We start from the raw sequence: 57671 nt of genomic DNA, 5'->3' as shown, positions 1-57671 counted from the left end.
CCTCACGCCGATTGTCATGTCGATGCTCCTGGCGCTGCGCTTCTCACCCGCGGCGACCCTGGCGTTCGTGATGGGCGCAGGGTTTATCGCCGACACCGCCAGCCTGCCGCTGGTGGTGTCCAACCTGGTGAACATCGTCTCGGCAGACTACTTCAAGATCGGTTTCAACGAGTACGCGGCGATCATGGTGCCGGTCAACCTGGTCAGTGTCGCCGCGACCCTGGCGGTGCTGCTGTGGTTCTTCCGCCGTGATATCCCGCAAAGTTATGACCCCGCCGACCTGCCCGAACCGGCCAGCGCCATTCATGACCCGGCGACTTTCCACGCCGCCTGGTGGGTGCTGGGCATTCTACTCGTCGGCTGTTTTGCCCTGGAACCGCTGGGCATTCCCATCAGTGCCATCTCGGCCGCCTGCGCTTTGTTGCTGCTGGTGATCGCCGCCAAAGGCCACAAGATATCCACGCGCAAGGTGCTCAAGGAAGCCCCCTGGCAGATCGTGATTTTCTCCCTCGGGATGTACCTGGTGGTGTATGGCCTGCGCAACGCCGGCCTGACCACTTACCTGGCCACCTGGCTCAACACCTTTGCCGACTACGGCGTGTGGGGCGCGGCGCTGGGCACCGGGTTGCTGACGGCGCTGCTGTCTTCGGTGATGAACAACCTGCCGACCGTGCTGATCGGTGCGCTGTCCATCGAAGCCAGCCATGCCGTGGGCGTGGTCAAGGAAGCGATGATCTACGCCAATGTGATCGGCAGCGACCTGGGCCCGAAAATCACGCCTATCGGCAGCCTGGCGACCCTGCTCTGGCTGCATATTCTGGCGCGCAAGGGCATTCGTATCACCTGGGGCTACTACTTCAAGGTGGGTATCGTGCTGACCCTGCCGGTGCTGCTGATCACCCTGGCCGCGCTGGCCCTGCGACTGAGTGTCTAAAAAGGTATGCTTTGGCCACTTGCCGCCACCGAGCCCACCCGATGAGTTCTGCGCACCACGCCTGGCTGGGCCACTACGAAATCAGCAGCACCACCTGTAGCGGCCTGACGTTTGCCCGCCATAGCCACGACGAGTGCGTGATTGGCGTCAACCTGATCGGTGAGGAACAGGTCTGGCTGGACCGCCGCACCTTTGAGGCCGGGCCCGGCAGTATCACCCTGTACAACCCCGGCCAGATCCAGGGTGGCGGCGCGGCCCAGGGCGCGCCCTGGCACTTTGTCAGCCTGTACGCCGGTGCCGACCGCCTGGCCAGCGACCTCGGGCTGGCGCACCTGGAGTTCGACCGCGCGCTATGTTTTGCCCCCGCTTTGGCGGCGCAACTGGCGCAGGCCGCCAAGGGGGCATTAAGCGTCGACCCGCTGGTACGCGGGCTCAACGAAGAGGCGCTGGTGTTGCTGCTGGCCGAAGTGGTCAGGCTCAGTGGTGTGCGCCTGCCGGCAGGTGCCAGTGCGGGGTCAAAGCTAGTCGCCCAGGCCCAGGAACTGCTCGCCGCGCAGTTGCACCAGGGTGTGGCCCTGGAGGCCTTGGGCGACGAGTTGGGCCTGTCCAAATTCCACGTCTTGCGCACCTTCCAGAAAGAAACCGGCCTGAGTCCGCGCCAATGGGCCATGCAACTGCGCACGCGCCGCGCACAAGGCTTGTTGCGCAGTGGCCTGGGCGCCGCCGAGGTTGCCCATGACCTGGGTTTTGCCGACCAGAGCCATCTCAATCGGCACTTCCGTGCGGCCTATGGCATTACCCCTGGCCGCTATCAAAGCGCAATCCTGTCCAAGACAGCACACCTGCCCCGCCCTCAAACTGACCTGTAGGAGCCGGCTTGCCGACTCCTACAAGAGTTACCGGTTAATTTTGGGGGTGGTGATGTTGACGATCTTTTTTTCTGCGCTGGTATTTGGCTTTGTGTTTTGCCTGTCCCCCGGCGCCGTGCTCGCAGAGACGCTACGCCGGGGCCTGTTGCATGGGTTCACGCCAGCGCTGCTGGTGCAGATAGGCTCGCTGGTGGGCGACGCGACGTGGGCGGTGATCGGCCTCACCGGCATGGCCCTGTTGATCCAGCACGAGGCGGTGCGCGTACCGTTGACCGCCGTTTGCGCGCTTTACCTGGCCTGGCTCGGCCTGCGCAGCCTGCTGGATGCCTGGCGCCTGCCGCAACCCGACAGCGCCCCAGCCAGCAGCGGGCGCAATGCGCTGATGGTCGGGGCCGCCATCTCTTTGGCCAACCCGAAGAACATCGTGTACTGGGGTGCCTTGGGCAGTGCCCTGTCAGGCATCGTTGGCGCCACCCCGAGCCACGGCCAGACCTTGATGTTCTTCGCAGGTTTTATGCTGGCCTCGATCCTGTCGTGCTTTTTGATCGCAGGGTTGGTGAATGTCTTGCGAAAGAACGCCTCGCCAACTTGGCAACGAATCAGTCATGGCGCCTGTGGGTTGGTATTGATCTATCTGGCGTTATTGGCCGCCTACAGCCTTTGAACTTATATATTGAATAACTCCAATCTGAATGAAGTCTGAACGACCCACAAACAGGTTGATTATTGATTGACATCCACTGCCTGCCTGAGTAGATTGCCCGTGCCTGCAACTCGGGCCTTTTTTCAACCTCACAAAAGAAGCCAATGGACACAGTATCTAGTTGCTGTCCTTCACCTGCGAATGCGGGGGTCGGGCGCCAAACCCAGTGTAATGACGGGACTCGCCTTCAAGGCCGGGTAAGCTGCGCTAGAGATTGATGCTCCAACGTAACTGCCTTGCGCCGGCGCCAGTCCGGTCCCGAGGTGTGTTATGAATTTCCAAACCCTTGTTCTACCTGATGTACGCACGCTGGCCTCAGCCCTGCGTGCCAAGCTGTGCCGTACTTTCGTGGGCGTTGCCCCAGTGCGCACGGCCTTTGCCTGCCCTTCCCCGCGTACCAGCCAGGCACACCTGCAGGCGCACTGGCGTCTGTGCCCCACCACCGGCCACCTGGTTCAGCAATGGGACCACGCCGACCCTCAAGATCCGCAGAGACGGAGCGTTTCCAGCCTGCTTGCCCAAGCGCGCCTGATGCTCAGCGCCCGCGCGGCATAAGCCGACTGGAAACAGCAACTTCCTGATTATTGGTCAATTAATTAACTGGCGTTCCTTGCGAACTAAGCCAGCCGTAGTTTTCTGCGCGCCCGTTAATTAACTCGCCTCTTTAAAGTTATTGGAACTGATCGCAAACATTGCGAATCGGCATACTTGCGCCCGCCTGCCAGGCAAGTAACGGGTATGTCGACAGGAGTAAAAACCATGAGCGCCGTAAACACTAAACAACGTCCAGACAACAACACCGCCAATGCCAGCAAACTGTCGATGCGCGCCGCCCGCGAAGCGCAAAACGGCCTGGCGGCCACCCTGGCCAACGTCCGGGCAACCAAAGACGGCCTGACCGAACTGGATGCCAGCGCCCGCCTGCAACGCGAAGGCTATAACGAGGTGGCCCACGACAAGCCGCCCCATGCGGTGGTGCAGTTCCTCCAGGCCCTGAACAACCCCTTCATCTACGTGCTGCTGACCCTCGCGGTGATCAGCTTTGTCACCGACTACTGGCTGCCGCTGCGCGCCGGTGAAGAAGTGGACCTGACCAAGGTCATTATCATCATGACCATGGTCGCCCTGAGCAGCCTGCTGCGCTTCTGGCAGGAACACCGTTCGGCCAAATCCGCCGAAGCCCTCAAGGCCATGGTGCGCACCACTGCCACGGTGCTACGCCGTGAGCAGGTCGGCGCCAAACCCACCCTGCGCGAAGTGCCGATGCGCGACCTGGTGGCCGGGGATATCGTGCAATTGTCGGCCGGCGACATGATCCCGGCCGATATCCGCCTGATCGAGTCCCGCGACCTGTTTATCAGCCAGGCCGTGCTGACCGGTGAAGCCCTGCCAGTGGAGAAGTACGACACCCTGGGCGATGTCACGCAAAAGTCCGCCACCCCGAGCGCCACGGACCAGAGCAACCTGCTGGACCTGCCCAATATTTGCTTTATGGGTACCAACGTTGTCAGCGGCCGCGCCCAGGCGGTGGTGGTTGCGACGGGGCCACGCACCTATTTTGGCTCGCTGGCCAAGGCCATCGTCGGCTCCCGGGTCCAGACCGCCTTCGACCGCGGGGTGAACAGCGTCAGTTGGCTGTTGATCCGCTTCATGCTGGTGATGGTGCCCATCGTGTTTTTCCTCAATGGGTTTTCCAAGGGCGACTGGGGCGATGCCTTCCTGTTTGCCTTGGCGGTGGCCGTGGGCCTGACCCCGGAAATGCTGCCGATGATCGTCAGCGCCAACCTGGCCAAGGGCGCAAACGCCATGGCCAAGCGCAAAGTGGTGGTCAAGCGCCTGAATGCGATCCAGAACTTCGGTTCGATGGACGTGCTGTGCACCGACAAGACCGGCACCCTGACCCAGGACAAAATCATCCTCGAGCACCACGTCAACGCCTTCGGCCAGCGGGACGACCAGGTGCTGTCCCTGGCTTGGCTCAACAGCCACCACCAAAGCGGCATGAAGAACCTGATGGACCAGGCGGTGTTGGCGTTCTCCCAGCACAACCCCAAGTTCCAGGTGCCGTTTGCCTACAGCAAGGTCGATGAACTGCCCTTCGACTTTGTCCGTCGCCGCCTGTCGATTGTGGTCAAGGACGCCCACGGCGATCACCTGTTGGTGTGCAAGGGGGCCGTGGAAGAAATGCTCGATATCGCCACCCATGTAATGGAAGGCGCCAGCGCCGTGGCCCTGGATGAGCGGCGTCGCCAGGAATTGCTACACACCGCCAGCGAGTTCAACGAGGACGGCTTCCGGGTGCTGGTGGTCGCCACCCGCAACATCCCCAAGGCCCTGGCGCGCCAGCAATATACCCCGGCCGATGAACGCAACCTGGTGATCCACGGCTTCCTGACGTTCCTCGATCCGCCAAAAGAAACCGCCGGCCCGGCCATTGCCGCGCTGCAAGAGATCGGTGTCGCCGTCAAAGTGCTGACCGGCGATAACGCCGTGGTCACCCGCACCATCTGCCGCCAGGTCGGCCTGGAGCCCGGCGAGCCGCTGCTGGGCGTGGACATCGAGGCCATGGACGATGCCACCCTCAAGCAGCAGGTCGAACAACGCACGGTGTTCGCCAAGCTGACCCCGCTGCAAAAGTCCCGGGTGCTCAAGGCCTTGCAGGCCAACGGTCACACCGTGGGGTTCCTCGGCGACGGGATCAATGATGCGCCAGCCCTGCGCGATGCCGACGTCGGTATCTCGGTAGACAGCGCAACCGATATTGCCAAGGAATCGGCCGATATCATCCTCCTGGAAAAGAGCCTGATGGTCCTCGAGGAAGGTGTGCTTAAAGGCCGCGAGACCTTCGGCAATATCATGAAGTACCTGAACATGACGGCCAGCTCCAACTTCGGCAACGTGTTCTCGGTGCTGGTGGCCAGTGCGTTCATTCCCTTCATGCCGATGCTGGCGATCCACCTGCTCCTGCAAAACCTGATGTACGACATCTCCCAACTGGCCCTGCCGTGGGACAAGATGGACAAGGAGTACCTGGCCAAGCCACGCAAGTGGGACGCGCAGAACATCGGGCGCTTCATGATCTGGATCGGGCCGACCTCGTCGATCTTCGACATCACCACCTTTGCCCTGATGTGGTACGTGTTCTCGGCCAACAGCGTAGAAATGCAGACCCTGTTCCAGTCCGGCTGGTTCGTCGAAGGGCTGCTCTCCCAGACCCTGGTGGTGCACATGTTGCGCACCCGCAAGATCCCGTTCTTCCAGAGCACAGCGGCTTGGCCGGTGTTGCTGATGACCAGCCTGGTGATCGCGCTGGGGATCTATGTGCCCTTCTCACCCCTGGGCACCCTCGTGGGTCTGCAACCGTTGCCTTGGGCGTACTTCCCATGGCTGGTCGGCACCCTGCTGGCCTACTGCTGCGTGGCGCAACTGATGAAGACTCTCTACATCCGCCGGTTCAAGCAGTGGTACTGAGTTTGCGGCGCTAAGCGGGCTGGATGTGGCGGCTATTTTTTGTGGCAGATGGGCTTGGTGTGGCGAGCGGGCTTGCCCCGCGCTGGGCTGCGAAGCAGCCCTAATAGAGTCACTGAGTTCTATCAGATAGCCCAAGGTGGCAGGTTTTGGGGCTGCTTCGCAGCCCAGCGCGGGGCAAGCCCGCTCGCCACACCAAGCCCATCTGCCACAAAAAAACGCTCGCCACGCCCAATCACTACAGACAACTCGTTCAATTGGAGCATGAGCCCATGCACAAACACTCCCTCTTTTCGGCCTTCACCTGGCTACCGGCGTCGCGGCAACGGGCGCTGCGCCGCAACCTGATCTTTATCGGCGCCACCCTGGCCCTGGGCCTGCTGTCCAAGGCCTTTGCCGCAGGCGGTAGCTACGTGGTGGACGATGGCGCGATCAACGCCCCGGGCGAATGCAATGTCGACGCTGGCTACACCCGTTCAACACAGCGCACCACCCTCTCCGCAGCCTGCACATCAAGGGCGCTGCCTAATCTGCAATGGGGCGCCGCCATCTAGGATGAGCCTGGGCTGAGCCACCTCAGCCCGCAACTCAAGGGGTCTCTGTGGGCCTGGCAGGATGCGGGCGTGGAGATCGCCTGGGCGGCAGCGGCGCATATCGCTGTGGACCGTCGGCACCCATTCGACGGCGCAGACCTGGGCGTACCGCTGACCTGGCAAGCGTTTGAGACACTGCGCCTGAACCTCAATGCCGGCTGGAGCCACGCCTATGACGATGGCGAACAAAACCAGCGGCTGACCTGGGGCACCGGCCTGGAATACCGCGTGGCGGACTCTCTGACGCTGCTGGCGGAGCGCTACGGCCAGCAGCATGGCGACCAGGCCTGGCAGGCTGGGCCGCGGGTGCATCTGGGAAAGCAGGTGGATGTAGACCTGGTGGTCGGGCGCAACCTGACGGGGGATCACGACCGCTGGCTGACCACGGGGGCGACCCTGCGATTCTGAAGGACTGATATAGACGCTGTTTCGCTGCGCGAGGCAGCGTCTACATGGGTATCGGGTATCAGGCCGGTTTGGTTTGCTGTTCGAGGTGCAGCTGCAACTCAGGCTCGATGCCCAGCGCTCCCGCCAGTTCATCCAGGTAGTTGCGCTCGGCGTCCTGCTGGTCATCCACCAGCATCACGCTAGCCAGGTAGACCTCGGCGGCTACCGCCGGGTCACCGGCATATTCGGCAAAATCCCGCGCATCCAAGGGTTTGGCGATTTGGGCATCGAGCCATTGCCGCAGGTCGGGGTCGTCGGTGTGGCGCCCGATCTCCTGGGAGATCAACGCCATTTCTTTTTCGTCGATCCGTCCATCCGCCTTGGCCGCCGCGATCAATGCACGCAGCACTGCATGGCTATGGGCCTCGACGTCGGAGCCGGAGAGTTGATCAACCGTTTGCAAGGCCTGTTGCGGTGCCGAAGCCTGCTGGCGCTGCCAGGCTTGATACGCCTGGAATGCCATCATCCCCAATGACGCCAGGGCCGCGTAGTTGGTACCACCGCTGCGCGCCTGGGTCGAACCACCCGCCGGGGTTGCGCCCAACATACCACCCAGGCCCCCCAGCAGATCGCCCAGGCCGCCACCACCAGCTGCAGAGGGTGCAGAGCCGCCACCCCGGAGCAAACCACCGAGCAGGCCACCCAACCCGCCGAGACCTCCCGCGCCGCCCTGGGGAGCCGCCGAACCGCCTTGCTGCGACATCGAGGCTTGACCTGCCCGTAGCAGTTGTTCCAGTAGAGCACTGGTGTTCATGGTATCGCCCTCCTATGGGCTGTGCGCCAGACAACCAACAATAGTCCCTGCTGCCTATAACGCCAAGATCGGCCAGCACGCGTGGTTTTGCCGAGCGGCCTGTACCCCAGCAAATCCGCCGCTGACCTGTAACGCCCGAGAGAATTGTTCAGATTCGACGCACCAAGGCGCGCGGTGAACGCAGGCCCGCACATGGTGTCGGAAATATAAGGGCACAGCCTCAACCGGCCTGGCCTTGAGCGCGAGCATCAACAGATTTGCGGTGCCGCGTACCCTCACAGAAGGAGACGCTGACATGGTCACTCACTTCAAGGTCGCCGGGCACCTCGCTTGCGGCCATCACGGCAATAACCTCACATCCACGGTCGAATTGAACCGGGTCAAATGCCGTACCTGCCGCAACACCGATGCCTACAAGGAAGCCCGCCGCAACCAGCGCAATGCATCTCGCCGCGCGGCACGCAAGGCCCGCTCGGGCCAGGCCAGCAATGACTGGCGCAGCGCCTGGACCCAACGCCTGAATGCCCTACCCGGCCTGCAGCGCCTGCCACGTGGGTTCAGCGGCCAGCCTTTCGTCTAGATCGGCCCATTTGTAGGCCCCGGCTTGCCGGCGATGGCGGCCTGTGTGGCGCAGCAGTGCTGCCTGAACCGACACCATCGCGGGCAATCCGGCAGGCTCAAGGTCGTGCACGCACCTTGTAGCCCGGTAGCGTCGCGGCATAGGCCATTGCCTGCTCACGGGAGCCAAAGGAAGCCAATCGATCATCCTTGGTGCACACGCGCCACGGGCCGCTGTTGACCCGGACAATGTCATAGCCATTGAGATGCATCTTGTTCAACAGGGGAACGCTCATAGTCACCTCTCCTATTCCAGAGATAATCCACGGGTTGCCCGATCCACCATACGCTCGATCCAGGCACTGTCGCCTACCGAACGTCGCAGACTGCAGCGACCGCTCCTGTGACACGATATTTTGTGGTCGCTGCAATCAGAGCTCGATGCTCGCCAATTGCGCCATGTAGCACTGCACTTCCCCATGCAGCCACTCGGAAAACACCCGCTGTTTGCTTTCCGAGCTTTCCCGAGGTGGCCAGGCCAACCAATACGGGTAGGCATACGGCGCGCTGATATCGCACAGCTGCACCAACTCCCCGCGCACGATGGCGTCGTGCACCAGGCTACGCCGCTCCAGGGCGATGCCCTGGCCCAGCCGGACCGCTTCCAGTACCAGGTTGGAGTCATTGCTGCACAGGCCTTTGCGTTCGGTGCTCATTTCAATGCCAGCGGCCTGGCACCACGGCTGCCAGGATTCATTGCTGTAGATAATCGGGCTGTGCACGATTTGCTCGGGGGTTCGCGGCAATTGCCCGCCGTTGAAATGGGGCGCGGCGACCACCACCACTTCGTCGTGAAACAGCAGTTTCTGCTCCACTCCTTCCCATTCGCCCTTGCCCATGCGGATCGCCATGTCTACCGACTCTTGATGCAAGTTGGTAATGGCCAGGGTGGCTTGCAGGCGAATGCTGATGTGCGGGTAAAGCCGCTGGAACGCTGGCAGTCGCGGCAGCAGCCAGGAGCGTCCAAATGAGGGCAACACCGCCACCACCAACTCGTCCCGCTTGGGCTGGGCCTGGATCAAGCGCGTCGCGTCGGCGATATCGCCCAGGGCCTGGCGGATCTGCAACGCGTACAGCCGGCCATCTTCACTGATGCGCAAGCCGCGCCCTTCGCGCACGAACAGCGTGAGGCCGACGATTTGCTCCAGCACCTTGATCTGCTGACTGATGGCCGAATGGGTGACATGCAACTCCTTGGCCGCCAGGGTGACGCTACCAAGCCTGGCGGTGGCTTCGAAACTGCGCAGGGAGGTCAGGGGCGGAAAAGCACTCATGTAAGCTCGACTAACCTTTTAAGGTAAAAAATATAGATATTGAAAGGACTTTGGCCGCTATAAAGTAATCCGCAATTAACAATCACACCATCAAGAATGGAGGCTTCATGAAACTGGTTGGCATGCTCGACTCACCTTATGTGCGCCGCGTAGCGATTGCCCTGGACCTGTACGGGGTCGATTTTGAGCAGCAGTCGCTGTCGGTGTTCAGCACCTTCGCTGAATTTGCCACCATCAACCCGGTGGTCAAGGCGCCGACACTGGTGCTCGACGACGGCACGGTGCTGATGGACTCCAGCCTGATCCTGGACTATTTCGAAAGCCTGGCGCCGGCCGATAAAAAGCTCCTGCCCCAGACCGCAGCCGCCCGTGCGCGGGACCTGCAAGTGATCGGCCTGGCCTTGGCTGCCTGCGACAAGAGCGTACAGATCTACTACGAGCACAACCTGCGCCCCACAGAAAAACTTCATGAGCCGTGGCTTGAGCGAGTAACCGGGCAACTGCTGGCAGCCTACGGGGGCCTGGAAAAACTGCTGGCCAACGCTCCTGGCCAGCCTTTGAACCTAGCGTCGCTGAGCGCCGCGGTGGCCTGGTCGTTTTCAAGGTACGCCGTGCCCTCGGTGGTCAAAGCCGAGGACTTTCCCAACTTGCAGCGCCACGCCCAATGGGCCGAGCAACACCCGGCGTTCGGCAAATACCCTATCGAATAGGCAGCAACGCCGCGCCAACCAACCCCGCCAGCCCCAGCAGGCACGCCAGGCCAGCGCTATAGGCCAGGGTGCGCCAGGGTTGGCGGCCGCCCAGGTACATCAGGGTATGCATTACGCGCGCGACGGTGAACAGGCCAAACAGCCAGGCCGTCGCGACTGCCGGGGCGTCCAGCGCCAGGCACAGCCCACCGAGAACGAAAAACAGCGGAATGTTTTCCAGGTCGTTGGCCCACGCTTTCGCCGCCCGGCTGACCGGCAGCAGTTCCTGGGCATTGGCCGGGCGCTGGAAGAAACCGGCATCCTCAGGATTGGTGAATGCACGGTGCCTGAGGCGGAAAAAACCCTGGTAACAGGAAATCCCCAGCATCTTGATAAACAGCACCAGCACACAGAGGGCAAACAGATGCAGGGGACTACTCATTGCCGGTCCCTGGCAAAGCCGTTGACCACGATATACAGCAGCGGCCCGACCGAGACGAACACCGCCGTCAGCAGCCAGTACGGCAACACACTGGCCAGCGACCGGCCCCGGGCGCGGGTGTCACGGTACATCCACACGCAGGCCAGGGTCGCCATCAGGTACAGGTCGATCACCACCTGGGCGGTGTCGGGCCGGGACAATAGCTCCAGGCCGAATGCCAGCAGCGACTGCTCGGCCCAGAGCAAGGTGCCCAGGGTGTACAAGGAAAACGCCAACAGGCTGGCAAGGGCGATGTAGGGTCTGTGCATAGGGTCCTTCCTCTAGATAGGTAATGGTGAATGAGGCAGTTGTGGCGAGGGGGCTCGTCCCGCTGGGCTGCGAAGCAGCCCCAAAACCAGCGACCTAGGTGTATCTGATGAATCTCGGTGAGGCTTATTGGGGCTGCTTCGCAGCCCAGCGGGGGACGAGCCCCCTCGCCACAAAAGAGCCTCTCACCGTAGCGAGGGCCCCAGTAAGCTGCAGATTAGTGATAACGTCGCCACCCTCTCAATGACCTGTGAGGTCATGGACGCCAACCGCCCCGCCCTGCCAGAGTCAAGCCATGAGCCGCCCACCTTTCCCCCGAGCCACGCCCGATACCAATGCCGGCACGCAACTGCGGCAGTTGCGCCGCGAGGCGAAGTTGAGTCAATTGGAGTTGGCGCTGATCAGCGGTATTTCCCAGCGCCATTTGAGCTGTATCGAAACCGGCCGGGCCAAGGCCAGCCCTGGCACCTTGCACAACCTGCTCGGGGCTCTCGACGTGCCGCTGGAACGCTGCAACAACCTGTTCCTCGCGGCCGGCTACGCCCCACGCTATGAGGCTACACCGCTGGCTGCGCCGGCGATGGATGCCATTCGGGAGGCCATCAACCATGTGCTGAAGGCCAACAACCCAGCACCGGCCATCGTGCTGGGCAGCCACTGGGAAGTACTCGCCGCCAACGCCAGCACCCAGGTCCTGTTTGACCTGGTGGGCCTGGCGCCCGACGCAGCACAAGGCCTGAACCTGTTGACGACCCTGTTGCAACCAGGTGGCCTGGGCGACCATTTGCTCAATGCCGACGAAATTCGCAACCTCGCCTGGCAACGGGCGGCCCGGGAAGCATTGGGCAACCCGGCCCTGGCCACGCTGCTGGAAAGCCTGCCGGTGCCACAAGGCTCGACAACACTGACCCATGAACTGCCGCCACTGGTGCTGACGCGCATCAATTCGCGGCAGGGGCAGTTGGACTTCATGTCCACCTTCACCACCTTCGGCATGCCCCAGGACATCACCGTCACCTCATTGCGGATCGAGCACCTGATCCCGGCCAACCCCCACACCTGGCACGTCATGACTGCCGCCTACGAACATTCTCTAACCCTGTAGGAGCGGTGTTTCAGGACGGGCATCCGCTGCTGATACAGCGCTTTCGCGAGCAAGCCCGCTCCCACGGAGGACCTCTGCCGGGCGCAGAATTTGCGCCACGCCATCAGAACTTGGTCACCAGCCCCATACGCAACGTGCGCCCCGGCGCCGGCATAAAGCTCTGGGCCAGCGGGTCCAGGTAGTAACGATTGGTCAGGTTATCCAGCGACACATTGAGATTGGTGTGGTCCTGCCATTTGTAGTTGAGGAACAGATCCACCAGCGCCACTTCGCGGTAGACCAGTTGCGGCGTGGTGGCCCCAGTCTGCCAGGATTTGTCTGCGGTGACGGTCGGGCCCGAGGTGTAGGTCAAGCGCCCGCCAACGGTCAGGGTCTGGCCGAAGAAGCGCAGGCCCGAGGTCAGGTTGCCGGCGACCCGTGGCGGGTTCTGGGTGTTGGTGTACGAGCCCATGAAGCTGCCCGGCGTGCAGTTGGGGGTGTCGTCAAGCTTCTGCCAGCGGGTGGAACTGGCCCGTAAGCGCGCGGCGAAGGCCGAGTCGCAGGTTTCGGTCTTCAGGTAGTAGGTCGACGACAGGTCGGCAAATACCCAGCCGGCGTCGTATTTCGATTGCAACTCCAGGCCGCTGGTCTTGAAGCTGTCGGTATTGCTGAAGTTCATCAGGCCCATCAGCCCAGGGCTTGGGTCGTAGTAACGGGTCACGTAGTTCTTGATGGTGTTGTTGAAGTACGCCAGCTTGATCGCCGCCGTGTCGTTGTCCGTCAGCAGGCCTTTTTGCAGGGTGCTCGCACCGATTTCCCAGTTGCTCGAACGCTCCGGTTTCAGGCCCTTGCCAGGCATGGTCTGCAAGGTGCCCTGGCTGGTTTCGAACAGCGAGGGCATGCGCAGGCCCTGGGTGTAGGAGGCGTAGATAAAGGTATCCGGCGCGATCTCATAGTTGATGCCGATGGCCGGGGAAAAGGCGCCCTTGCTGTCGCTCTGCTTGCCCGAATAGGTGTAGCCGGTGACCACCTCGCCCACCTGTGACGGATAGACCCGCGTGCCAATGCCCCCGTAGTCGTTGTAGCGCGGGCCGTCGAATGGATTGTTGGTGTCGCTGAAGACAATCCCGTTGTTCAGGCGCGGGTCGGTGGCGTCGGTGTATTGGCCGTTTTCGTCGGGGAACCACAGCATGTTGCCGTAGCTGCCCGGCTTGATCACATTCACGTAGCGCAACTCACGTTCCTCGCGCTGGCCGGTGGCGTGCGGCACATGGTCCTTGGTGCGGTAGTAGGTGTAGCGCCCGCCGCCCCACAACGTCAGTTCTTCAATCGGCTGGTACTCCAACTTACCGTTGAGGCTGAACTCCTTGCGGGAACCGTCACGCAGGCTGCGGTTGGCGTTGATATCGTTCTGCGTGGTGACCACGCCCTTTTGCGGCTGCAGCTCCTCGAGCTGGAACGAGCCCCCCAGGTCCAACTTGAAATCGCCGTATTGCGTTTCAAAACGCGAGGTATTGGCCAGGTCCCCGCCGATGCGCCGATCGGCCTGGCGGGTCCAGTTGCGGTCCGAGCGATAGGCCTGGGATTTGGGCGCCAGCACCGAGGTCAACTGACTGGTCTGGGCGTCGGTCATCCATAGGTTGGTCGTCAGGTCCACCAGCATATTGCCCGTGGGCAGGTAGTGATAACGGGCGGTGTAGGTGTCGATCTGGGTGCGGCCGCGCGGGTACTGGTAGATGCCACCGGTGCCGAAACGGAAGATGTCTGACGGCATGATCTCGCCTATGCGCCCATCGTAACGGATGTAGCCGAAGTCGAAGGTGTGGTCGTCGGCCGGGCGCAGGGTGGTCTTGAGCAGGATCGATTCGGTCTCTGCCGAGGAGTTGAGCACCTCTTCACCGGGGTTGTAGGTGGTGGCCACCGTCATGTTTTCGCGGCCATAGCGGTCATAGGTGCGGTAGCGGTCCTGGCCGTGCTTGCCGGAGAAGTAGTTGCCCTGGTTGCGATGGGCGTAGGCCGCCACCACGTCGAACAGCTCGTGGGTGTATGCAAACGCCGCACTGCCCGACTCCGAATCGGAACCGAACAGGCCGCCACGGTGCTGGTGCGGCTCGGAATACAGGCTTTCGGTGGCCGAGTGGCTGTTGCGCGAGGCAGGCTCCACGCCGTTGTTCCACACGTCGCCCTTGAGGCGCAGGCCCACGTTCTTGCCATCACGCAGGATGTCATCGACACCCAGGGTGCGGATCGCTACCGTGCCGCCGATGGCGCTGGAGGTCAGGCTGGGGCCCTTGTCGATGGCCACGTCACTGACCAGGTCGGGGTCGATGTAGCTACGTTGTTGCGTGCCTGCATAACCGCGATAGACATCCAGCGCCTGTTGCGAGCCATCGACCGTGACCGCGACCCGGCTTTGCCCCTGGATCCCGCGGATATTCACATCCAGGCCACCGCCATTGCGGCTGTCACCCACCTGCACCCCAGGCTGGCCCTTGAGCAAATCGCCGGGGGAAATCACGGCAAAGCGCTGCACTTCTTCCGGGGAGATGTAAACCGCTGAACGTGGCGCCGAGTAGACGGCTTTCTTCTGAAGGTCCTCGCCGGTGACTTTCTGCGACGGCAGCACCACCGCAGTGGTTGCCGGGTGCAATTGAACGCTGCCATCGGCCTGACGCTGAAAACTCAGGCCGGTGCCCGCCAGCAACTGCGCCAGGCCCGCTTCGGTGCTGAAATTGCCGTGCAGGCCGTTGCTGCGCTTGCCCGCCGTCAGCGTCGAACTGCCCGCCATGCTGATACCCGCCTGCACGCCAAAGCGCGAGAGCGCCTGGTCCAGGGGACCGGCGTCGATGCTATAGGGCTGACGCTCGGCCTGGGCGAAAACCGCGGTGCTGTACAGCGGTTGCAGGCTGAGTAACAACAGACCCAATGTGCGGGTGCGCAAGACACTTGCGGGAGAAATCATGCAGGGCTCCTAGAGGTGAAGGCCCACCTGTCTCGGTGGGTTATTCCTATAGGCCAAGCGAGTTTTGAAAAACTGCGGGGGGAACGTAAAAAAATTTTCAGACCGGCACCACAGTCACCCAATAGCGGGTACGACGCTCGATGCGCACCGGCAACGCATGGGCCACCAACGCCAGCGCAGCATCGGTGTCATCCAGCTGGAAGCTCCCGGTCACGCGCAACCCCGCCACCTGCTCGCTGCAGCGCAAGACGCCCGGCCGGTAACGGGAAAGTTCGGCGAGCAGCACATCCAGGCGCATACGCTCGGCAGGCAGAATCCCGCGCAACCAGGCCTGGGCCAGAAACCCATCGCTCTGGCGTGGCGCGCCCACACCCTGGCGATCCACCCGAGTCTGCCACCCCGCCGCCACCGCGACCGGTGACGGGTTGCGCGGCGAACTCACGTCAACCCAGCCGCGCAATACGGTAATCCACGTGCCCTGCTGATCGTGGCGCACCAGCAGATTGGCCTCCCGGCTGCTCAGTAACGCATCCGGCGTGACCAGTTGCAGCGGGCGTGACTCGACCTGTGCATCCAGCGCCACCTCGCCCTCGATCAACTGCACACTGCGCAGGTAGGCGCTGAAGTCCAGGCTGACGGCACTGGCGGTGTTCAGCCACAGTGAACTGCCATCGGCCAGGGTCCAGCGATGGCGCTCACCGGTCGCCGTGCGATACGTGGCAAAGGCTGCGCGCACCAGCGTCGAATCGGCGCCCTGCCACGACAGGCCACCCAGCAGCCCCAGCCCCAGCAAGCACTTGAGCACCTGCCGGCGCCGTAGCGGATCAGCCCCGGCAGATTCCAATGCCCGCCGCGCGGTGGCATCCGCCAACAGGTGGGCACCGGGCTGCAGCGTCAGGGGCAAGCTGGTGACGCGTTGCCAGGCGTATTCGTGCTCGGCGCTCGCCAGCCGCCATTGCTGCAACGCCTGGTGATCGGCCGGGCTCATCATTCCGGACTCAAACCTGACGATCCAATCGATGGCCGTTTCGCGGATTTTCGGTGCAACCGCAGTGCCCGTCATTCAAAACGACTCGCGTAGCACACGCTGAAAGCCTTGCCCATCGCCCGCTGTACCTGAGCCACGCTCAAGCTCAATTGCGTAGCGATCTGCGGGTACGTCAGGCCATCGAGCTGGGACAAAAAGAAGATCTTGCGCACCTGCATCGACAAGCCCACCAGCAGCGAGTCGAGTTGCAGCAGGGTTTCGATCATCAGGTAACGCGTTTCGGGCGACGGTTCCTCAGCTTCGGGGCGCGCGGCGAGTGCCTCGAGGTAGGCCCGTTCAATGGCCTGGCGGCGCCAGCGGTTGATCAGCAAGCCATTGGCGATCGCGGCAAGAAATGCCATGGGCTGGCGCAACTCACGCACATCCTGCTGCGTGCGCAACACGCGGATGAAGGTGTCGTGCGCCAGATCTTCGGCATCGGCGCTATGCCCCAGGCGACGCTGCAACCAGCCGCGCAGCCAGGGGTGATGACGGGTATAGAGTTGTTCGACGGGCGAGACGAGACTGTCGTCGTACATGTCAGGTCCAATGAGCGGTAATGATAATACTTCTCATTTTAGTGTCTGGACCTGACGCTTGTACAGCGCCCGCTGCTACCACTGTTGCAGATGGGGTTCGGGGCCAGCCAGTGCCGGAAACAGCGGCAACACCTCTTGCGCCAGTTCCTCAATGATCTCGGCCACCGGGCGCTGGGCCATCTGGATCCCGAGGGCGGCATGATTGACGCCCGCTTCACGCCACTCGCCAAGCAGGTCGATCAGGCCCTTGCGCCCGGTCTTGAGCACATAGCCACCTTGCATGGGCGTCCGCGGGAAGTCCGGGTCATCGGCCAGGTCGATCCATTCATTGGTCATATGCGGGCGGAAACCACCGCCTGGAATCCCATCGCGCCAGGCGCGGATTTTTTCCGCCAGGCGCCTCGGCCCCATCACGTTATGGGTGCTGTCCGGGTAGGTCAGCCAGCCATCGGCCTGTTCCCCCAGCCACTGCATCGACTGGCGCGACGACCCGGTGACAACCAGGGGAATGCGCCCCGTTACCGGTTTGGGCAACAAGTACGCATCGCTCAACTGCCCAAGGGGTGACTCAATAGTCGGCGCCGTGGCCGCCAGTAATTGCCGGAAGTAGTCCACCGACTGCGCAAAACGCTCGGCACGCGCACCGTGCTCCAGGCCATAGGCCGGAAACTCCACGGCACGGTCGCCCGAGGCGATGCCCATCACCAGCCTGCCACCGGACAATCGATCAATCGTCGCGGCGGCCTTGGCCAAGTCAATCGGATGACGCAACGAGAACACTGCACTGCCGGTCACCAGGGCAATCTGCCGGCTATGGGCGGCCAGGTAGCCCAGATAGGTAAACGGATCGAACACTTGGCCCGCATCGCCAAACGAAGGGTCGAACAAGGGCACGTCGCGCACCCAGACTGCGGCAAAGCCCAGGCGATCGATCTCGCTGACCCATTGCGCCTGGCCGGCGAGGACTGCCATGTCGCCCTCATAGAACCGCAGCGGCAGGAAGATCCCCAGGGTCAGTTGATCCGGCGCGAACATGCGCCGGTAGCCGGGGTGGTTGGCAAAGGCCGACGCGTTGGCGCCACAGGTGGCGGTGGAGTTCATACAGGGTCCTCGGAATGGGCCACTCATGGGCCGGTGGCAGGGGCAGGCAGGCGGATACCGCGTTGCACGGCCGGGCGCAGGTTGACCCGCTCATACCACGCGCTCAGGTGCCGGTACTGACTGAAATCGAAGGCAATCACCCGGGCAATGTGCATCCAGCCAAAGGTCGCAATATCTGCGATGGAATACGCCTGCCCTGCCAACCAGGGGTTGGCGGCCAATTGTTGGTCAAGGGTGGCAAAGGCCGCTTCGGTCAGTTGCCGATAACGCTGGATTGCCGTGGCGTTGGCGCTGTCGTCGAACAGTTCGAAATGCACGCGTTGGCCCAACAACGGCCCCACGCTTGAACTGTGAAACATCAACCAAGTAATCGCCGCCCAATGCGCCGGGCCGGCCGGGGGCAACAGTTGCCCGCTCTTTTGCGCCAGGTACAGCAGGATCGCGGCGGACTCAAACAGGGTGATGCCAGCGCCGCGGTCAACCAGTACCGGAATACGCCCATGGGGATTGAGCGCCAGAAAATCGGGATGACGATGCTCGTCGTGATCGATCTGGACATGACGCAGGGTGTAGGCCAGGCCCATTTCTTCGAGGGCGATGGTGATCTTGAAACCATTGGGCGAGCTGTCGGTGTAGAGCACCAGATCAGGGCTGTGCATGGCCGGTTTACCTCAGGCGAAATTGCTTGAGCGCCATACTAAGGAGGTAAAAACGGGCGTGGAAACGATACGTTCTTAACCACTGCTTTAGATTTTCTAAACCCACCCTGTGGGAGCGGGCTTGCTCGCGAAAGCGGTGGATCAGTCGCTGGATGTGTTGAATGACACACCGCATTCGCGAGCAAGCCCGCTCCCACCTGAAGCAATAGCGCGTTCCTTCCCCACTCGATTATTTTTCCCACGCGGCCTTGGGAATCAACAAGCCGTGATTGCCGTTGTACGCGGCGCGCTCAGGCGACTTCCAACCCTCCAGCAACCCGTCGTCGAGCCGGTAGACTTCCACCCCCAGCGGCCGGCACACCGTCAGCGGGTCCTGGGCATCCGGGCCCCACATCGGCAGCGACAGGTCACCGCCCGGGCAGGTGGACAGCGCACACAACAAGTCAATCTCGGCAAAGAACTCCAGGTAATCGCCTTGTTTGGCCGGGCATGCCTTCATGAAGTACATGTCGTCGTGATTCAGGCCGGTGCACTGGAAGATATTCAACACGTCGTGCACATCAAACTCGGTCAGGCCATGGGGCAATACGGCGCGGGTCAGGTTGGAATGGCAATGATGGTGGAAGTCCTCGCCGGTGAGCATCTTGTTCACGTAGGGATCGCAACGCGTGCCCAGCAGATCGTGCAGGCGCCCACCGTGCTCGTCGATGCCGTAGCCGGCCAGGCTGTCATCGGTGATGGTGACCATCGGCCGCAGGAACGGCAGGTTCGACCACAGGCGGTCGTAGGTGCTGACATGGGCGCCTTGCAGCTGGCGGGTGCGCGCAGCCCACATGCGCTCGCGCGGGTCATTGGCATTCCACACATTGAAATCGCCGACCTGCGGCCCGACAGGGGTGGTCACGCGGAACACATGGCCGGCCGGTACCTTCCACGCGCGACCGGTGCGGATCGGTACGTCGAACTGCTCGACCAGGGTGCGCCCTGCCCCGCACTCGCGCACACGGTCGTAAAACGCCTTGTCGACCTGCAAGGCTGCACCCTTGCTGACTTGGTAGGCGGCGGGATAGTCCTTGTACATGGTGGGATCCTCGTTGGCAGGGTTTGGCAGAACCATACAACGGGGCGGGCGTGACTTGAAGAGCACACACAAACCAATGTGGGAGCGGGCTTGCCCGCGATAGCGGTGGGTCAGGTTAGAAATACTTGACTGACACACTGCTATCGCGGGCAAGCCCGCTCCTACAGGGGGGGACGCGTCGTCAGATGAACTCGTTAGAAACTTCCGACCACAGGCTGACCTTCTGCCCACGATTCTTGAAGAACTCGATTTCGCGCTTGATCCCCGAGCTCAGGTCCCAGCCCGGCAGGTCGAGGATGATCAGCTCTTGCATCATGTCCATGAACAGCGCATCCACCGGTGCCCACAGCTTGCCGATGGTGGCGCTGTCCTTGCCTTCAAACGCCAGGTTGATCGGGTGTGACATCGACACCTGGCTGAACACCCCATGACCCGACTCGATGATGGTGGCCGCCACCTTGTTGCACTGGATAAAGCGCTCATGGGTGACCGACGCATCGGCATGGCTGTAGGGGCAGGCCAGAAAAATCTTTCTCATTGTTACCTCAGGGCAAGGCAAGGGCTCGCACCCTTGCGGTGATTAAACGGTTGGCGTCATACCGGCTGGGCGACTGGTACACCCGCGGCGTCGGCCTCTTCGCGCTCGCGTTCCTGGGCTTCGTAGCGCTGGGCGGCGGGCACGGAGATCTTGATCGCGATTGCCACGGCGAGCAGGCCACCAAACAGCTTGGCCAGCAGGATCGGCATGATCAGCGTCGGCTGGAAGTTGGCGGTAAAGGCCAGGTGATCACCAATGGTCGCTTGCGCGCAGACACCCAGGGCCACGCACAGGACCTTGTCCCGGGCATTCATCTTTTTGAACAGGTGATACACCGCGATGATATTGGCAAACACCATGACAAACGCCGCCGCGCCATCGGCCGACAGCCCGATGTGCTTGCCCAGCACTTGCATGGGTTTCTTGCAGTAGCGATTGAACAGGTAGCAGATGGGGAAAGTCCCGGCGAGCATGATGCCGATATAGCCGGCAATCTCGATGGCGCGGAACAATTCCTTCTCGTCGGCGAACATCGGGTCGAAGCCCCACACGCCGAAGTTTTTCATGAAGAACCCGGTGAAGTGCTCGACGATGGCCAGCGCCAGGACGATCTTGATAAACGCGTCCATCAACTTACCGAACACCAAAAACCCGGCCACCATCCACGACGCCCGATACCGCAGGCCGGCAGCCAGCAGGAAACAGAACACAAACAAGGGCGCGAGCAAGCGCACGCAGTCGACAAAACCCAGGCTCAGGTAATGCAGGGCCGGCGAGGTGGTGGAGACGATGTCACGCACCGGCAGGTTGAAGGCCGTGATCATCATCAGCGACGCAAGCACCGCAAACGGGATGCTGATCAGCCCGGCCATGGCCCCCAGCGCCAGGTACTTGTGGTCCTTGCGCTCGAGCATCATCAGGCCGACCGGGATCAGGTAGACGATGGTCGCGCCGGAGGTGTAGCCGACGATCATGGCGGTGATCCACATGTCGCGGTTCGCCGCCAGGGCATCGGCAAGCTGGTAGCCACCCATGTCCACGGCGATGATCGACAGTGCCGCAATGGACACGTCGGAACCCATCGCACCAAAGTACGGCCCCAAGGCCACCTCGATGAACTTGGACAGGTACGGGATCGCCACCATGATGCCCGCCTGCGCCAGGAACACCGGGCCGATGGAGTGGATGCCGTTGACAAACTCCTTGCCCAGGCCACTGTCGGGCTTGATCACGGACGCAAACGCGCCCACCACCGCGCCGATCATGATCAGGTAAATAACGTAGTTGCCGAATTCCGCCATTGCTTTCGCTCCATCTGTACTGAATCAATTGTTTTTGTAGGAGTACGCCCCAGTTCGGTCGCTCCATTGGCCAAACGCGTTTTACAGCCCCATTTGTTGCGCTTTCACACCCTATAACTAACCACTTCCCATGCCAATCGTGTGTTTCTTGTGGTTTTGCGGGTTAAACACACTGGAATCGGTCAATTCTATTGCGTAATCTCTGCTCATACCTTTCAAGGCAGCGGACTCTAAGCCCGTGAACGGCAAACGCCAATACCAAGTTCACGCAATCCGCGCTGGCGCTCAAGCGCCCCAACACACGCTGCTGCGGCATCATTTGAGTGCCTCGGTAACAGCGCTGCGCACCGCTGGCGCACTCACGTAGCATCAAGAGGATCGATCCCCATGCGCCCCAATGAAAGACGCCAACATATCCTTGAGCTGCTACGCCAGCGTGAACGCATTTCAGTCGATGAGTTGGCGCGCACCCTCAGCACTTCGCAAGAGACCATTCGCCGCGACCTCACGGCCCTGGCCGACGATGGCCAGGTCACCAAGTTCCACGGTGGTGCCTCGCTGCCTCCCAGCGGCGAACATGAGAACGCCTTCCAGACCCGGATGAATGAATTTTCCCAGGAGAAACGTGCGGTGGCGCGGTTTGCCGCCGGGCTCTATGCGCCGGGCGACAGCCTGCTGATCGATACCGGTACCACTACCCTGTTCTTTGCCCGTGAACTGGCAAAGCTCAACCGCATCACGGTCATTACCAACTCCTTGTTGATCGCCTCCGCCATTGGCGCCAGTGGTAATCGCGTATTCATGATCGGTGGCGAATACCGCCCCGAATCGGAACAGAATATCGGCGCCCTGGCCATGGAGCAGATCGCGCGCTTCAACGCAGAGCATGCGGTGGTCACCATTGGCGCCTTGAACACCGACGGGGCCTTTGACTTCTCCATCGAAGAGGCGGAAATCACCCGCGCCATGATCGCCCGCACGCGCTACCTCACGGTCATTGCCGATTCCTCGAAGATGGGCAAGCGCGCGTTGTTCCAGGTATTCCCCCTGGAACGCATCGACCGCCTGATCATCGACCGCAAACCCTTGGGTGAACTGGCCAAGGCCCTGGCCGAGGCCCAGGTGGAAGTCCTGGAGGCCCCTGCCCTGACCCGGCCGGAGTGGTAAGCCGTCAGCGCCAGTCGCGGCAACGGGTCACCGCATCGCTGAACGTGGCACGCCACTGCTGGGCTTGCGCGGCACTGACTTTCGGGTGAAAGCTGGTGCTGGTGTTACGCGGCGGCTTGAGGGCTACGCCAAGGCCTTTGGCTGCCAGCGCTGCGCAGCCGAACGCCGTCAGCTCATCGAAGCGCTGGGTGACGATGCAACGCTGCAAGGCATCAGCAAGGAACTGCGCAAAATATGGACTGCGCGCCAGGCCGCCATCGATGGACAGGTGATCGGTGACGCTGAGAAAACCGTCCATGGCCGTGATCACTTCAACACTGCGCAACGCCACGCCTTCCAGCACGGCCTGGCACATATCCTGGCGCGTGGTGCTGCCATTCATGCCCACCCACAGGGCTGCCGCGCTACGGTCCCAGTGGGGGCAGCCGAGCCCGGACAACGCCGGCACAAACGCGAGTTGGCGACCAATGGCCGGCGGCTCGTCGAAGGCCGCCAGCTCTGAAAAATCGCTGAACAAGCCAAGCCGCCCGGCCCACTCCACGGCGGCGCTGGCATCGTAGACACCACCGTCCATGGCATACGTGGGTTTGCCGTCGATCTGCCAGGCGATGGTTGCCAGCAGGCCCTTGTCCGGCGCTCGGATGATCTGCTCGCCCGTCAAGGTCAGGGCGAACGCCCCCGTACCGTAGGTGATCTTGGCGTCGCCCTCGTTGCGGCAACCATGGCCATACAGTGAGGCTTGCTGGTCGACAATCGAGGCGGTGACCGGGGTGGCGCCGATCTCGCCAAAGTGGCCGACGGTGTCGCGGATCTGCGGCAACGTTTCCATGGGCACGCCAAACAGCTCGCAGAGTTGACTGTCCCACTGCCCGGTCGAAAGGTTCATCAGCGAAGTGCGCGAGGCGGTCGTGACGTCGGTGGCAAAGACCCCGGTCAGGCGATCGAGAAAGTACGCATCGGTGGTGCCCAGGCGCAGCCGCCCGGCTTTCAAGGCGCTTTGCGCAGCCGGCAGGTTGCGTACGATCCAGGCCAGCTTGCTCGCCGAAAAATACGGATCCAACGGCAACCCCGCACGCTCCAGGGTCAGGGCTTCGCCCCCGTCGCCGCGCAACTGGGCGATCTCGGCCGAGGTGCGATTGTCCTGCCAGACGATCACCGGGGATAACGGCTCGCCGGTCTTGGCATCCCACGCCAGGCAACTTTCACCCTGGTTGGCAATACCGATGGCATCCACCTGGCCGGTGGCCTCCAGGCAACGCTGCAGGTTATTGAGCAACTCCAGTGGGTCATGCTCCACCCAACCGGGGTGGGGATGGTGTTGCTGATGGCGCAACGAGAGCTGGATATCAGCAGACCCATTGTCACTCACCACCAGCACACGGGTGCTGGTGGTGCCTTGATCGAGCGCGGCAATCCGCATGTTAAAGACTCCTCGGCAGGTCTTGTTAGTGGCCGACAAAGTCGACTTCGAGTTGCTGTACGCCCTGGGGCAGGTTCAGGCCGGCGATGGGGATCAGGATCCGCCGTTCCGGCAACCAACTGCCGGCACGCGACCAGATTTGCGTACCATCGGCCCGTACCACCAGGCGCCCTTTCACCTCACGGCTGACCCGCAGTTGCAGGTGCTGCATACCCGCCACGGCAGACGGGCTCAGGCGTTGCGGCACGCAGAGTTTCAAGTCGCCCTGGCAGGCGATCTCGACGCTCGGCGCACCTGCCGGCAAGTGCCCCTGCAGGTCGCGGGCGATCATCGTAGCGATCTTATGGCCTTCGCGAAACGACCAGCCTGCCGTCTCGACAGGACGCAGCAGATTACCCGCGGCAAAGTAGGCCGGATCACTGCAGCGCCCGTATTGATCGATGTGCGGGCCACCGCTTTTCGGGTCAAGCCGCAGCTCGCTCAAGCGCACCAGGCTGGATTCGGGGGTGAACTGGCCGGTGAGCAGCACGCCGTCACAGTCCAAGGTGGTGGTCTGGCCGTCAGCCAGGCGCACGGTCGCACCCTCCACGCGCCCGGTGCCATGGATCTGCAGCAGTTGCGCGCCGAAATGCATCGGCACCCCGCACAACCGCGGAAACAGCGACAACGGCCAGCGCGCCGTGGCCCGCTGATTGGCCTCGATCATCGCCACCGGCTGGATCCCGGCACGTCGGCAGCTCATGACCGCCGACAGGCTGACCAACTCGGTACCGACAATCAACGGGCGCTCAAAGGGCTTGAGGTGTTCCAGGTACAGATAGGACTGGAACGCACCGGTATTGATGACCCCCAGCGGGCGGTCGCCGCCCAGCAGGCGCGCCGAGCGCGGCGTTTCCCGGGCCCCGGTGGCGATCAACACCCGGCGTGCCTGGATAACCCTCGCGCCCTCCGGGCTGACCAGTTCCAGGCGCCCGCCCTCGCCCATCTGCGTCACCGAGTGCTTGACGCGGATCTGCACCCCCGCCTTCAACGCCTGCGCGACGTTTTTGCGCGCATAGGCCGGCCCGGTGTAGAGCCTGCCGTATTCACGCAGGCCAAAAGGCGGATGCCCACAATGGCGCGGGATGCCACCCGCCTCGGGCTCGCGCTCCAGCACCACGACCTTGTCGACGCCCAGCTTGCGCAGGGTGATCGCCGCCGACAGCCCCGACGGGCCGCCACCGATAATCGCGACATCAATGTTTTCGACTTCAATGGGCTGCATGACAAACACCTGTTGCAAGGGGAACGGCCAGATGGCCAGCGCTCAACTGCGCCACTCGCGCACCACAATAAAAGCCCTGGCAGCGCCCCATACAGGCCCGCGTGCGGCGCTTCAAACCACCCAGGTCACCGGGCGGCAGCGCACTGGCCAAGGCATTCTCGATTTCCCGCAGCGTCACCATTTCACAGTGGCAGACGATTTCGCCGTAGCCCGGGCGCTGATAATCGCGCGGCAAATGTTCGGCAAGGTTGGGCAATGTCGGCCATTGCAGGATTTGCGCAGGGACCGGTGTGTGCTCGCGTTGATAAAGGCTGAACACGTGCCGGGCAATGCCCAGCGCCGCGGTCAGGCCGGTGGAGCGGATGCCGCCGACGCTGATCCAGTTCTTGCCTTCGACCCGCTGCACCCGGTACTCCTTCTTTTCCGTGGCCGGGCGCAGTGCGGCATACGTGGCGGTGACCGGCATGCCTTCGAGCGCCGGAATCCGCTCGACGGCGGCGTCCACCAATTGACGCAGCACATCGCCGTCGAGGCCGGCGTGCACGCGGTCTTCCTGTTCTTCGGCGGTCGGCCCCACCAGCAGGTTGCCGTAGACCGTACGGGTCAACACGATGCCTTTGGTGCGTTCATTGGGCACCGGCAGGATGATGTTGCCCAGATAGCGCGCGGCGGCCTTGTCGAACACCACGAACTGACCTTTGCGCGGGTGAATGGAAAAGCTCGATGCGCCCAGCAACTGTTGCTCGAGCACATCGCCAAACAACCCGGCGCAGTTGATGATCGTGCGCCCGCGGATAAACCCGTTGGTGGTCTCCAGGGCCCAGAGTTCGCCGTCGAAATAGCCGCCATTGACCTCGGTATTGAAGCGCACCTGTGCCCCATGGATCATCGCCTGGAGCAGATACCCCAGGGGCGCCGACCACGGGTCGATCACAAACTCACCAGGCACCTCGACCGCCCCCAGGGCATTGTGTGCCAGGTTCGGCTCCAGGGCGCGCACCCGCTCGCGGCCGATCAGGCGGACATCGGCAATCCCATTGGCGTGCGCCTGCTCGACGATGCCTTGCAGCTTGCCCAGGTCCTCCTCGTTCCAGGCCACCACCATCGCGCCGGTCTTGAGCAGCGGCAGCGACATCTTCTGGTGGATCTGCAGGTATTCCTGGTAGCCGTCCTTCATGCATTGCAGCTCCAGGCTGCCGGTTGGCGCATCGAAGCCAGTGTGCAAAATCGCGCTATTGCCTTTGCTCGCTCCAGACAGGATGTCCGGGCTTTTTTCCAGCAACAGCACCCGCGCCCCTTCCAGGGTAAAGCGCCGGACCATCGCGCATCCCACAACGCCACCGCCAACAACGATGACGTCGTAGATACCACTCTGATTCGGGAAGGGTTTGGTCATGATCAAGCCTATGGTGAAGTGAGCGCAGGATGTGCCCGGGATAGGTGCAGGGCATATGCCACTGACTGAACCCAGGTTGGAATGACCGATTGGCCAAGGCGGTTCATTCACAGCCCAGCGGCTGCGTCGTCGGTCGCGCCCAACCTGCCAGGTAAACACCAAGTGTTTATTGATGCCGGCGCTTTAAACGCAACGAGGAAAAACTGACCGATTCGTTGCGCATGACCCCGGCTCGGTCAAAACGACGTTACTGTGGATTCGGTCAATACGCCAAAAAAGTGCTACCCAACTACCCGCCAATATCAAGCATTGCTACTTTTTCACACCAAACCTGCCTAGATTGCAATTTACAGAGCTGGCGTAAAGGGGTTTTCGAGCGTTAACTGGCTCAATATCGCCAGCCATTGCGACTGTTCAGTCACTCAATCCAAATAATATTGACCGATTTACAACCACTAACCACATAGAATCCGAGGTATTAACCAATGCCGCCTCCAGAAGTTTTTTGGCTAACTCTATAAAGACGTCGAAAGGACCGTTCCTGAGACCAAGCTTGCCTCGCCCATTGCAGCTCTCCGCCAGAAACAACTAGAATAAGATTAATTCCCACTTACGAATTTTTCGCATGAAACCAGCCCAGCCCGCCGAAGCCGCGACGCTTGAAGCCCTGTACCGCGGCTACCACGGCTGGCTGTTGAGCTGGCTGCGCCGCCGTGTGGATTGCTCCCATCACGCCGCCGATGTGGCACACGACACATTTATCCGCCTGCTATCGGCCGGGCCCTACGTGGCGCCCCGCGAGCCGCAGGCCTACCTCGCCACCGTGGCCCGCCGTCTGTTGATGGACCGCAATCGCCGGCGGCGCCTGGAGCGGGCCTACCAGGACGAACTGGAGCGCTGCGCCCAGTACCTTGAGCAGGCGCCCTCGCCCGAGCAGATCCTGCAGGCAGTGCAAGTGCTCGAAACGATTGACCGGGCCCTGGCGCGCATGAAGCCGCGGATCCGCGAGACCTTTATCCTGCGCCACCTCGATGGCCTGGATCAGGCCCAGATCGCCGAACGTCTGGGGGTTTCGTTACGCACCGTGCAACAGGACCTGGTGCACGCCCTGCTGGCCTGCGACGCGTGCGCCCAGCCGTGAATGCGGCCATCCTGCGCGAGGCTGCCCAATGGCTGGTGCGCCTCGACCATCAGGCCGACGCCGCCAGCCAGCAGGCCTTCCATGCCTGGCTCGCCGCCGACCCACAACATCCACTGGCTATCGCGCGCCTGCAAGGCCACCTGTCGCCCCTCAAGCAGGCTCCGGCCCGCGCGGCATTGCGCCGGGCACGCCAACCGAAAGCGATCAAGGGCCTGGCCCTGAGCCTGTTGATTGGCCTGCTCGCCCTGCCGGCCTATCAGTACAGCCAGCGCGGCTATCTGTTCGCCGACCTCAGCACCGCCAGCGGCCAATGGCAGCAACAACGCCTGGCCGATGGCAGCACCCTGCAACTGGATGGCGGTTCGGCGGTGGACCTGGACTTTGACGCCAACCAACGCCGGGTGCGCCTGCTGCACGGTGAATTACTGGTGGACGTGGCCAAGGATGCCCAGCGCCCGTTTTATGTCGATACCCCGCAAGGCAGCATTCGCGCCCTGGGCACGCGCTTTATCGTCGAACGCAGTGGCGAGGCAACGGTGGTCAGGATGCTCGAATCGTCTACGCGCATCGACAGCGCCACCCAGCAATTAACCCTCAACCCCGGCCAGCGCGTACGACTCGATGCACAAGGCCCGGGCAACGTAGAAAAATTCGATGCCCGCGCCCACGAAGCTGCCTGGAACACCCATCAGTTGCTGGCCAACGACGAGCCCCTGGCGGATGTGCTGGAGCGCCTGGGCCGCCATCGCAGCGGCCTGTTGTTGTTCGATCGCCAGGCCCTGCAAGGCCTGCGGGTCACGGTGATGCTGCCGTTCGACGACCCGGCGCGCGCCTTGCGCCTGCTCCAGCGCACGCTGCCGATCGAGGTCAGCAGCTACACCCCATGGGTCACTCGCGTGTCGTTGAAAAACAGCGCGAACAATTCTCAATAAAGTCTGCGTGTTTTCGGTTTTGCCGCGTCCTTTCCTTGGCCAACATCCAAAGGAGCACCGATTACATGTCTTCCAACCCCTCCACCCGTGGCAGCCTGCTGCTGGCCAGCCGCTTGCTGCTTGGCTGCCTGCCGCTGGCACTGCCGGCCTTTGCCTACGCGCAGCAACAGGTCCAGGCCTTCGATATTGCCCCTGGCCCCCTCAGCGAAGTCCTGAGCCGTTACGCCCAGGCTGCCGGCGCACCGATTGCGTTCCAGTCGCAACAGGTGGCCGGCCTGAACAGTGCTGGCGTGCGCGGCAGCTACAACGTGGAGGATGGCTTTGCCAAGGTCCTGGAAGGCACCGGCTTCGCCGCGCAGGCCAGTGCCGATGGCTACCAGTTGCAGGCACTGCCCCAAGCCAATGGCACCCTGGCACTGGCTGCCACCGAAATCACCTCCAACCAATTGGGCACCGTCACCGAGGGCACCGGGTCCTACACCCCGGGCACCATCGCCACCGCCACGCGCATGGTCCTGACGCCCAAGGAGACCCCACAGTCGATCACCGTGATCACCCGCCAGCACATGGACGACTTCGGCCTCAACGCCATTGACGATGTGATGCGCCACACCCCCGGCATCACCGTGTCGACCTATGACAGCGAGCGCACCAACTATTTCGCCCGTGGGTTTTCCATCGAAAACTTCCAGTACGACGGCATCCCCACCCTGCGCAACTCGGCCTACTCGTCGGGGCAGACCCTGACCGACATGGCGATCTACGACCGCGTGGAGATTCTCAAGGGCGCCACCGGCCTGCTGACCGGTGCCGGGGCGCCGGGCGCGACCCTCAACCTGATCCGCAAAAAGCCCACCCGCGACTTCAAGGCCAGTATCGAACTGGGTGCCGGCAGCTGGGACAACTACCGCTCCCAAGTCGACGTCAGCGGCCCGTTGACCGACAGCGGCAATATCCGTGGGCGCGCCGTGGCGGCCTATCAGGACAAGCATTCGTTCATGGAGCGCTACCAGCGCAAGACCAGCGTCTACTTCGGCTCGCTGGAAGCGGACCTCGACGACGACACCTTGCTGACCGTGGGCTTTGACTATCAGAACAACGATCCGCAAAGCTCGGGCTGGTCCGGCAGCCGACCGTTGTTCAACACCAACGGCGACCGCATCGACGTCAAGCGCTCGTACAACAACGGCGCCAAGTGGAGCCGCTGGGAACAGTACAACCGGGGTGCCTTCGCCACCCTGGAGCGCAGCTTCGCCAACGGCTGGGTAGCCAAGGCGCAAGTGACCCACCAACTCAGCGGCTACGACGCGCCCCTGGGTTCGATCCAGAGTGCGCCGAGCCCCGACACTGGCCTGTCGACGGTGTATGCCAACAAATTCACCGGCCTGACCCGCGCCAATTCCGCCCATGTATACCTCAGCGGCCCGTTCAGCCTGCTGGGCCGTGAGCATGAACTGGTCGTGGGCGCCTCGGCCTCCAACTCCCACTGGAAAGGCAAGGACTACGGCAGCCCCACACACGCCAATGGCAAAGTGGTGGACTTCTGGAACTTCGATGGCAATTTTGCCGAACCTGACTGGGGCGCGCCCACCTACATCAACGACCTGACCACCCGCCAAAGCGCGGGCTACATGACCTCGCGCTTAAGCCTGGCCGACCCGCTGAACCTGTTCCTTGGCGGCCGCGTCGCCAACTACAAACTGCGCGGCACCGACGACTCCACGGAAACCGGGCGGTTGGTGCCCTACGCCGGGGTGACCTATGACCTGAACGAAAACTTCACCGCCTACGCCAGCTACACCGACATCTTCATGCCGGAAAGCTACAACCGCGACCGTAACAACAAGCTGCTGGAGCCCTCCGAAGGCAAGAACTACGAGGGCGGCATCAAGGGTGAATTCTTCAACGGCCGACTCAATACCAGCCTGGCCTATTTTGAAGTACACCAGAGCCACCGTGCAGAACCCGACGCCGAATACAACGCCGCGCCGACCAACCCGTCCGTGGGTTATGCCTCCAAGGGCATCGAAGCCAAGACCAAGGGTTTTGAAGCAGAAATGTCCGGGGAACTGGCGCCCGGCTGGCAGGCCCAGGCCGGTTACACCCACAAGATCATCCGCGACGAAAGCGGCAAGAAAGTCTCGACCTGGGAGCCGCAGGACCAGCTCAGTTTCTACACCACGTACAAACTCAAGGGCCCCCTGGACCGCCTGACCGTAGGTGGTGGTGCGCGCTGGCAGAGTCGCAGTTGGCAAGAGCTGTACAACCGCTACAAAAGCAAAAATGAAGAGTTTGCCCAGGAAGCCTACTGGCTCGTGGACGTGATGGCGCGTTATCAGGTGACCGAGAATCTATCGGCGACCCTGAACCTGAACAACGCCTTCGACAAGAAGTACTACACCAACATCGGCTTCTATAACACCGCTTATTACGGTGACCCGCGCAACGTGATGCTCACCACGCGCTGGAGCTTCTGAGCCACACGCAGGGTTTAGGTGTCGCGTAGATCCCTGGTTTTCAACGCTCGATTGCAGCGGTTGAAAACCAGGTTTTTTTTGCTTCAGAACAATCCCATGAAACATAAGGCAAATGGTCTGTTGGCCGAGCGAGGGAATCAACCTGCGGGAAATCGCTACACACGGTTGAGACCACAACCGCCGTAGCCCCTTCTCGTACCTTCAGGCAGCAGACCTTATGACCACTGTTTCCAATCGCCTCCCCGCACACTCCAACCCGCTCGCCTTAGCCAATCCTGCCCAGGCGCTGACGCTCGCTCGACCCAAGCGTGATGCCCCACCGCCGGCGCAATCGCCCCAAAGTGCGCGCGCTGAAGGTGATCGCGCATTGGCCATGGAGTACCACTCGGCGCTGATCCTGGCCGCCAATCGCGAGAAAAATGTCACCATCAACACCATTGCGCCAGACTCCACCTTCGGCCAGTGGTGGGCGCATTTGCGAGACACCTTCAAATCCCCCGACGTGCGTCAGTGGATGGACGAAAAAGGCATCAGCCCGGACTCCATCACCCTCAATCTGAATACCGGCGAAATTTCTTTCACGCGCCGACGTCATCTTGATCCCGAACAAAAGCGTCACACCCTTGGGCAAGACGACAGGCACTGGGCCGCGATCAGCGGGCCAATCCTGCAGGCCGCACGGGTGATTGATGCCGGCCACGGCGATACCACCTTCACCCCCCCGCTAAGCGACGTTGACCAGCCGGTTCCCTATTCGCTCGTGGGCAATTTTTACAATGAGCCGCAGAACCTGACCGGGCCGTCCATGCGCCGGCGTGCAGAAGAGATAGACCGGGCCCAAGGGTTCAAGCAACTTGATCCGGCAACCGCAGGCACGTTGATTCAAGCGCGCAGCGACAACGCGCTCCAGGTCCAGAAGGCCTACCTGGGCGACGTCTACAACCGCAGCCAGGCCAGCAACCAACTGCGTCACCTGGCGACCACCGTAAAAGACGGCGCCCACAGTGCCGGGCAAATCGAAGATGAATTGAAGAACAGGACCGTCAGCCTGTCATTCGACGGCAGCTATCAGCCCGCCAATCGCGGCACCTGGAATGAGATCAGCCTGCTGCAATTGCTGCAGGATCACGGCTGGGATATCCCCACCACCCACCAACAACTGGAAAACCTGGCAACTGCCCTCGGCACCCCGCCCCCCCAGGCTGCCCCCCATGGCAACCTGGGCGGTGCGCTGGCCTGGCCCGCCCCTCTTGACGAAGACAGCCAGGCACAACTGCGCACGGACATAAGCGCCGGCAAGTTCGGCAATGTCTCGTTGTCGCCCTTCAGGAGCGTGCTCGACTATCTGCTGAACAACCGACCGATCACCCCTGAAGAGCTGCGCAATCCACGCCTGTTGATTGCCAACTTGATCAATTCGCCCAGGGGCCAGCAACTGGGGAACGCCATCGCATCCACATTCGAGGCGCGCAGCATCAAAGGCACTGCCAACGACTGGACCCTGGCGGCGATGAACGTGGAGCTGGACAGCGGCACGGGTAAACCGCCCAGCGAGATCCAGGGTTACCGACTGATCTCGCCGGCCAATACCGGCAAGTCGCCCGCCACCATCATCGAGGAATTGGCTGCCCACCTGCTCGACGTCGACCGAGCGTCGTCGCCGGAGAAGGCCCTGGTCCAGGCGCACTTGTTACTGGCCAACCGGGCGCCCGCCTTCCTGGTCAAGGACATTCCCAAACAGGTGGTGGTGGGCACCCACAGTTGGGTCAGCTTCGTCACAGCGACCGCGCGCATTGAAGCAAAAGCGCCAGGGGCAACGGCAACCATGACCTACGCGCAAGTCATGCTCGAAGCCGAGACAGCGCCGATCACCGATGAAGAGCGCCAGGTTGAATATGCCGCGCAGAACGAAGCGATCAAAGACTGGGGAGTCGCCAACGGCATGCGTTACCCCGTGACCAAAGCCGAAGTCGATGCCGTGCGCGAGGCCTTCAATGCGCAGGTTCGCGAGCTACGCGAAGCCGCCGAATCGCCCCCCTCAGAGATGCCTACGACCAAGGCCATAGCCCTGGAGCAGTTGAAGAAAGCGCTGCCGGACATGGACCCGGCACTGTTCGAAAAAAAATGCATCGACTCGCAGCCATCCAGCAGGTTCTTTCCCGGCCCCTACTCGATACTGGATCTGTATATCGATGGCCGCGCACTGCTTGGCGCGCCAGTCTCGGCCGATAACTGGGGCGAGTTTGGCCGGGATTTTGTACAGGTTGTGACATTTGACCAAGTCAAGATTCCCGCTGACGGCCGACCGGCCGCCTGGGTCTCATCCTCGAGTGCGGTCGACTTCAACAAGGTTTTACCCAAGCTCAAAGACCTGCCGCGCCCGCTGGAAATCTTCAAAAAGACATTTGCTGATTACGCCCACACCGTCAAAAAAACTACGTCGGCGCAGATAAAGCTGCTTATCTCGAAACTGCCGCTGGAAGATCGGGAGAACCTGGAGTTCGGCAAAATATCCATCCGCAAGGAAATACGCTACTACCGCGTCAATCAACCGATTCGTGTGGAACCAGGTGTTTTGCTGGTCAAGACCGAACGCAATGGCAAGGTCATGACCTACGCCATCGACCGGTTGAAAGGCACGGTGACTCGACGGCCAGACCAGGCCTACAAGGAGTTCCAGCCCCGCAGCGGCGTTGTGCTCTCCCCGGAAGGTAAACGCTTTGATACGGTCACACCGACGGGGCAATCTTCGCCCGCAATAACAGGTGAACAGCCAGCGGCACACAGCGCACCCAACAGTTTCAGTAGTCCCAGGACCCAGTACATTGCCGATGCGATAATCACCGATATGGAACTGCCGGCGGTCGAGGCCTACGCCAAAGGCGCAACAACCTTTCAGACAGAAGTACCGGCGTACAAAATCCTTGAAGAAGTGGCGTTGAATCTGATCCCGTTCCGCTCCGCGATAAAGAACTTTATCGACGGAAAAGTCGGTAACGGCATTGTCGACCTGGCCTTTGATATCTTCGGTTTCGCCGTGGGCCTGGGGGCTGCGGCCAAAGGCGCGAAAGCCCTGGCTGTCGGGGCCTCGACCCTTTCAAAAGTTGCCAACACCGGCAAGATCCTTGGCCGGGCGGCAATCGGCGCGCTCAACCCATTGGGCGGTGTGGATGACTTGGCCCGCGGCGTGGTGAGCCTGGGGCGTACCGCTCACAAGGGAGTTAAATCCCTGCGCGGTTCTTACCGCAGCATCAATCTGCTTGAACTGGCCAAAAAACCCGACCTGGCCGAAGGCACTTACAAGGCGCTCAATGGCGCCGCTGAAAGCAGAACCCTGGCTAAATTCGATGAGGCGACCCACAAGTGGTACGCCTTTGACCCACGTACAAAACAGGCCTACGGCAAAGCCCTGGAAAAATTTGCGGTGGATACCCCCAAGGCAAATGACCCCAACAGCCTGCGTGCTATCGGCAGTCAGGATGGCGCCCAAGCGGCAAGCCAAGAGCATGGTTTGGCGGCCACCGGCACGTTCAAGGTTGGGCAAGAAACGGTTGAGGGCCCGGTGGTGATGTTCCAAGGCAACTGGCATCAATACGACACGCTGAAAAAACGCGCCTTCGGCCCGCCGCTAAAAGACTTCAAAGCCAATCAGGTGGCCGCCAATGGCGAGGTGCGATCGCTCAACACCGACTTATTGGGTTATGAAGCCAAACATATCGCGCTAGACGAGCTCCAGCTCAAGGGCCCACAGAGCAATATCTATGTGGGCCGCAGCCGCAAGGAATATGTAAAAGTCGATGGGCAGTTGTATGAGTCGCGTTTGAGCGAAGGCCAGCGCGTGATCCGTCACGCGGGCGGCGCAGGCCCGGATATCCCCGTGCGGGACCTGGGTGCCGGCGGATGGGAACCCACCTCACGCAGCCAGCGTCTGCTCGGCGGTGCGGGAAATGCGCCCACGCCCTGGAAGCTTGGCGACAGCACTTATGTCGTGCCGATAGACGACATCAAAGTCACCAATAATCCACTTTCCCCCTACTCGCTCAACTACAAGGGCGTGGACCATAGCGTCACCTTCGACAGTTCAGCCGGTGCATGGAAAGCCACCAACGTCTCGACCGGCATTGAGGCGCACAGCGCTACGTATTTCTGGAGAAGTGGCAAAGGCAAATGGCAGCGGGGGCCGTTCAGTGAGTTGAAAAAGGCCAAGCAGACTGACGCCCATCACTTCAAGTTTGTAGATGTTGCCGCGCCGACAACGGTTTCCATCCCCAAAGATATAAAGCCCCTGCCCCAACAGCTGCACTATTTTTGGGCCGGGCAGGATATCCCACCAAACCTGGTGGAAAACATGGCCAACAATGCAGCCAAGGCCCCGGGGTACAAATCCATCCTGCACGTGGATGCCGACAACCCCGCCATCTTTCAAAAAATAAAAGCTGACCTGGAGCGCAAAGCCCCTGGCCTGACCGTGATGAACCTCAATGACGATGAGGTGTTCAAGCAACTGAAAAATGGTGAGATGTACAACTACTTTCGCCAAGGACAAGGCAAAAACCTGGCGGCGGCCTCGGATGTCGCGCGCTATCCGATCATGAACAAATACGGCGGCATTTATCTCGATACCGATGATGTGATCCAAGCCAATATCGGCAGTACCGTATTGAATGCCGGAGCGAATGACGTCCTCCTTAATCGGCCTGTTGCCCATAGCCTTACGGACTACAAACCGTTCTACAACACCAGCAACTTTGCAACGCAACCTGGCAACCCGGTGATTAGCCAGGTGATCGCCGATATGGACAAACGATTTGCCGAGAACAAGGCCTATTTCGCCGCTAACCGGCCCACGGTTTCCAGAGGGGCCGATGGTCAGGTGCAATACACCCCGGAATTCGCTGCCTATGAGCGCAAGATTTTCGATACGGTGGGCCCCAACCTGTTCAATGACACCCTCAAATCGAAACGACCGGACATGTACGACCTGGGCTTTGATGGCATCACCAAAGAATCAAAGCTCGTTGACGGGCAGCTCGTCTCATCCGGGCCAATTGTCAACATCGAAGCCAACGCTCGCAATTACTACCAAAGCAAAGGCATTACCCCACCCGACCTGCTCGGCCTACAGGTGCTAAGGGCCAAGGAGCATTACATGCCGCTGTACCACCAGTTCAAAGTCAAGATTGGCGCTGAACACTCCTGGATCAATGCCTAACGGCCGAACCGTGCACCGTTCGACCCTCGCCACGGCGAGCGAGGGTCGAACGGGCTTTACGCCCCTCGGCCAATCTCAATAACCCGCCACCACCCATCGCACCCTCAGCAACGCTGCACGCAGCGCGTTTTTGTCCACCGAGCCCAGCGCCAGGCGAATCGCATGGGGCACATGCTCGGACACCGCAAAAGGCTCTGCGCCAGACACCGAAATATTCTCCCGCGCCAGCGCCATGGTGATCTGATCGGCCCGCGCGTCTTCCCCCAGCGGCAACCATAAAAAATACGACGATGGATGGGCAATGTAGTCCAGCCCCGCCAGCACCTGGGCCGCCAATGCCTGCCGGGCCTGTGCGTCCTGGCGCTTTTGCGCTTCCAGTTGCAGCACCGTGCCATCGTCGATCCAGCCCGCCGCAATGGCCGTCATCACCCCAGGCGCATTCCACACGGTGGCCATGATCGTGCGCTCCAGGGCCGGCACCCACTCAAGTGGCGCCGCCACGAACCCGACGCGCAGGCCCGTGGCAACGCTCTTGGACAAGCCACCGATGTACAGCGTGCGCTCTGGCGCCAACTGCGCCAGCGGTGGCGGCGCGTGTTCGGCGAGGAAGGCGTAGGCCGCGTCCTCCAATAGAATCAGCCCATGCTCACGGGCGATGCGCACCAGTTGCTGGCGCGTTTGAAGGTCCAGGACCCACCCCAGGGGATTGTGCAATGTCGGCATGCAATACAGCGCCCGCACGGGGCGTCGCCGACAGACCTGTTCAAGCACAGCAAGATCAGGACCACGGGGCGTGACCGGGATCGCGACGATCTCCAGGTGCAGCGTCTCGGCCAGCACCTTGAACCCCGAATAGGTCAGTGCGTCCACCGCCACCACATCGCCCGGCTTGAGCTTGGCCATCATGCTGACCGCCAGCCCATGCTGCGCGCCGCTGACCACCAACACCTGCTCGGCCGCGACGCTTAAACCGCGGTGCAGCAGATGCCGCGCCATCGCCGCCCGTTCGTGCAAGCGCCCGGCTTGGGGCTGGTAGCGCAACAGCGCTTGCAGATCGCCCGACAACGCCAACTGGCGGAGCGCAGTGCGCAGCAGGTCAGCCTGGCCCGGCAAGGACGGATAATTGAAGTTCAGGTCAACCATGCCCGCCGCCACGGCAACCTGCCCAACGCCCTGGCCCGGCGCCAGGGCGATCTCACGTACAAACGTACCGCGTCCGGTCTCACCGCTGACCAGGCCCATGGCCTCCAGTTCGCTGTACACCCGGCTGGCCGTGACCAGCGCCAGGCCGTGGCTGGCCGCCAATTGACGGTGGGTCGGCAGGCGGGTGCCGGGCACCAGGGTGCCAGCACGGATATCCCGGGCAAAGGCGTCCACCAAGGTTTTGTATCGGGCACGGGGCATGGGCGATGTATCCATGACAATTTTTTGATTGCCCCAATCTTCAGTCCTAGGATGCCGGTCACGCAACCCTCACTTATCGAGCACGCCCTGCATGGAACAGACTTCCCGGATTATCACTGCCCAACACAGCCGCAGCGGCTGGATCAATGGCTTGCTTGGCGTGCTGATATTCAGCGGCTCGCTACCGGCCACGCGGGTCGCGGTGCTGGAGTTCGACCCGGTGTTTCTCACCGTGGCCAGGGCCACTCTCGCCGCCATGGCGGGCCTGTGCCTGCTGTGGCTGCTCAAGGCCAGGCGGCCGACGCGCGAGCAATGGGCACCGTTGCTGATTGTCGCCCTCGGCGTGGTGCTCGGTTTCCCGCTCCTGACCGCGCTGGCCTTGCAGTCTGTGACGTCCGCCCATTCCATCGTGTTTATCGGCTTGCTGCCCCTGGCCACTGCCGTGTTCGGCGTACTGCGCGGCGGCGAGCGGCCGCGGCCGGTGTTCTGGTTGTTTTCGATCCTCGGCAGCCTGCTGGTCATGGGTTATGCCCTGGCGCAGGGCTTGAACGCCGCGCCCATCGCCGACCTGCTGATGCTGTTGGCTGTGCTGGCCTGCGGGCTGGGTTACGCCGAAGGAGGCAAGCTGTCGCGCACCCTCGGCGGTTGGCAGGTGATCTGTTGGGCGCTGGTGGTGGCGCTGCCGGTGGTGGCGCCGCTGACGTTACTCCTGGCGCCCTCCTCCTTCGTCGGGATCAGCCTGCCGGCCTGGTTCAGCCTGGGCTACGTCGCGTTGTTCAGCATGTTGATCGGCTTCGTGTTCTGGTACCGCGGACTGGCCCAGGGCGGTATCGCCGCCGTCGGCCAGTTACAGTTGCTGCAACCGTTCTTCGGCCTGGCGCTGGCCGCCAGCCTGCTGCATGAACAGGTAAGCCTGGGCATGCTGGCCGTGACCGTCGCGGTGATTGCCTGCGTGGCCGGGGCGAAGAAGTTTGCACGTTAGGGGCGTGCGCCTTTAGGCTCAGGGATTGGCCAAAGAACAATAAGGATCGACGATGCACACCCCTTCCCTGCAAGACACCACCGCGCCGGACGGCGTCTGTTACGGCTGCGGACCGCGCAATGCCCATGGGCTGCACATCAAGAGCCGTTGGGCTGAGGACGGCATCCATATCGTCGCCGAGCACCTGCCCGAGGCCCAATACTGCGGCTGGCCGGACCTGGTCTACGGTGGCCTGATCGCCATGTTGGTGGATTGCCATTCCAACTGGACCGCCATGGCCTATCACTACCGTGCCGAACAGCGCGAACCGGGCGAGTTGCCGCGCATCGACTGCGTGACTGGCAACCTGGGCATCAAATTTATCAAGCCGACCCCAATGGGTGTGCCACTGGCCTTGCGCGCCAGGGTCGAGGGTGAGGTCGGGCGCAAAAGCCGCGTGGTGTGCGAGGTGTACGCCGATGGTGTGCTGACGGCGATTGGCGATTCGATCTTCGTGCGGGTCGATACCGGGCGCCTGGCGGACACCGCCCATGGCCGGCAGGCCTGACAATGGTCTACATTCAACGCCACACGCCGCTATAGGAGCCTGCCGATGCCTCGCCTGACCGCCAAAGACTTCGCCCCTGAACTGCTGGAACTCTACGACGGCTACGCCCACGGCAAGATCAACCGCCGCGAGTTTCTCGACCGCGCGGCCCTGTTCACCTTTGGCGGGCTGACCGCATCGGCGTTGCTGGCGTCCCTGAGCCCCAACTACGCCCTGGCCGAGCAGGTGAAGTTCACCGACCCGGACATCGTGGCCGACTACATCACCTACCCTTCGCCCAAGGGCACCGGCCAAGTGCGTGGGTACCTGGTACGCCCGGCCAAGGTCGAGGGCAAATGCCCGGCGGTGGTGGTGGTCCATGAAAACCGCGGGCTCAACCCCTACATCGAAGACGTGGCCCGACGCCTGGCCAAAGCCGGGTTCATGGCCCTGGCCCCCGATGGCCTCAGCTCGGTGGGCGGTTACCCCGGCAATGACGAAAAAGGCGTGGCACTGCAACAGACCGTCGACCCGACCAAGCTGATGAATGATTTCTTCGCCGCCATCGAATGGCTGATGCACCACGACGCCAGCACCGGCAAAGTGGGAATCACCGGCTTCTGCTACGGCGGTGGCGTGACCAATGCAGCGGCGGTGGCCTACCCGGAACTGGGCGCGGCGGTGTCGTTCTACGGACGCCAACCCGACGCCAAGGACGTGCCGAAGATCAAGGCGCCGATCATGTTGCATTTTGGCGAGCTGGACACACGAATCAACGAAGGCTGGCCGGCCTATGAAAGCGCCTTGAAGGCCGCCGGCACGACCTATGAAGCGTATATCTACAAGGGCGCCAACCACGGCTTCCACAACGACTCGACCCCACGTTACGACGAAGCGGCAGCGAACCTGGCGTGGGAACGCACGTTGGGCTGGTTCCGCAAGTACCTTGCCTGATCAGTAATGTTGGTCTTGCGGTTGCGGTTGCGGTTGCGGTTGCGGTTGCGGTTGTGGCGAGCGGGCTTGCCCCGCGCTGGGCTGCGTAGCAGCCCCAACAAGATCGCTGAGTTGTATCAGAGAGACCGAGGGCACAGGGTTTGGGGCTGCTTCGCAGCCCAACGCGGGGCAAGCCCGCTCGCCACAGTAAGCCCGCTCGCCACAACCACAACAAGGCCGCTCAAGCCATCTCAATCGCCGTCACCTCCTCCAGCCATTGCCGGAACGCCAGCATGGCCGGGGTTTCTGCCCGCGACTGCAGGCGCGTCAGCCAATAGCTACCCGTGGTGATCCCCACGTCGAACGGCTGGCGGATCACATCCTGGGCCAACTGCCGCGAGAACATCATTGCCGGCGCCAGGGCCACGCCATTGCCCTGCAACGCCGCTTCCATCATCGCCAAGGACGAGTCGAACACGATACTGCGCGGCACCAGGGTGTCGGCGGGCAACCCGGCGGCCTGGAACCAGAGGCTCCATTCATCGGCCCGATAAGAGCGCAACAACGTGTGCTTGAGCACATCGCCAGGGCCGTGCAACTGGCGGGCAATCGCTGGCACACACAATACCGTCAACGGCGCCGCCAGCAACTCACAGGCGTGGGTGCCGTGCCATGCGCCGGCGCCAAACCGGATCGCGTAATCCAGGCCTTCGGCGGCCACATCCACGCGGTTGTTATGGGTCGACAGGCGCAGATCGATAAACGGGTAGCGCGCCTGGAAATCCCCCAGGCGCGGCAGCAGCCAGCCCACCGCAAACGTGCCCACTGCGCCCACCGTCAGCACTTCGCGGTAGTGACCGGCCTGGAACTGGCCCAGGGTCTGGGCGATACGGTCGAAGGACTCGCGCAATACCGGTAACAACGTCTCCCCTTCGCGGGTCAGCATCAGGCCACGGGGCAGGCGCTTGAACAGCGTGACGTTGAGCTGTGCCTCCAGGCTCTTGACCTGATGGCTGACCGCCGCCTGGGTCACGCACAGCTCGATGGCCGCCCGGGTAAAGCTCAAATGCCTGGCGGAGGCTTCGAACGCACGCAGTGCGTTGAGGGGCAGATGGGAACGCAACATGGTTTAAACCCAAATTTTTCTAATGACTGGTGCGAGATATCATCGGTTGTCCAGGGCCCTGAAACTGCCTATCTTGGCCACGCCTGCGCAGGCTGTGATACCCCCGATCATCCTCATGGAAGCGACCTCATCATGTACCAACACGTGCGCAACGTCACGATTCTCAGCCTATTGATCGGCGCCGGCAACTGCATGGCCGCCGACAATCTGCGCCAGGTGGTGGACGCCACCGTCAAGCCCCTGATGCAGCAACAGGCAATTCCCGGCTTGGCAGTCGCCATCGTGCAAGACGGCAAGGCCCGATACTTTAACTACGGTATCGCCGCCAAGGACAGCCAACAGCCCATCAGCGAAAACACCCTGTTCGAGATCGGCTCGGTGAGCAAGACCTTCGCCGCCACCCTGGCCGGTTATGCCCAGGCCACCGGCAAGCTCAAGCTCTCTGCCCCCGCCAGCGACTATTTGCCAGCCTTGCGCGGCAGCCTGTTCGAGCACATCAGCGTGCTTCAACTAGGCACCTACACCGCAGGCGGGTTGCCGTTGCAGTTCCCCAGCGAGGCGGACAACGCCCAGCAGATGATCGGCTACTTCCAGCACTGGAAAGCCGCTTTCGCCCCCGGCACCCAGCGCCAGTACTCCAACCCCAGCCTGGGCCTGTTCGGCTATCTGGCGGCGCAAAGCCTGCAGCAACCCTTCGACGTGGCGATGGAACAGACCCTACTGCCCAAGCTCGGCCTCAAGCACACCTATCTCACGGTGCCCAAGGCGCAAATGGGCCTGTATGCGCAGGGCTATGACAAGGCCGGCAAGCCGGTGCGCGTCAGCCCCGGTGCACTGGACAGCGAAGCCTACGGGGTGAAGACCAGCCCCGCCGACCTGGCTCGCTACATGGCGCTGAACATGCACCCGACGTCGCTGGAGCAGCCGCTGCAACAGGCGATTGCCGCTACGCATACGGGTTATTACACGGTAGAAGGCACCACCCAAGGGCTTGGCTGGGAAATGTACGCCTACCCGCTGAGCGTCGACGCCCTGGTCGAAGGCAACTCGACGCCGATGGCCATGGAGCCGCATCCGGTCAAGTGGCTGACACCCGCCCAGCCGCTGCGCGCCAATACCCTGGTAAACAAGACCGGCTCGACCGGCGGCTTTGGCGCCTATATCGCTTATGTGCCGAGCAGAGGCATCGGTGTCGTGATCCTGGCGAACAAGAACTACCCCAATGCCGAGCGGGTGAAAGCGGCCCATGCAATCTTGCAGGCCATGGACCACTGAAGCGGTAGCACCGCGCTTGCTTGTGGCTAGGGGGCTGGCTATGGATAGGGGGCTTGTTGTGGCGAGCGGGCTTGCTGTGGCGAGCGGGCTTGTCCCGCGCTGGGCTGCGCAGCAGCCCCAAACCCTGCGCCCTCGGTCTCTCTGATACAACTCAGCGATCTTGTTGGGGCTGCTTCGCAGCCCAGCGCGGGACAAGCCCGCTCGCCACAACAAGCCCCCTATCCACAGCCAGCCCTCTAGCCACAGGGGTATCAGGCAGCTCCTGTCGCCAGGCCTTTACCGGCCCGTTCCAGATTGCGCCATAACCAGGGCGGCAACACGTCCGGGTCGAGGCTGTCGATCAGGTTCTTCAGGCCCAACCCCAACTCCGTATCCCCCTCAATCACCAGCCGCCGGCGGAAGAACAAGGTGTCCGGGTCTTCCTGGCGGCTGGCCAATAGCAGAAACTCGCGCCAGTTGCCGCTGATGGTCACCTGAGCCTCGGCCCGCTCGGCGATGCGCAGCCCGTCGCGGCCCAGGGTCAGGTACCAGCGCAAGCCCAGGTCGGGAATGCGCAGGCACATCCAGCGCCCGCGCAGCAGTTCAAAGCCGCCATCGCGCAAGGGTTCGGCCAGGCAGCGGTTCAACGCCTGTTGCAACGCCAGGCGCTGCACCACAAAGGGCACCTTGCGCATCAGCGGCAATAAGCGGTCGGCGCCCTTGAGCAGCCATTGCTTGCGATTCAACACAGCCCCACCTCCTCGACCCGCAACATCCCGGCCTGGCCATGCCAGTAGCCATTGCAGCCCTCGACAAACACCGGCGGCGTAGCGCCCTGGCGCACCCGATCAAAGGCTTCGACGATGCCCACCATGCCCTGTGCCCTTGGGCTCAGGCGCAGCAGGTCGGCGCCGCAACTCACCAGCCCTGGATAGTCGGCCAGCAGGTTGGTGACATCCGCCGACATGGTCTGGATGCCATTCAACGTAAACAACGCCTGCCCTTCCTGGCTGGTCAAGGCCATGCCATCGGGGTAGTTCAGGCAGCAGAACTGGCAGTCATCCTTGGGCCGGTTTTCCGCTCGGGCCGTGAAGCAACGCGCCGAGTAGGCCAGGGGCAAATGCCCATAGGCAAAGACTTCAACCTCCGGCAACGGCCGACCCAGTTCACGCACCTGCTCCAGCACATCGCCGATCAGCGCGGCCGAGCACTCTACCGGCGGCACCCAACGCATCATCCCGGCGTCCAGCAGTTGCACGAGGGCGTGGCCGTTGTACAAATTCAACGCCGGCCCACCGACAAAGGGCAGCTTGCGCTCGGCAAGCAGTTGCACGGCGCCCATGTCATTGGCCTCGACCAGCACCTCGCCGTTGTCACACAGGCGGCGCAGGCTCGACAGCTCCGATGCGGCCTCGATCAGGGTCAGGCTCGACAGCACGATTTGCGCGTTGCCCGCCGAGTGCAATTCGCGGCCCAGGCCCAACCATTGATCGAGGTTGAACGCGCGACGCTTGGAGCACACGGTTTCACCCAGGTAGATCACATCCAGCGGCAAGCTGGCCATCTCGGAGTAGAACTGCCCCAGTTGTTGCTTATCCCAATAAAACAGCACCGGTCCCAGGCTGAGTTTCATGTGCGGTTCCTCATTGCCACGAACGATGGTAGGCGCCCAGCGTGGTCTGGCTGCCTTCGGATAGACCGGCCAGCACGCTGCGCCACTGGTCCTTGACCACAAAGCGTTCCGGCGCACGGCGGTGGGCGTCCAGCGCCGCGCGCCAGACCCCGGTGACTTGCTCGACATACGCCGGGCCGCGCTGGCGGCCTTCGATTTTTACCGCTTCCACACCCATGGCGATCAACTCGGGGATCAGGTCCAGGGTATCGAGGCTGGTGGGTTCTTCGAGGGCGTGAAAGCGCTTGCCATCGACCATGAAACGGCCCTTGCACAGGGTCGGATAGCCCGCCGGTTCGTCCGGGGTATAGCGGTCGATCAACACTTCGCTCAGGCGCGCGCTCAGGCCGTCGGCGTCTTCGCTCCAGCGCACGGCCTTGGCCGGCGAGCACACGCCGCACAGGTTCGGGGATTCGCCGGTGATGTACGAAGACAGATGGCAGCGGCCCTCCGCCATGATGCACAGGCTGCCGAAACCGAAGACCTCGATCGGCACCGAGCTGCTGGCAGCCACATGCTTGACCTGGGCCAGCGACAGCACCCGGGGCAGCACCGCACGGCGGATGCCATAGCGCTCGGCGTAGAACTGCAACGCCGCCGCATGGGTCGCCGAACCCTGTACCGAGAGGTGCAAGGCCATCTGCGGATGGCGGCTACTGGCGTACTGCAGCACACCCGGGTCACCGGCAATCAGTGCATCCACGCCATGGTCGGCGGCGCGATCCACTGCCCGTTGCCAACGCTCCCAGCCTTTGGGCTGCGGGTAGGTGTTGACCGCCACATACAGCTTGCGCTGGTGCTGGCGGATATGGGCGACGGCGCCGTCGAACTGCTTGTCGTCCATGTTCAGCCCGGCAAAATGCCGGGCGTTGGTGTCGTCGCGAAACCCCACGTACACCGCATCGGCACCTTGGCGCACGGCGGCTTTGAGCGCAGGCAGGTTCCCTGCCGGGCAGACCAGTTGCATGGTTGATCCTCATCAAAAAAACTATCGCACTTGTGTCGCTGCAGGCAGTTACTGCATCAGTTCGGCGAAGGACACGAACCGCACCAGGCCGCCCTTTTCCACCCACTGCTCACGCTCCACAATCGCCAGGCCATCGGCCCAGCAGGCCGCGCTCAACATCGCCGAGCTTTGCCGTGGGTGCAGGGTGATGCGCGCCTGGCCGTCGATGCCCGGCGCCAGGCGTGCCCGCAGGTATTGGCGGCGGCGGTTGCGCTGGGTCCAGGTAAATTCGGCAGGCAGCAGCATCGGCACCAAGGTGACGTCAGTCACACCCTGGGCGCGCAACAGAAACGGGCGCACCACCACCAACGCGGTAATCAGCGCCGCCGAAGGGTTGCCGGGCAAGCCGATCCACGGTTTACCCGCCACATCGCCAAAGGCCAGGGGTTTGCCCGGCTGGATCGCCAGGCGCCAGAAGTCCACGCGACCCAGTTCCTCGATCGCCTGCTTGAGGTGATCTTCCTCGCCCACCGACACCCCGCCAGAGGTCAGCAGCAGGTCGCATTCCGAGGAGGCCAGGGTCAACGCATCGCGGCTGACGGCCAGTTCGTCGGCCATCACGCCATAGTCATGCACTTCCACGCCCCAGCCTTGCAGCAGTGCCGCCAGGCAGTGGCGATTGCTGTTGTAGATCTGCCCCGGCGCCAGGTGATCGCCCGGTTCGCGCAACTCATCGCCACTGCTCAACAGGCACACCCGCAGCGGCCGGTAGACCTTGACCTGAGCCAGCCCGGCCGCCGCGAGCAACCCCAACTCCTGGGCGCGCAGGCGCTTGCCGGCCGGCAGCAGCAAGGCGCCCTGGGTCACCTCTTCACCCTGCTTGCGTACGTGTTCGCCGGTGCGCATGGGTGGGCACCAGATACGCTGGCCATAGACCCGGCAACGCTCCTGGGGCACCACGGTGTCGGCCCCGGACGGCAAGGGAGCACCGGTAAAAATGCGCATGGTCTGCCCACTGCTCAACGCCGTCGCGGCGGCGTCGCCAGCGGCGATGCGCCCGGCCAGGCGCAGGTAGCCGCCCTCGGCCGGCAGGTCTGCGGCGCACAGCGCGTAGCCGTCCATGGCACTGTTGTCCCAGGCCGGCAGGTTGACCGGGGAAAAAATATCGCCAGCCAGCACCCGACCCAAGGCCTGGGCGGTTTTCACCTGCTGGGTGGACGGTGGCGGTGGTGCCTGGGCCAACAGGCGTTCGATGGCCTCGTCCACCGGGATCAATTCACCGCTTTCACACACCGATGTGCTCATGACCGCGCCTCGCAGGGTTCCAGCGCTTGCGCGGCCTGGGGCTTGAGGTGTGGGGCGAAATTGCACGGCCCGGTGCGGCTGTCCAGTTGCCCCAGCAGGATCTTGTCCCAACCGGTACGGCACGCGCCGGGGGAACCGGGCATGCAGCACACCAGCACGCCGTTGCTCATGCCGGCCAGGGCGCGCGATTGCAGGGTCGACATGCCGATCTCTGGCACGGACACCTGGCGAAACAGCTCGCCAAAGCCTTCGACATGTTTGTCCAGCAACGGCAGCACCGCTTGTGGGGTGTTGTCCCGCGCAGTGAAGCCGGTGCCGCCGGTGGTGAGAATCACCTGCACCTGGGGGTCGGCGATCCACTGCGAAATGCGTGCGCGGATCTGGTAGATGTCGTCCACCACCAGCGCCCGGTCGATCAACTCGTGCCCGGCCGCCTGCACGCGGTCGCACAGGGTCTGCCCGGAGGTGTCGTTGTCAAAGTTGCGTGTGTCGCTGATGGTCAGGACGGCGATATTCAGTGAGACAAAATTGCGTTGAGTCAGGTGTGCCATGGTGAAAATCCCGGGATAAATGAGCAATGGCCCAAGCCTGCACCGCAAAGGCCTGCGGGCCTATTCCTCCGAGGAGGTACCTCTAGGCGGATTCAGGGGGCCAGGCGACTGCGCTGCCAGGTGCCGTCGTGGCGACGGTAATCGAGGCGGTCGTGCAGGCGGTCGGGGCGGCCTTGCCAGAACTCCACGCGCTCGGGTTGCAGGCAATAGCCGCCCCACTCTGCCGGGCGCGGCGGTTGTTGGCCGGCAAAGCGTTGGGTGACGTCGCGCAGGCGCCCTTCCAGTTCGGCGCGATGGGCCAAGGGCTGGCTTTGCGGCGACGCCCAGGCGCCCACCTGGCTGGCCAGCGGCCGCGAATGGAAGTAGTCGTCGGACAGCTGCGGCGCCAGGCGTGCAACGGTGCCTTCGATGCGCACCTGGCGCTCCAGGCCCGGCCAGAAAAAGGTCATGGCCGCGCTGGGGTTGCTCGCCAGTTCCTGACCCTTGGCGCTCTGGTAGTGACCGAAAAAGGTGAAGCCCTCGGCACTGAAGCCCTTGAGCAAGAGAATCCGACAATGGGCGCGGCCCTCGGCATCGACCGTGGCCAGGGCCATGCTGTTGGCCTCCACAGGCGCCACTTCGGTCTTGCGCGCCTGCTCCAGCCACTGGCCGAACAACACGAGGGGATCGTCCTGTACCAGGTCATCCCGCAAACCGTACAAGGTGTAGTTGCGGCGCATCTGCGCCAGGGAAAGGGGCATGGGGCGAACCTCCGGTCAGTTCGCCACAGTCTGATCAGCCGAGGCGCCCGGCACCTTGACCGCGATCAACTGCGCGCCGCGGCATGGCGTCGCAGCGTTGCTACTTGAGGCCCAGGCGCCGCGCCAATTTGTGCAGGTTGCTGGAGTCCAGGCCGAGCATCCGCGCGGCGCTCGCCCAGTTATCGCCCGACAGGCTCAACGCCTGGCGCACCTTCTGGCGCTGGCAGTCGTCCACCGCGTCGCTCAAGGTCTGGAACGCCTGCACCGGGGCTTGAACGACAGGGGCCTGCGCCAAGGTGGCGCTGTCCAGGTCCAGCAGTTCGGCTTCCAGGGTCATGATCTGGTTGCGATTGCCGCCACGGCTCAGCTGCTTCAAGGCGGCGCGGCTGATCACATGTTCCAGCTCGCGCACATTGCCCGGCCAGGCATAAGCCAGCAGGGTCTGCTCGGCCGCAGGCGACAGGCGCAAACCGCGCAAGCCCAGCCGCGCACGGTTGAGTTCAAGGAAATGCCCGGCCAGCAGCAGCACATCGTGACCGCGCTCACGCAACGCCGGGATCGGCACCGGGTACACCGACAGCCGGTGGTACAGATCGGCGCGGAACAGCCCTTCACGAATACTCTCGGGCAGGTGGCGGTTGGTGGCGGCGATGATCCGCACATCCACATGCAACGGCTTGTCGGCGCCCAGGCGCTGGATCTCACCATTCTGCAAGGTGCGCAATAGCTTGGCCTGCACGCTCAGCGGCAGCTCACCCACTTCATCGAGGAACAGCGTGCCGCCGTTGGCCGCATCAAAACGCCCGGCACGGTCACTGGTAGCCCCGGAAAACGCGCCTTTGACGTGGCCGAACAGCTCGCTCTCGGCCAAAGATTCCGGCAGCGCCGCGCAGTTGACCTGGATCAGCGGCTTTTTGCTGCGCCGCGACAGACGATGCAGGCGCCGCGCAAACAGCTCCTTGCCCACCCCCGTTTCGCCGAGCAACAGCACCGGCAAATCCGAGTCGGCGAGCACATCCAGCTCGTTGAGCAGTTGATGCAGGACCGGGCTCTGGCCGAGGATCTCGCCGTCTTCGACGCTGGGCGAACCCGCCACCGGTTCGCTGCGCGACAGGCGCAGGCTGCGGTTTTCCTGCTCCAGGCGCGTGACGCGCACCGCCGCCTCGATTTGCAGGGTGCAGCGCTTGAGTTGCTCGCGGGCATTGGCATCGAAGGTTCCGGCATGCAGCGCATCCAGGGTAATCGCGCCCCAGGGCCGGCCTTCGACGAACAGGCTCACGCCCATGCAGTCATGCACGGGCAGCGGTTCGCCGACCTGGCTGTCTAGAAGCCCGTCGTACGGGTCCGGCAGGCGGCTGTCGGGTTCGAACCAGGTCGGCTCGCGGGAGGCCATGATCGCTGCCAGGCGCGGGTGTTGGGCAATCACAAAGCGCCGGCCAAGGGCCTCATGCACCAGGCCCACGGTGGCCACGGGGCGCAGGCTGTCGTCGCCATCCAGGCGCAACAGGCCCACGGCGCCGCTATGGAAATATTCGCGCAGGGTCTGCACCAGGCGTTGCAGGCGCACCGCGTTGGGCAATTCGACAATCAGGTCGGCCGACAGACTTTCACGCAGCATGGTCATTACTACCCTTGTATGGTCGGTTCTACCGTGCAGCATCAGGGTGATCCTGACCACTACAAAAAATTAATTTCTATTTTTCAATAACTTGGCAATGGCACACGGCATGCAATCACCGCTTCATCTGTTCACTTGATGAGGAAACCCCATGAACACCATCGCCCCGGACACCCTGCCCCAGGCGCAACTGATCGAACATTTGCTGGAGCGCTACCACGCCCGCCACCGCGAACAACTGCCGGAACTGATTCGCCTGGCCAGCCGCGTCGAGCAGGTCCACGGTCACCACCTGGCCTGCCCCAATGGCCTGGCCGACTTGCTGCGTGACATCGAGCAGGAACTGGAGGGCCATATGCTCAAGGAAGAACAAGTGCTGTTCCCAATGCTGCAAATGGGCCTGGGGCCCCAGGCTGCCCCGCCGATCCAGGTCATGCGCCTTGAACACGAACAACATGGCCAGGCCCTGGAACAGTTGCAGGCGCTGACCAACCACATCCAACCGCCCAGCGATGCGTGCAATACCTGGCGGGCCTTGTATCACGGGCTGGAGGTGTTTCATGGGGATTTGCTGGAGCATATTCATCTGGAAAACGACGTGTTGTTTGTCCGCGCACTAAAGGCCTGACCGACCTGTAGGAGCGAGCTTGCTCGCGAAGAACATCAACCAAAACGCGGGCTGCCTGGGTAGTCGCGTTGTCCGTGAGTTCTTCGCGAGCAAGCTCGCTCCTACAGGAAGGGATCGAGGTGTCTTAACGCAGCATCAATTTGGCCAGGATCACGATCAGCACCATGTGCCCAAGGATGCTGCGGCGAATCCATACCGCCCGCAGCGGGCTCAGGCGCTTTTGCGTCAACCAGTACGCGAGCAGCAGGTAGTGCCCGATGATGCTCAGCGCCAACATGATCTTCAGGCTCAACATCGCCGAAAAAGGGCTGGCCCATGGCGCGCCCAGCACGCCGCGATAATGCCAGGCCAGACCGATGCCCGCGCCATACAACAGCACCACCACGCCATGCAGCACCTGCCGCGAACGCCGGGCAATGGCTTGGTCGCTGGTGAATTGCGCCGACCACGCCAACTCTTCACGGGCGCGGTGCCAGATAAAAACCTCGAAGAACAGCGTGCCGATAAAGGCAATGGCCGCCAGCAGATGCACAATCAATAGCCACGAATACAGCATTCCCGTTCTCCTAGCCCGGATGGCCGTCAACCCGCGCATGCCACAGCATTGGGGCATAGCGCCATAGATACACGCCCAGGCCCAGGGTCCAGCACAGGCCCGCCAGCCACAGCGCGGCGTACGGCCAGATCAGCACCAGCAGCACCCGGCTCAGGCAGGCCAGGTTCAACAGGGTGAAGGCCAGGGTCATGCCCTTGGGTGGCGTCAGTGGCCGGCCGGTATGGCCCAGGCTGACCCGTGCGATCATCGCCAGGATCAAGCCGCCCATCGCCCCTACCGTCAGCGCATGCACCGCCAGGCTCGGGTTCAATGGGACACCCAAGTGCCACAGCGCCATGCCCAGGCACGCCACGGCCAGCCAGGCATAGGCCAGGTGCAGCGACCACAGCAGCGGCACGCGCCACAGGCCAGGGTCGTGCCAGCGCACCAGGCGCACCAGGTGACCGATCCCCAACAGGGCAAACACTAAACCAACCCAGAGGCTGGGCATCAGCGCGACACCGCTGGCATACAACAGAGCGACCAGCGCCGAGCCTACCAACAACAGGTAATCCAGCCACGGCCAGGGCTTCACGGCTTGCGTGCGCCCCAGGCCACGCTGGGTGAAGAATGGAATTACCCGGCCGCCGATCAAGCCCATCATCGCCGCCACCAGCCACAGCCCGGTCAACACCGCCTGGCGCTGCCAGCCTTCGTCACCGCGCAGCAAGCCATACAGGGACAGGGCGTCGGCCAGGGTCAACAGCAGCAACACCAGCACAATCGGGTAGTTGCGCTGTTGCCGCACTTTCCACAAGGTCCAGCCCATCAACCCGGCGACGGCCAGGGGAAAGGTCAGTTCCAGCACGGCCAACAGCGGCCACGGCAGGTTGAATAGCCAGGCCAGGCGTGCGGCCAGCCACACCCCGGCCAACATCGCCAGCGGCGTACCGCTGATGCCGGGGCGACCGGTCCAAGTCTGCACCGCCGTCAACAGGAACCCGCCGATGATCGCCAAGGCGAAACCGAACAGCAGTTCATGGCGATGCCACGCCAGCCAGCCACCCGCCGGCTGCCAGCCCGCGTCGCCGGCCAGGGCTAGCAACCACAGGGGAACCGCGAGCAACGCCAACAGGCAGCCACCGAGGAAAAATGGCCGGAAAGCCAGGCGAAATAACGGGGTTATCGACATGGCCTTGCGTCGATCCAGCACTTGCATACCACCACTCCTCAAGTCATTGCCGGCCCGATCATCCGGGATTGCCCGCGCCCGGCCCTTGTCGCAGATCAAGCAGGGCTTCGAGGCGGCGCAATATCCTGGGGGCCGTCGCGGGATTGGCGTTGCAAGGGCCGGGCCGGCTCCTTATGCCCACCGCAATCACGGGTGGGAGCTGGCTTGCCTGCGATGGCATCGCTGCGGTTTTACTGGGAGACCGAGGTGCCTGCATCGCAGGCAAGCCAGCTCCCACATGGGATCGGCGCTGATAACGAGGGTTTAAATGACCATTAGAGGGTTAAAACAACCCTCAGTGGCAGGGTCATTTAAACCCTCGAGATGCTACAGCTCTGATTCTACGAGGCCCGCGCCTTGGCCCAGCTCTTGCTCTACCCGGTTATCCCGTCATTACCCTGCCCCACGGAGTCCCCATGAAAAAAGTCATCCAGCCCCTCGCCTGGTTCGTGATCCTCGGTTCGATGATGGCGGCGGCCAGTGGCCTGTCGTTGTGGCTTGTATGATCACCGACGCACCGAGGGTCCTGCACCGCGTGCATCATCAGATCCTGCGCAGCCACCACCTGTTCGAGCCGCTCAACGAAGAGCAGATGGATGAGTTGATGGCCAGCAGTCAATTGCTGAGTGTCGACAAGGGCGAACCATTGTTCCGCCAGGGCGAGCCGGCCGAGGGGTTTTACTTCGTGATTGCCGGCGCGGTGAAGATCTACCGCCTGACCCCGGACGGCCAGGAAAAAGTCTTTGAAGTGATCGGCGAGCGGCAGACCTTCGCCGAGGCGATGATGCTGATGGACACCCCCAACTACGTGGCCTGCGCCGAGGCGGTGTGCCCGACGCAGTTGTATCGCCTGTCCAACGCCACCTATATGCGCCTGCTCCACAGCAACAGCCGCCTGACCTTCGCCCTGCTGGGCAAGTTGTGTGTGCGGCTGCACCAGCGGGTCAACGAGATCGAGACCCTGTCCCTGAAAAACGCCACCCACCGCGTGGTGCGCTACCTGCTGACGCAACTGGTGCGCCTGCACAGCGCCGACAGTTCGTTCGAATTGCCCATGGCCAAGCAGTTGATCGCCGGGCACCTGTCGATCCAGCCAGAGACGTTCTCGCGGATCATTCGCCGGCTGATCGATGAAAAAATCATCACCCAGGACGGTCGGCAGATCGCCATTCTTGATCGCCTGCGCCTGGAGCAATTTGAATGAGCGCCGCGTGTGTGTGCCTGTATTGCCAACATGCCAACCCGCCAACGCAGCCAGCCTGCGCACGCTGCGCCATGCCCCTGCCCGCCTCCACCGCCAGCCTTGAGGCCCGGCGACTCAAACGTTTCCAATGGTTCTGCCTGGGGCTGGCCGTGTTCTGCATCACCATGTTCTTCTGGCTGCCCCGGGACTTTTACTGATCTTCGGTCAACTGCCGGTACAGCAGCGGCAAGCGTAGCGGCAGCTGCTCCGGCTGGCGGATCAAGGTGTAGCCGTGGGCGCCGAACATGTACGGCAGGTAATCCCCGGCCTGTTTGTCGATAGTGATGCAGAACGGCACCAGGCCCTGGCGCCGCGCTTGCATTACGGCCTGGCGGGTGTCCTCCACGCCATAACGTCCCTCATACAAGTCCAGGTCGTTGGGCTTGCCATCGGTCACAATCAACAGCAGTTTGCGCCGTTGCTTACACGCGCCAAGGGTCTGGGTGGCGTGGCGGATAGCCGCGCCCATCCGGGTGTAATAACCCGGCTTGAGGCCCTGGATGCAGCCGCGGGTGTGGTCGTCATAGGGTTGCTGGAACGACTTGAGCTGTTGCAGGCGCACCTGCTGGCGGCGCAAGGATGAAAACCCATACAGGGCAAACGCATCACCCAGGCCCGCCAGGCTCTCGCCAAACAGCAACAGGCTGTCGCGGATCACATCGATGACCTTTTGCGTATCGTTGAGGTGGGCGTCGGTGGACATCGACACATCGGCCAGCAGCAAACAGGCCAGGTCACGCCGGGTGCGGCGCTGCTCCTTGAACAGACCGCGCTCGGCGCACGCGCCGTGCTGGCGCTCGACATGAAAATCCAGCCACGCCTGCAGGTCCAGTTCCGCGCCCTGGGGCTGTTGACGCAGCCATTGACGGTCGGTACGCAGCTGCTGGAACTGGCGGCGCAACCGCGCAGCCTGGGGCAGCAGGCGTGCCGGCAGCGGCTGGGGCGTGCTGTCGCGGGGTTGCATCAGTTGCAGGTTGACGAAGTTGGCTTGCAGGCATTGTTGGCGGTAATCCCACTCCGGCAACTTGATGCCTTCGCCCAGGGGAATGTCGTCGACGTCGGCCGGTGGCAGATCCAGGTGCAGCTTCAAGCCGCCACTCTTGCGCACGCGCTGGCGTGACAGGCTCAACTGGTCGAGGTCTTCGGCAACGCGGGCGGCATCTTCGTCCTCGGAGTCATCGGCCCAGCGGTCGAGGTCGACGTGTTCGGTCCAACTGAACAGGTTTTCCAGGCGCACCACCAACAGGCCGCCGTCGCGGCTGTTGTCATCTACCCGGTTGGCTTGTTTGGGCGCGCCCTGTTGTTCGCCGGGGCGGGTCGCCAGGTCATCGCCCTCGTCATCCAGATCGCCGGCCTGCGGGCTGTGCAGGTGCAAGGGTGGATACAGCCACAGGGGCAGCGGCCAGGCGGCGCGCTCGCTGCGGGGTAACTGGCGGATGCTGCCGGGTTCGCGCAGGGCCTTGCGCAAGGCCTTTTCCACGGCAGCTTCAGATGGGTTGAGGCTGGCGGGATCCGGGCGCAATTGCAGGTGGGCGTCCACCAGGCGCTGATAGCTGGGGAGCATGGCCGGGTAACGCTGCAACAGCAGCCAGGTCCAGCGTTGGTTGTCGCGGGCCCAGTGGGTCATCGGTCCGGCGTGTGCAGCCAGGAGCGCCAGCCAGCGGTACAACTCCAGGTTCAGGGCGGCCGAAGGAAACACCGCCAGGCTTGCCGGCAGGCGCAGGCGATGGCCATCGCATGAGGCCAGGGGGGCTTGCCGGCAGGTGCCGGCGATGCGCATCAACAGGTTGCGCCGCAGCAGCAGGTCGCGCTCGCTGGCGGCCTCCAGGGCAATTGCGTGGGCGCCGCCCAGGGCGCGGAACAGCAGGGCCAGGCTGCGCTGGCGGTCGACCAGGTCGACCCGCGCCTCGGGGAAGTCCGCACTGGCGCGGCGGGTGATAAAGCGGTGCCAGACACTGCCGACCCACTCTTCCAACTCAAGGGTAAAGGCCATGTGAAGTGCTCCAGACATAAAAACGGCCCGCACTACCTGCCGGGCCGCCCTCTTGGGGATTAACGTTGACCGCTCACGCAGTCACGGGGACGGCAGAGTCCAAGCCCTTGCCCCGCTGCCGGAAGCTCCACAGGTAGCAGAGCAGGCCCAGCAGGAACACCACGCCACTGGCCAGTCGGGCCCAGAACAATACGGTCAGGTGGTCCATGGTGGCCATGAACGGCAGTGCCACACCGTCTACCTGCCAACGCTGCAACCAGACTTGCACGGCACCGGCCGCCGTCAGGAACAGGGTGATCATCACCATCGACAGAACCATCATCCAGAAGCCCCAGATCTCCAAGGTCTGCGAGCGTGCATCCGGCGCTTCACCGATACCACGCAGGCGGGGCATGGCGTAGCTGATCAGGGTCATGACGATCATGGCGTAGGCGCCGAAGAACGCCAGGTGGCCGTGGGCGGCGGTCAATTGGGTGCCGTGGGTGTAGAAGTTGACCGGTGCCAGGGTGTGCAGGAAGCCCCAGACCCCGGCGCCGAAGAACGCCGTGACCGTGGTGCCCTTGGCCCACAACGTGGCCGCCCGGTTCGGGTGCTGGCGCCGGCGCTGTTTGACCATGGTGAAGGCAAACATCACCATCGCCAGGAATGGCAGCGGCTCCAGGGCCGAGAAGATCGAGCCGACCCACAACCACACCTCGGGCGCGCCGATCCAGAAGAAGTGGTGACCGGTGCCGATGATCCCGGTGATCAGGGCCATGGCGATGATCACGTACAGCCATTTCTCCACGACCTCACGGTCGACACCGGTGACTTTGATCAGTACGAAAGCCAGCATCGAGCCCATGATCAGCTCCCACACGCCTTCGACCCAAAGATGCACCACCCACCACCAGTAGAACTTGTCCCGTGCCAGGTTGCCGGGGTTGTAGAACGAGAACAGGAAGAACACCGCCAGGCCGATCAGCCCGGTCATCATCACCATGCTCACCGTGGTCTTGCGACCTTTGAGCAGGGTCATGCCGATGTTGTACAAAAAGCCCAGGCACACCACCACGATCCCCATCTTGGTGATGGTCGGCTGTTCCAGGAACTCACGGCCCATGGTCGGCAGCAGTTCGTTGTGGGTCAGCTTGGCCAGGGCCGCATAGGGCACCAGCAAGTAGCCGAGGATGGTCAACACCCCGGCCACGGCAAACACCCAGAACAGCAGGATTGCCAGCTTGGGGCTGTGCAACTCGCGGTCGGCTTCTTCCGGCACCAGGTAGTAAGCGGCGCCCATGAAGCCGAACAGCAGCCAGACGATCAGCAGGTTGGTGTGGACCATGCGGGCCACGTTGAAGGGGATCAACGGGAACAGAAAGTCGCCGACCACGTATTGCAGGCCCATGATCAAACCGAACAGCACCTGGCCCAGGAACAGGATCAGGGCGAACACAAAGTAGGGTTTGGCCACGGCCTGGGATTGGAATTTCAGATATGGATTGACGGTACGCATCCCTCAGCCCTCCTTGTTTGGCGGCCAGCCGTTGGTGTTGATCTTCGAGCTCCACTTGAGGAACTCGGCCATATCGTCCACCTCTTGGTCGCTGAGGTTGAATTGCGGCATCGCGCGCCGGCCGGGAACGCCCAACGGTTGCATCTTCATCCAGGCATGCAGGAACGGCTTGAACGCTTCCTCGCCGCCACGGCGGTTGAACACGTTGCCCAGTTCCGGCGCAAAGTACGCGCCCTCGCCCAGCAGAGTGTGGCAGCCGACACAGTTGTTGCGCTCCCAGACGCCCTTGCCGCGCACCACTGATTCGGTGAGTAGCTCCTGATTGCTGCGAGAGGGAAAGGTTTGTTCGGTGTGGTAGGTCAGGGCCAGGAATATCAGGAAGAAGAACACGCTTCCTCCGAAGTAGATATTCCTGGCCATGCCCTTGGTGAAGGTCTCTGACATGGTCGCTTCCTCATTGCTTGGCGGGGACCATGATAGAAAGCCGGGGGGTAAAACCTGCTTGATGGCGATCAAGAAATGCCGATGGTTTTGGTCGGGTATTGGGTGGGCGGTTGGCTACAGATGGTTTTTTTGCATGATCGCTCAAACCTACGCCCCCTGTGTGCGGGCTTGCTCGCGAAAGCGGTGGTTCAGTCAGCCATCTCCGGAGGCTGGTGAACCGCTATCGCAGGCAAGCCAGCTCCCACATTGACCTTAGACGCCCCGTCCAGCCACCCAGGCGTTATGGCTGAACCTGCGCCAGGCAGTGACCGAAAACCGCATATCTTGTGCGTTGACCATATTTCCTACACACCATATAGTGTGCCCACCCAGGAAGCCGACCACTACATAGTGTGCGAAGCCGGTAATTATCGAATTTTCTGGACGGTTTCATACGCCGTCAGAACAGACCAGGAAGGAGTATTTCATGCTGAGTTGGGATGAAGTCGACAACGAAGACACCGGCACCGCCGTGATCCGCGGCGCCAACGCCGGCCACGCCACCGAAGCCAACATGGACCGCCTCGACGGTGCCGGCGCCGCCGCTGCCATCGAAGCCCGCGCCGTGACCGCCAATGACTCCGCCGCCATCGTGCGGGCCAAGGCTG

Annotated in this window: 49 protein-coding genes and 3 pseudogenes (1 of these 52 running past the window's edge); 22 read left to right on the top strand and 30 right to left on the bottom strand. The window is 62.6% G+C overall.

From position 1 onward, the window contains the following. The 6 genes and pseudogenes from FIV38_RS14830 to FIV38_RS14805 all read left to right on the top strand — a co-directional run. Nucleotides 1-934, top strand: partial view of an arsenic transporter gene (locus FIV38_RS14830; RefSeq protein WP_070996302.1) — the 3' portion only. Its footprint begins 350 nt before the window's first position; only the last 934 of its 1284 coding nucleotides appear in the window; its start codon lies beyond the left edge, outside the window; the stop codon is at nt 932-934. A gap of 41 nt (nt 935-975) precedes the next feature. Next, complete coding sequence (locus FIV38_RS14825) at nt 976-1803, top strand: AraC family transcriptional regulator (protein WP_092236317.1); 828 nt, start codon at nt 976-978, stop codon at nt 1801-1803. Nucleotides 1804-1855: 52 nt separating this feature from the next. Beyond that, nucleotides 1856-2467, top strand: coding sequence for a LysE family translocator (locus FIV38_RS14820; protein ID WP_092236314.1), 612 nt, complete (start codon nt 1856-1858; stop codon nt 2465-2467). 309 nt (nt 2468-2776) lie between these two features. Beyond that, nucleotides 2777-3061: a hypothetical protein gene (locus FIV38_RS14815; protein ID WP_029294588.1), complete on the top strand. Its 285-nt coding sequence runs from the start codon at nt 2777-2779 to the stop codon at nt 3059-3061. A gap of 204 nt (nt 3062-3265) precedes the next feature. Beyond that, complete coding sequence (gene mgtA, locus FIV38_RS14810) at nt 3266-5977, top strand: magnesium-translocating P-type ATPase (protein WP_092236311.1); 2712 nt, start codon at nt 3266-3268, stop codon at nt 5975-5977. A 269-nt stretch (nt 5978-6246) separates the two neighbouring features. Beyond that, nucleotides 6247-6975 (top strand): annotated as a pseudogene (locus FIV38_RS14805) (hypothetical protein). Nucleotides 6976-7033: 58 nt separating this feature from the next. Here the strand turns inward: FIV38_RS14805 and FIV38_RS14800 are convergent. After that, entirely contained in the window at nt 7034-7768 is a 735-nt protein-coding gene (locus FIV38_RS14800) for a tellurite resistance TerB family protein (RefSeq protein WP_092236308.1), read from the bottom strand. 295 nt (nt 7769-8063) lie between these two features. On the opposite strand from FIV38_RS14800, the gene FIV38_RS14795 reads away from it, so the two are divergent. Then, entirely contained in the window at nt 8064-8348 is a 285-nt protein-coding gene (locus tag FIV38_RS14795) for a hypothetical protein (RefSeq protein WP_092236305.1), read from the top strand. A gap of 97 nt (nt 8349-8445) precedes the next feature. Here the strand turns inward: FIV38_RS14795 and FIV38_RS14790 are convergent, their stop codons facing one another. Together FIV38_RS14790 and FIV38_RS14785 are read right to left on the bottom strand one after the other, a co-directional pair. Next, nucleotides 8446-8622 carry a DUF2188 domain-containing protein gene (locus FIV38_RS14790; protein WP_081041758.1) on the bottom strand — a complete coding sequence of 59 codons (177 nt, stop codon included), beginning with the start codon at nt 8620-8622 and terminating at the stop codon, nt 8446-8448. A gap of 135 nt (nt 8623-8757) precedes the next feature. Further along, nucleotides 8758-9660, bottom strand: a complete 903-nt coding sequence (locus FIV38_RS14785; protein ID WP_092236302.1) for a LysR substrate-binding domain-containing protein — start codon at nt 9658-9660, stop codon at nt 8758-8760. Nucleotides 9661-9767: 107 nt separating this feature from the next. Here FIV38_RS14785 and FIV38_RS14780 point away from each other — a divergent pair, with 107 nt between their 5' ends. Then, nucleotides 9768-10370, top strand: a complete 603-nt coding sequence (locus tag FIV38_RS14780; protein WP_092236299.1) for a glutathione S-transferase family protein — start codon at nt 9768-9770, stop codon at nt 10368-10370. Here the strand turns inward: FIV38_RS14780 and FIV38_RS14775 are convergent. Next, nucleotides 10360-10791, bottom strand: a complete 432-nt coding sequence (locus tag FIV38_RS14775) for an MAPEG family protein (protein ID WP_092236296.1) — start codon at nt 10789-10791, stop codon at nt 10360-10362. The two genes, FIV38_RS14780 and FIV38_RS14775, sit on opposite strands and share 11 nt — an antisense overlap. Continuing rightward, entirely contained in the window at nt 10788-11099 is a 312-nt protein-coding gene (locus tag FIV38_RS14770; RefSeq protein ID WP_092236293.1) for a DUF2834 domain-containing protein, read from the bottom strand. The genes FIV38_RS14775 and FIV38_RS14770 overlap by 4 nt, the downstream gene beginning before the upstream one ends. 293 nt (nt 11100-11392) lie before the next feature. On the opposite strand from FIV38_RS14770, the gene FIV38_RS14765 reads away from it, so the two are divergent. After that, a complete protein-coding gene (locus FIV38_RS14765) occupies nt 11393-12202 on the top strand; it encodes a helix-turn-helix domain-containing protein (protein WP_092236291.1) in 810 nt (269 codons plus the stop codon). Between the two features lie 103 nt (nt 12203-12305). Here the strand turns inward: FIV38_RS14765 and FIV38_RS14760 are convergent, their stop codons facing one another. The 8 genes from FIV38_RS14760 to eutH form a co-directional block, all read right to left on the bottom strand. Further along, on the bottom strand, nt 12306-15143 hold the full coding sequence (locus tag FIV38_RS14760; protein WP_092236288.1) for a TonB-dependent receptor: 2838 nt from the start codon (nt 15141-15143) through the stop codon (nt 12306-12308). Between the two features lie 97 nt (nt 15144-15240). Further along, nucleotides 15241-16206, bottom strand: a complete 966-nt coding sequence (locus FIV38_RS14755; RefSeq protein ID WP_092236285.1) for a FecR domain-containing protein — start codon at nt 16204-16206, stop codon at nt 15241-15243. Beyond that, nucleotides 16203-16709, bottom strand: coding sequence for a sigma-70 family RNA polymerase sigma factor (locus tag FIV38_RS14750; RefSeq protein WP_092236282.1), 507 nt, complete (start codon nt 16707-16709; stop codon nt 16203-16205). Before FIV38_RS14750 ends, FIV38_RS14755 begins: the two co-directional genes overlap by 4 nt. Nucleotides 16710-16784: 75 nt before the next feature. Then, nucleotides 16785-17810, bottom strand: a complete 1026-nt coding sequence (locus FIV38_RS14745; protein WP_092236279.1) for an LLM class oxidoreductase — start codon at nt 17808-17810, stop codon at nt 16785-16787. A 23-nt stretch (nt 17811-17833) separates the two neighbouring features. After that, nucleotides 17834-18469 (bottom strand): glutathione S-transferase family protein, encoded by a 636-nt coding sequence (locus tag FIV38_RS14740; protein WP_092236276.1) that lies wholly within the window; start codon nt 18467-18469, stop codon nt 17834-17836. 229 nt (nt 18470-18698) lie between these two features. After that, on the bottom strand, nt 18699-19550 hold the full coding sequence (locus FIV38_RS14730) for an urea carboxylase-associated family protein (RefSeq protein WP_070996318.1): 852 nt from the start codon (nt 19548-19550) through the stop codon (nt 18699-18701). A 181-nt stretch (nt 19551-19731) separates the two neighbouring features. Further along, nucleotides 19732-20088: a DUF1937 family protein gene (locus tag FIV38_RS14725; RefSeq protein WP_070996319.1), complete on the bottom strand. Its 357-nt coding sequence runs from the start codon at nt 20086-20088 to the stop codon at nt 19732-19734. 56 nt (nt 20089-20144) lie between these two features. Beyond that, complete coding sequence (gene eutH, locus FIV38_RS14720) at nt 20145-21389, bottom strand: ethanolamine utilization protein EutH (RefSeq protein WP_029294550.1); 1245 nt, start codon at nt 21387-21389, stop codon at nt 20145-20147. Between the two features lie 387 nt (nt 21390-21776). Here eutH and FIV38_RS14715 point away from each other — a divergent pair, with 387 nt between their 5' ends. Further along, nucleotides 21777-22556, top strand: coding sequence for a DeoR/GlpR family DNA-binding transcription regulator (locus FIV38_RS14715; RefSeq protein ID WP_029294548.1), 780 nt, complete (start codon nt 21777-21779; stop codon nt 22554-22556). Nucleotides 22557-22560: 4 nt separating this feature from the next. Here FIV38_RS14715 and FIV38_RS14710 read toward each other — a convergent pair whose 3' ends face one another. From FIV38_RS14710 to FIV38_RS14700, 3 genes are read right to left on the bottom strand one after another with little or no spacing between them, the layout of a single operon-like run. After that, complete coding sequence (locus FIV38_RS14710) at nt 22561-23976, bottom strand: FGGY family carbohydrate kinase (RefSeq protein WP_092236274.1); 1416 nt, start codon at nt 23974-23976, stop codon at nt 22561-22563. Nucleotides 23977-24001: 25 nt separating this feature from the next. Further along, the gene (locus tag FIV38_RS14705) at nt 24002-25240 is read right to left on the bottom strand and encodes an NAD(P)/FAD-dependent oxidoreductase (protein ID WP_092236271.1); all 1239 of its coding nucleotides are present in this window, start codon (nt 25238-25240) and stop codon (nt 24002-24004) included. Continuing rightward, nucleotides 25227-26636 (bottom strand): NAD(P)/FAD-dependent oxidoreductase, encoded by a 1410-nt coding sequence (locus FIV38_RS14700; protein WP_092236267.1) that lies wholly within the window; start codon nt 26634-26636, stop codon nt 25227-25229. Before FIV38_RS14700 ends, FIV38_RS14705 begins: the two co-directional genes overlap by 14 nt. A gap of 625 nt (nt 26637-27261) precedes the next feature. Here FIV38_RS14700 and FIV38_RS14695 point away from each other — a divergent pair. The 4 genes from FIV38_RS14695 to FIV38_RS14680 all read left to right on the top strand — a co-directional run bounded on the left by FIV38_RS14695 (nt 27262) and on the right by FIV38_RS14680 (nt 36398). Next, a complete protein-coding gene (locus FIV38_RS14695) occupies nt 27262-27777 on the top strand; it encodes a sigma-70 family RNA polymerase sigma factor (RefSeq protein WP_092236264.1) in 516 nt (171 codons plus the stop codon). Continuing rightward, complete coding sequence (locus tag FIV38_RS14690; RefSeq protein ID WP_154905799.1) at nt 27774-28709, top strand: FecR family protein; 936 nt, start codon at nt 27774-27776, stop codon at nt 28707-28709. Before FIV38_RS14695 ends, FIV38_RS14690 begins: the two co-directional genes overlap by 4 nt. A 65-nt stretch (nt 28710-28774) precedes the next feature. Further along, nucleotides 28775-31186, top strand: a complete 2412-nt coding sequence (locus FIV38_RS14685) for a TonB-dependent siderophore receptor (RefSeq protein ID WP_092236261.1) — start codon at nt 28775-28777, stop codon at nt 31184-31186. 217 nt (nt 31187-31403) lie between these two features. Further along, a complete protein-coding gene (locus FIV38_RS14680) occupies nt 31404-36398 on the top strand; it encodes a glycosyltransferase family 32 protein (RefSeq protein ID WP_092236258.1) in 4995 nt (1664 codons plus the stop codon). A gap of 75 nt (nt 36399-36473) precedes the next feature. Here the strand turns inward: FIV38_RS14680 and FIV38_RS14675 are convergent, their stop codons facing one another. Then, nucleotides 36474-37802, bottom strand: coding sequence for an aminotransferase-like domain-containing protein (locus FIV38_RS14675; protein WP_092236255.1), 1329 nt, complete (start codon nt 37800-37802; stop codon nt 36474-36476). Between the two features lie 91 nt (nt 37803-37893). Between FIV38_RS14675 and FIV38_RS14670 the strand changes: the two genes are divergently transcribed. From FIV38_RS14670 to yghX, 3 genes are read left to right on the top strand one after another with little or no spacing between them, the layout of a single operon-like run. Beyond that, a complete protein-coding gene (locus tag FIV38_RS14670; RefSeq protein WP_092236252.1) occupies nt 37894-38784 on the top strand; it encodes a DMT family transporter in 891 nt (296 codons plus the stop codon). A gap of 52 nt (nt 38785-38836) precedes the next feature. Continuing rightward, nucleotides 38837-39331, top strand: a complete 495-nt coding sequence (locus FIV38_RS14665; protein WP_029294528.1) for a PaaI family thioesterase — start codon at nt 38837-38839, stop codon at nt 39329-39331. Nucleotides 39332-39376: 45 nt separating this feature from the next. Beyond that, nucleotides 39377-40264, top strand: a complete 888-nt coding sequence (yghX, locus tag FIV38_RS14660; protein WP_029294526.1) for a YghX family hydrolase — start codon at nt 39377-39379, stop codon at nt 40262-40264. 220 nt (nt 40265-40484) lie between these two features. Here the strand turns inward: yghX and FIV38_RS14655 are convergent, their stop codons facing one another. Further along, complete coding sequence (locus tag FIV38_RS14655) at nt 40485-41369, bottom strand: LysR family transcriptional regulator (protein WP_092236249.1); 885 nt, start codon at nt 41367-41369, stop codon at nt 40485-40487. Between the two features lie 132 nt (nt 41370-41501). Between FIV38_RS14655 and ampC the strand changes: the two genes are divergently transcribed. Next, entirely contained in the window at nt 41502-42644 is a 1143-nt protein-coding gene (ampC, locus tag FIV38_RS14650; RefSeq protein WP_092236246.1) for a class C beta-lactamase, read from the top strand. Between the two features lie 251 nt (nt 42645-42895). Here the strand turns inward: ampC and ubiT are convergent, their stop codons facing one another. From ubiT to norR, 7 genes are all read right to left on the bottom strand, one after another. Further along, nucleotides 42896-43372, bottom strand: coding sequence for a ubiquinone anaerobic biosynthesis accessory factor UbiT (gene ubiT / locus FIV38_RS14645; protein ID WP_029294520.1), 477 nt, complete (start codon nt 43370-43372; stop codon nt 42896-42898). After that, nucleotides 43366-44256 carry a U32 family peptidase gene (locus tag FIV38_RS14640; protein ID WP_070996333.1) on the bottom strand — a complete coding sequence of 297 codons (891 nt, stop codon included), beginning with the start codon at nt 44254-44256 and terminating at the stop codon, nt 43366-43368. Before FIV38_RS14640 ends, ubiT begins: the two co-directional genes overlap by 7 nt. Before the next feature lie 10 nt (nt 44257-44266). Further along, nucleotides 44267-45262: a ubiquinone anaerobic biosynthesis protein UbiU gene (gene ubiU / locus FIV38_RS14635; protein WP_092236243.1), complete on the bottom strand. Its 996-nt coding sequence runs from the start codon at nt 45260-45262 to the stop codon at nt 44267-44269. Nucleotides 45263-45310: 48 nt separating this feature from the next. Next, the gene (locus FIV38_RS14630) at nt 45311-46546 is read right to left on the bottom strand and encodes a molybdopterin molybdotransferase MoeA (protein ID WP_092236240.1); all 1236 of its coding nucleotides are present in this window, start codon (nt 46544-46546) and stop codon (nt 45311-45313) included. After that, the gene (gene moaB / locus FIV38_RS14625) at nt 46543-47097 is read right to left on the bottom strand and encodes a molybdenum cofactor biosynthesis protein B (protein WP_029294511.1); all 555 of its coding nucleotides are present in this window, start codon (nt 47095-47097) and stop codon (nt 46543-46545) included. Before moaB ends, FIV38_RS14630 begins: the two co-directional genes overlap by 4 nt. A 92-nt stretch (nt 47098-47189) precedes the next feature. After that, nucleotides 47190-47837, bottom strand: coding sequence for a pyridoxamine 5'-phosphate oxidase (gene pdxH, locus FIV38_RS14620; protein WP_070996336.1), 648 nt, complete (start codon nt 47835-47837; stop codon nt 47190-47192). Between the two features lie 100 nt (nt 47838-47937). Then, nucleotides 47938-49455: a nitric oxide reductase transcriptional regulator NorR gene (norR, locus tag FIV38_RS14615; protein WP_029294507.1), complete on the bottom strand. Its 1518-nt coding sequence runs from the start codon at nt 49453-49455 to the stop codon at nt 47938-47940. Nucleotides 49456-49633: 178 nt separating this feature from the next. On the opposite strand from norR, the pseudogene FIV38_RS14610 reads away from it, so the two are divergent. Further along, nucleotides 49634-50083 (top strand): annotated as a pseudogene (locus FIV38_RS14610) (hemerythrin domain-containing protein); the annotation flags it as partial. Between the two features lie 124 nt (nt 50084-50207). Here the strand turns inward: FIV38_RS14610 and FIV38_RS14605 are convergent. Together FIV38_RS14605 and FIV38_RS14600 are read right to left on the bottom strand one after the other, a co-directional pair. After that, nucleotides 50208-50639 (bottom strand): hypothetical protein, encoded by a 432-nt coding sequence (locus FIV38_RS14605; RefSeq protein WP_092236232.1) that lies wholly within the window; start codon nt 50637-50639, stop codon nt 50208-50210. A 10-nt stretch (nt 50640-50649) separates the two neighbouring features. After that, the gene (locus FIV38_RS14600) at nt 50650-51837 is read right to left on the bottom strand and encodes an NnrS family protein (RefSeq protein ID WP_092236229.1); all 1188 of its coding nucleotides are present in this window, start codon (nt 51835-51837) and stop codon (nt 50650-50652) included. Between the two features lie 514 nt (nt 51838-52351). Between FIV38_RS14600 and FIV38_RS14590 the strand changes: the two genes are divergently transcribed. Both FIV38_RS14590 and FIV38_RS14585 read left to right on the top strand, forming a co-directional pair. Then, nucleotides 52352-53053 (top strand): Crp/Fnr family transcriptional regulator, encoded by a 702-nt coding sequence (locus FIV38_RS14590; RefSeq protein ID WP_029294499.1) that lies wholly within the window; start codon nt 52352-52354, stop codon nt 53051-53053. Further along, nucleotides 53050-53250 carry a protein DnrP gene (locus FIV38_RS14585; RefSeq protein WP_092236226.1) on the top strand — a complete coding sequence of 67 codons (201 nt, stop codon included), beginning with the start codon at nt 53050-53052 and terminating at the stop codon, nt 53248-53250. The genes FIV38_RS14590 and FIV38_RS14585 overlap by 4 nt, the downstream gene beginning before the upstream one ends. On the opposite strand, the gene FIV38_RS14580 is transcribed toward FIV38_RS14585, so the two are convergent. The 3 genes from FIV38_RS14580 to FIV38_RS14570 all read right to left on the bottom strand — a co-directional run bounded on the left by FIV38_RS14580 (nt 53244) and on the right by FIV38_RS14570 (nt 57024). Next, complete coding sequence (locus tag FIV38_RS14580) at nt 53244-55085, bottom strand: nitric oxide reductase activation protein NorD (RefSeq protein ID WP_092236223.1); 1842 nt, start codon at nt 55083-55085, stop codon at nt 53244-53246. The genes FIV38_RS14585 and FIV38_RS14580 overlap by 7 nt on opposite strands. 73 nt (nt 55086-55158) lie before the next feature. After that, complete coding sequence (locus FIV38_RS14575) at nt 55159-56580, bottom strand: cbb3-type cytochrome c oxidase subunit I (RefSeq protein WP_070996340.1); 1422 nt, start codon at nt 56578-56580, stop codon at nt 55159-55161. A 3-nt stretch (nt 56581-56583) separates the two neighbouring features. Beyond that, the gene (locus FIV38_RS14570; protein WP_029294425.1) at nt 56584-57024 is read right to left on the bottom strand and encodes a c-type cytochrome; all 441 of its coding nucleotides are present in this window, start codon (nt 57022-57024) and stop codon (nt 56584-56586) included. Nucleotides 57025-57490: 466 nt separating this feature from the next. Between FIV38_RS14570 and FIV38_RS14565 the strand changes: the two are divergent. Then, nucleotides 57491-57671, top strand: a pseudogene (locus FIV38_RS14565) (ribonucleotide-diphosphate reductase subunit beta); the annotation flags it as partial.

The organism is Pseudomonas proteolytica (assembly GCF_007858275.1).
Lineage (GTDB): Bacteria > Pseudomonadota > Gammaproteobacteria > Pseudomonadales > Pseudomonadaceae > Aquipseudomonas > Aquipseudomonas proteolytica.
This window is presented reverse-complemented; position numbering and strand designations above follow the sequence as displayed.

Coding starts and splice junctions, on each gene's coding strand:
- FIV38_RS14575 (WP_070996340.1), bottom strand. CDS start 56,580: ATGCGTACCGTCAATCCATATCTGAAATTCCAATCCCAGGCCGTGGCC.
- FIV38_RS14785 (WP_092236302.1), bottom strand. CDS start 9,660: ATGAGTGCTTTTCCGCCCCTGACCTCCCTGCGCAGTTTCGAAGCCACC.
- FIV38_RS14755 (WP_092236285.1), bottom strand. CDS start 16,206: ATGACGGGCACTGCGGTTGCACCGAAAATCCGCGAAACGGCCATCGAT.
- ampC (WP_092236246.1), top strand. CDS start 41,502: ATGTACCAACACGTGCGCAACGTCACGATTCTCAGCCTATTGATCGGC.
- FIV38_RS14825 (WP_092236317.1), top strand. CDS start 976: ATGAGTTCTGCGCACCACGCCTGGCTGGGCCACTACGAAATCAGCAGC.
- FIV38_RS14605 (WP_092236232.1), bottom strand. CDS start 50,639: ATGCTGTATTCGTGGCTATTGATTGTGCATCTGCTGGCGGCCATTGCC.
- FIV38_RS14790 (WP_081041758.1), bottom strand. CDS start 8,622: ATGAGCGTTCCCCTGTTGAACAAGATGCATCTCAATGGCTATGACATT.
- FIV38_RS14570 (WP_029294425.1), bottom strand. CDS start 57,024: ATGTCAGAGACCTTCACCAAGGGCATGGCCAGGAATATCTACTTCGGA.
- FIV38_RS14775 (WP_092236296.1), bottom strand. CDS start 10,791: ATGAGTAGTCCCCTGCATCTGTTTGCCCTCTGTGTGCTGGTGCTGTTT.
- FIV38_RS14670 (WP_092236252.1), top strand. CDS start 37,894: ATGGAACAGACTTCCCGGATTATCACTGCCCAACACAGCCGCAGCGGC.
- ubiU (WP_092236243.1), bottom strand. CDS start 45,262: ATGCAACTGGTCTGCCCGGCAGGGAACCTGCCTGCGCTCAAAGCCGCC.
- FIV38_RS14710 (WP_092236274.1), bottom strand. CDS start 23,976: ATGCGGATTGCCGCGCTCGATCAAGGCACCACCAGCACCCGTGTGCTG.
- yghX (WP_029294526.1), top strand. CDS start 39,377: ATGCCTCGCCTGACCGCCAAAGACTTCGCCCCTGAACTGCTGGAACTC.
- FIV38_RS14700 (WP_092236267.1), bottom strand. CDS start 26,636: ATGACCAAACCCTTCCCGAATCAGAGTGGTATCTACGACGTCATCGTT.
- FIV38_RS14780 (WP_092236299.1), top strand. CDS start 9,768: ATGAAACTGGTTGGCATGCTCGACTCACCTTATGTGCGCCGCGTAGCG.
- FIV38_RS14800 (WP_092236308.1), bottom strand. CDS start 7,768: ATGAACACCAGTGCTCTACTGGAACAACTGCTACGGGCAGGTCAAGCC.
- FIV38_RS14770 (WP_092236293.1), bottom strand. CDS start 11,099: ATGCACAGACCCTACATCGCCCTTGCCAGCCTGTTGGCGTTTTCCTTG.
- eutH (WP_029294550.1), bottom strand. CDS start 21,389: ATGGCGGAATTCGGCAACTACGTTATTTACCTGATCATGATCGGCGCG.
- FIV38_RS14795 (WP_092236305.1), top strand. CDS start 8,064: ATGGTCACTCACTTCAAGGTCGCCGGGCACCTCGCTTGCGGCCATCAC.
- FIV38_RS14630 (WP_092236240.1), bottom strand. CDS start 46,546: ATGAGCACATCGGTGTGTGAAAGCGGTGAATTGATCCCGGTGGACGAG.
- FIV38_RS14680 (WP_092236258.1), top strand. CDS start 31,404: ATGACCACTGTTTCCAATCGCCTCCCCGCACACTCCAACCCGCTCGCC.
- moaB (WP_029294511.1), bottom strand. CDS start 47,097: ATGGCACACCTGACTCAACGCAATTTTGTCTCACTGAATATCGCCGTC.
- pdxH (WP_070996336.1), bottom strand. CDS start 47,837: ATGCCCCTTTCCCTGGCGCAGATGCGCCGCAACTACACCTTGTACGGT.
- FIV38_RS14725 (WP_070996319.1), bottom strand. CDS start 20,088: ATGAGAAAGATTTTTCTGGCCTGCCCCTACAGCCATGCCGATGCGTCG.
- FIV38_RS14585 (WP_092236226.1), top strand. CDS start 53,050: ATGAGCGCCGCGTGTGTGTGCCTGTATTGCCAACATGCCAACCCGCCA.
- FIV38_RS14675 (WP_092236255.1), bottom strand. CDS start 37,802: ATGCCCCGTGCCCGATACAAAACCTTGGTGGACGCCTTTGCCCGGGAT.
- FIV38_RS14665 (WP_029294528.1), top strand. CDS start 38,837: ATGCACACCCCTTCCCTGCAAGACACCACCGCGCCGGACGGCGTCTGT.
- FIV38_RS14640 (WP_070996333.1), bottom strand. CDS start 44,256: ATGAAACTCAGCCTGGGACCGGTGCTGTTTTATTGGGATAAGCAACAA.
- FIV38_RS14655 (WP_092236249.1), bottom strand. CDS start 41,369: ATGTTGCGTTCCCATCTGCCCCTCAACGCACTGCGTGCGTTCGAAGCC.
- FIV38_RS14745 (WP_092236279.1), bottom strand. CDS start 17,810: ATGAACTCCACCGCCACCTGTGGCGCCAACGCGTCGGCCTTTGCCAAC.
- FIV38_RS14730 (WP_070996318.1), bottom strand. CDS start 19,550: ATGTACAAGGACTATCCCGCCGCCTACCAAGTCAGCAAGGGTGCAGCC.
- FIV38_RS14750 (WP_092236282.1), bottom strand. CDS start 16,709: ATGTACGACGACAGTCTCGTCTCGCCCGTCGAACAACTCTATACCCGT.
- FIV38_RS14590 (WP_029294499.1), top strand. CDS start 52,352: ATGATCACCGACGCACCGAGGGTCCTGCACCGCGTGCATCATCAGATC.
- norR (WP_029294507.1), bottom strand. CDS start 49,455: ATGCTGCGTGAAAGTCTGTCGGCCGACCTGATTGTCGAATTGCCCAAC.
- FIV38_RS14695 (WP_092236264.1), top strand. CDS start 27,262: ATGAAACCAGCCCAGCCCGCCGAAGCCGCGACGCTTGAAGCCCTGTAC.
- FIV38_RS14815 (WP_029294588.1), top strand. CDS start 2,777: ATGAATTTCCAAACCCTTGTTCTACCTGATGTACGCACGCTGGCCTCA.
- mgtA (WP_092236311.1), top strand. CDS start 3,266: ATGAGCGCCGTAAACACTAAACAACGTCCAGACAACAACACCGCCAAT.
- FIV38_RS14765 (WP_092236291.1), top strand. CDS start 11,393: ATGAGCCGCCCACCTTTCCCCCGAGCCACGCCCGATACCAATGCCGGC.
- FIV38_RS14740 (WP_092236276.1), bottom strand. CDS start 18,469: ATGCACAGCCCTGATCTGGTGCTCTACACCGACAGCTCGCCCAATGGT.
- FIV38_RS14715 (WP_029294548.1), top strand. CDS start 21,777: ATGCGCCCCAATGAAAGACGCCAACATATCCTTGAGCTGCTACGCCAG.
- FIV38_RS14820 (WP_092236314.1), top strand. CDS start 1,856: ATGTTGACGATCTTTTTTTCTGCGCTGGTATTTGGCTTTGTGTTTTGC.
- FIV38_RS14705 (WP_092236271.1), bottom strand. CDS start 25,240: ATGCAGCCCATTGAAGTCGAAAACATTGATGTCGCGATTATCGGTGGC.
- FIV38_RS14580 (WP_092236223.1), bottom strand. CDS start 55,085: ATGGCCTTTACCCTTGAGTTGGAAGAGTGGGTCGGCAGTGTCTGGCAC.
- FIV38_RS14600 (WP_092236229.1), bottom strand. CDS start 51,837: ATGCAAGTGCTGGATCGACGCAAGGCCATGTCGATAACCCCGTTATTT.
- FIV38_RS14760 (WP_092236288.1), bottom strand. CDS start 15,143: ATGATTTCTCCCGCAAGTGTCTTGCGCACCCGCACATTGGGTCTGTTG.
- FIV38_RS14685 (WP_092236261.1), top strand. CDS start 28,775: ATGTCTTCCAACCCCTCCACCCGTGGCAGCCTGCTGCTGGCCAGCCGC.